Consider the following 57,671-nt stretch of genomic DNA (forward strand, 5'->3'; position numbering starts at 1 on the left):
CGCCGACAGCATTGAGCAAACGCTGACGTCGCTGGCCGAGCAAACCCGGCTGCCCGATCACGTCATTGTCATCGACGATGGCTCCACCGATGACGGGCCACAACGGGTCCGGGACTTCGCCGCGCCGTTTCGTCTGACCCTGTTGCAGCAGGCCAACGCCGGCCAGGCCAGTGCGCGCAATACCGGTTTGCACCACAGCCAGGAAACGTTTGTGGCGATGCTCGATGCCGACGACCAGTGGCGCCCGCAAAAACTCGAGCTGCAACTGGCGCTGTATGACGAACTCGAGCGTCAGGGCCGCCCGGTCGGGCTGATCGACTGTTACGCCCAGGTCAACTACAGCAACGGCAAGCGGCAACTGGACAACGTGCGCAAGAGCGGCATGCACTTCTACGATTTCGTCCACGCCAACGTGCTCAATGGCGTATCTGCCGCACTGGTCAAGCGCGACGTCATGCTGCAACTCGGCGGCTTCGATGCCGGCCTGCGTTACTGCGAAGACCGGTTCATGTGGACGCGCATCGCCGAGCATTGGGAGATCCACACCGTGCCGCAGGTGCTGCTCGAGCGCACGGTCAATGACGGCAACATGACCGCGCAACCGAAAAAGCACTACCAGAACAAGATCAAGTTCATCGAGGTGTATCTCGAACGCTATGGCGCGCAGTTGAGCAAACAGCAACACATCGATTTTGTGCTGGGCAATCACACCGATTTTCTCAACACCTTTTCCCGGCGCGGCGAGCATGTCGAGGTGCTCGATGTGTACCGGCGGATGTTCGAATACTCCTGGCAGACGCTGATCTTCGATCACGGCAAACCGACCTTGCGCTACCTCTACGCCCTCGCCAAGTCATGGCGCAAGGCACCGGCGTCAACCATCGCTCAATGAATCGGTATCCGCCATGGCCAACCACCGTCTCGTCACCCTCGGCTGGATCTTCACCGAGAAATTCGGCCTGATCCTGCTGTCGATGATCACTTTTGTCGCGTATGCGCGGCTGCTGTCGCCGGCCGAACTGGGTGTGGGCACGATCATCATTGCGATCGTCGAGCTGGTGGGGCTGATTTACTCATCGGTACTGGAAGATCCGCTGGTCCGTCTGCAGCGGCTGGAGGGCAAGCACATTTCGACGGCGTTCTGGGCGGCGGTCCTGGTCAGCCTGCTGTCGATCGTGCTGATTTCTGTGGCGGTGGTGTTTTACACCTCCGACCCGATGCTGCGCTGGATGACGGCGCTGGCCTCGGTGAAAATCCTGTTCACCATGATGGCGCGTGTCTACGTGGCGCAAATGCGCCGTAGCGGCAACTTCAAGATGCTGGCGTCGCGCACGTTACTGGGCAAGGTGGTCGGCGGTGTTGCCGGCATTGCTGTCGCGCTGTGGGGATTGGGCGCCTGGGCAGTGATTGCCCAGGCGCTGATCATGGAGTTCGTCTCGATCATCGTCTTGATGCGCGCAGATCCGCGGCGCATCGCCTTTTACATTGACGGTCCGTTCTTGCGCGAGCTGTTAAGAGCCGGCACACCGGTGGCGATCAACGCGTTGAGTTCACAGACCCTCCAGCGCGGCGTCAACGTGGTGCTGGGGATGACGGCCGGGGCCAATGCGGTCGGCATGTTCAACATGGCCATGCGCATCATCGATCTGCCGCGTACGGCGATCTATAACGGCCTGCTGAGCTATGCGCTGCCGGCGTTCTCCCGGCGCAGCAGCGAGCCGGTGCGCCTGCTCGGGATCATCGGCGACTCGACCGTCGTCAGCAGCTTTCTGCTGACGCCGCTGTTCCTCGGCATCGCCCTCACCGCCAGCGACCTGATTCTGTTGATCTTCGGCGCCAAGTGGGCCGAAGCCATCCCGCTGCTGCAAGTGCTGGCCTGCACGGCGGCCATTGGCAACACGGCGATGTACGCGACCACGGCCCTGGTAGCGGTCAACCGCAGCCACCTGACGATCAAGGCTGAAGTGGTCACAACAGTGCTGGCGCTGCTGCTGGTGTACGTCTTCGGCAGTGCCTATGGCGGCATGGCCGCAGCCGTTGCGCTGCTGGCGCGCATGCTGATGATCACGCCGTTGCAGATCCGTGGGCTCAACGCCGCCGTCGGCTATGACTGGCATCGGTTCCTCGATTCCAATTACCGCAGCGTGCTGGCCTCGCTGGTGATGGTCGCGACCGTTCTGTCGGTATCACCGCAGCTGGGTGTCCAAGGCTATCTGCACTTGGCAGGCAGTATTTTGCTTGGCGCGCTGAGCTATGCCGTGGCGTATAGCGTCCTGCACCCGCGCTGGCCGCAGGAATTCAAATCGGTGTTCACCGCTCGCTGAATTCAGTCCCCGAAAAACAGGAAGGCCAATCCATGCGCAAAACTACGTTGATTACTGGCGGGGCCGGTTACATCGGCTCCCATACTGCATTGGCGCTGATCAATGCCGGACGTCACGTGCTGGTCCTCGATAACCTGTGCAACAGCTGTCGGGAGTGCATCAAGCGTCTTGAGCAATTGACCCTGACGCGGGTCGATTTCATCAAGGGCGATATCCGCGATTCGCGCTTGCTCGACGACATCTTCAGCCGTTATGACGTCGAGGCCGTGGTGCATTTCGCCAGCCTTAAATCGGTGGCAGAAAGCGTGAGCAACCCATTGGACTACTACACCAACAATGTCGCCGGCACGCTCGACCTGTGCCGGGCCATGGCCCGCAACAACGTGTTCAAGCTGGTGTTCAGCTCATCGGCCACGGTCTACGGCGAGCCGACACGCACGCCAATTGCCGAAGATTTCGGCACCGGCAAGCCGGTCAACCCGTACGGCCGGACGAAGCTGATGATCGAAGAATTGCTCAGCGATCTGTGCCACTCCGATCCGCGCTGGAGCATCGCCCTGTTGCGCTACTTCAACCCGATCGGTGCGCATGAGAGCGGCATGATCGGCGAAGACCCCACGGGCCGCCCCAACAATCTGTTGCCCTGCCTGACCCAGGTCGCCATTGGCCGGATTCCTGAGCTGACGGTGTTCGGCAGCGACTACCCCACGGTCGACGGCACCTGCGTGCGTGACTACATCCATGTCGTGGACCTCGCCATCGGCCACCTCAAGGCCTTGCTGAAATTGCAGCAAACCAGTGGCATCGATGTCTGGAACCTCGGCACCGGCGTTGGCTATAGCGTGTTGCAGATCATTCACAGCTTCGAAGACATCACCGGCATCGCCATTCCCTATCGCTTTGCACCACGCCGCCCGGGTGACATCGCCAAATGTTTCGCAGACCCCGGCAAGGCCAAACGGGAATTGGGCTGGACGGCGCAACGCGATTTGCGCCAAATGATCATCGATGCCTGGCGGTGGCAGTCGTGCAATCCGCAGGGGTATCAGTCTTCCTTCAAGATCGCGGCATTGAGTGCGGTCAGATGAAACTCAAAGCCGCGCTGGTCCTCTGGCTGCTGTGCTTTGCCCTGGCCGGCAACGCTGCGCAAGCGCCACCCGGTTTGCCTGGCGCCGGGCTGGTGCTGTGGCTGGACGCGGCCGATGCGCAAAGCCTGCAGCTCGATGAACAGAACCGTGTCCTGCGCTGGAAGGACAAATCCGCCAGCGGCCATGATGCGAGCGTCGACAATCCCGGCGCGGCGCCACAGTGGCTGCCAGACGCGGTGAACGGTCGTGCAGTCGTGCGTTTCAACGGCGTGTCGGGTTTGCTCGGTAAAGCCATCCGCAGCGCCAAAGGTCCGGTGACGGTGTTGGTCGTGTCCCGGCGCACAGCCGAACAAGCCCAGGTCGATCCCTGGCAACGCTTGTTCAGCTCACGCCCGCAAACCGCCGACAACGATAACGTGCTGCCGAATTTCGCCATCAGCCTTAGAGACACCGCCGCCTACGCGCCGAGCGTTTCCGTGCTGGAGCTTTACGATGTGCCGATTGGTCCTTATGGCATTGGGCGTAACGCCGTCGGCACGGCCGATAACTTTCGCGGCGATATCGCCGAGGTGCTGGTGTACGACCGTGCGTTCGCCTCCCTCGCCGAACGCCAGCAGGCTTTTCAGTACCTGGCGGACAGGTGGACGATCCCCATCCCCCCGGTCGCAGATACCTGGACCCGGGTCGGGCCGCTCGGCCCTGTACCGCCCCGAAACAACCCGAACCTGCCGCTGTCCGACCAGGCCAATACCGGTCAATGGGTACTCAACGACAAGCTGTCCGACGAGTTCAACGGCAGCAGCCTCGACCGCACGCGCTGGCACGTCAACCACGGCGTCGGCAACGAATCGCTCGGCCGCAAACCGGCGCTCTACACCGAGAAAAACGCCAGCGTCGGCAATGGCAACCTGAACATTGTCTTTCGCAAGGAAACCTTGCCGGAAAAGTACGTGAAACTCGGTTTCAAGGACTACACCTCCGCCATGGTCCGCACCCTTGAGAAAGGCTTGTTCGGCTATTACGAAGCGCGGGCGAAACCGATGAATTCCGCCGGCTCCAGCGCCTTCTGGCTGGCGTGGACGGGCATGGTCGACAACGCCACCGAAATCGATATTTTCGAAATCGCCGGCAAGACCAAGGACGGCAAGCTGGACCGTTCGTACCACATGAATGCTCACCTGTGGGCTACCCCGCAAAGTACCGAACACATCGCCGATGGCAGCATCTGGATCAGTCCATGGCGGCTGGCGGATGACTTCCATGTCTACGGCTTCGACTGGCAGCCCGATACCCTGCGCTGGTATGTCGATGGCGTACTGGTCCGGGAGTCAAGGAACAAGCACTTCTTCTTCCCTATGGAAATCGTCTTCGACAGCGAGGCCATGTGGTCATGGTTTGGCGTGGTCGATGACGCTGACCTCCCCTCAACGTTCGAAGTCGACTACATCAAGATGTGGCAACGCCGTTCATCGCTGTCCCAGGCCGGGAGCACGCCGTGAGCCGCCACTGCTGTTTCAGCTTGCGCCTTGGGTCGACTTAACTCGGCAGAGTCGTCAGTTTTTGATCAGCGCTGATCAGTCCGGAGCGCATTTACATGAACAACCGACGGCTCAAGGAACTGGATTTACTGCGTTTTTTGGCGGCCATGGCCGTGGTGTTTTTTCACTACGCGTTTCGCGGCTATGCCAAGGGCGATATGTCGGCGATGCCCTACCCGCTGCTGGCTGAGCCGGCCAAATATGGCTATCTGGGCGTCGAACTGTTTTTCATGATCAGCGGGTTCGTGATTCTGATGACCGCCTCCAGCAATAACCTGAAGGTCTTCTTCATTTCCCGGGTGGTTCGTCTCTGTCCGGCCTTCTGGGTGTGCTGCACGATTACGTTCCTGGTCACCCTCGCCGTTGGGCAGCCACGGTTCAGCGCTGATTTTTATCAATACGTGGTCAACATGGCCTTTTTGAGCGAGTTGTTGAATGTCGAGCCCATCGACGGCGTGTACTGGTCGCTGTTCGTGGAGATCAAGTTCTATCTGATGATTTCCGTGCTGTTGGCCTTGAAGAAAATCGACCGGATCGAGCCGTGCATGGTGGTCTGGCTGTTGATTTCCGCCATCGCCGAGGTACTCGAATTCGAGAAGCTGCGCTCGCTGCTGATTACCGATTACGCGGCCTGGTTCATCGCCGGTGCGACGTTTTATCTGGCGTGGGCCAAAGGCTTCACCCCTTTGCGCATTCTGCTGCTGGCGGGGGCCTTGGCGCTGGCGAGTTTCACCGCTGTGGTTTGGGCGGCATCGATCGAAAGCAAATACTCGACCGACTACAACCCCTTGATCATCTGCGCCATGGTCGTGCTGTTTTTCCTGATTTTTCTGTTGATCGCGACGAACCGAATGGCCGCCTTGCAGCGCTGGAACTGGACCGCATTGGGCGCGCTGACGTACCCGCTTTACCTGCTGCATCAAATGATCGGCTTCATGATCTTCAACATCGCCTATCCGGCGGTTGATCCGCACGTGCTGCTGTGGGTCACTGTGGCGTTCATGGTCAGTGTTTCCTGGCTGATTCATGAAGAGATAGAAAAGCCCATGGCACGGTCGATCAAGAGGTCACTTTCGATTTCCTTCAAACTGGTCAGGGCCGACTAGGCCGCCCGGCCTCAACGGCGCTTGAGCGTCTCGCTCGGCAGCTCTTTGAACAGCGCGCGATAGCTGCTGGAAAAACGCCCCAGATGCCAGAACGACCAGTGCATCGCCACCTCGGCCACGGTGGTTTCCGAAGGCCTGCGCCTGAGCAGTTCGCGGTGCGCGCTGTTCAGTCGACGCAAGCGCAACCAGTGACTTGGCGTCATCCCCGTATAGGCCTTGAAGGCCTGTTGCAATTGCCGTAGCGACACCCCCGCCACCTGCGCCAGTTCAAGCAGATTGAGCGCATCTTCCGGCGAATCCGCCGCCCACTCCCCCACGCGTTTCATGATCATCCGTTCTTCGCCACGCCGTTGCAGGCCGCTGCGATCGAGGCGCGCCTGTGCGTTGTCGAGGATGAACAAACAATCTTCCAGCAACTGCTCGGTCAATACCTCTTTGCTATCGATATCAATGGCTTGCGACAACTTGGTGAGAGTCGAGCTTAACCAGCGACTGAACAAGGCGTTCTGTCCGCAAGTGAGCGGCGCCATGAACAGCCCGTCGAATTTCCCCACATCCAGCGCGTGCTCACGGACGAATGCCGGGCCGAACACCACGGCGATTTCCTGGTAGTTCTCCGGGGTGATCCAGATGTTGCGGCTCTCTTCGTTGAGCAGGTACAGCGCGTTGTCGCTGCGATCGAAACAAAAGGCCAGGGCACCCGTTGGCGCGCTGAAGTTCTGCTCGACCCGAGTATTCATTTGCTCTTCGTAGACCTCGACACCCTGCAGATCCAGATAGCGGATCTGCCCGGCGAAATGCCCCGGCGACATCTGTTGGTAATGCTGGACCCAGCCCGGAGTGGCGCGGACTTGTTCAGCGACATCGGCGGTATTGAAGGCTTGAACCTGGAGCGGATTGCACGTCGTCATGGAGTGACCTTGCGCACTCTTTTGGTGCGCTTTGGTGCTGCTTAAAGTGGATAGATGGATTCACCAGCCGCGCCCAAGATAGACGCCAACGCGCCACAGGGGAAGGGGCGGAAGATGAAACCCGCCCTCCCCGGCGTCTATGAAACCAATAACGAGGTCCTTATGAATGCCCCTTTCGATCAGCTGTTCACGTGGCTGAAAGATCACAAGATTACCGAAGTCGAATGCGTGGTCAGCGACCTGACCGGCATCGCCCGCGGCAAGATTGCACCGACCAACAAGTTCCTGCATGAGCGCGGCATGCGCCTGCCGGAAAGTGTGCTGCTGCAAACGGTAACCGGGGATTTTGTCGACGACGACATCTACTACGATTTGCTCGACCCGGCCGACATCGACATGGTCTGCAAGCCGGTTTCCGACGCCGTGTATGTCATCCCGTGGGCGATCGAACCGACCGCCATCGTCATCCACGACACCTTCGACAAGTTTGGCAACCCGATCGAACTGTCGCCGCGCAACGTGCTGAAAAAAGTCTTGCAGCTATACACCGACAAAGGCTGGAAGCCGATCGTTGCGCCGGAGATGGAGTTCTACCTGACGCAGCGCTGCGAAGACCCGGACCTGCCGCTCAAGGCACCGCTGGGCCGTTCGGGTCGCGCGGAAAGCGGTCGGCAGTCGTTTTCCATCGATGCCGCCAACGAATTCGATCCGCTGTTCGAAGACGTCTATGACTGGTGCGAATTGCAGGGCCTGGACCTCGACACACTGATCCACGAAGACGGCCCGGCGCAGATGGAAATCAACTTTCGCCACGGCGACGCGCTGGATCTGGCCGACCAGATCACCGTGTTCAAACGCACCCTGCGCGAAGCGGCACTCAAGCACAACGTGACGGCAACGTTCATGGCCAAGCCGATCGGCGACGAGCCGGGCAGCGCCATGCACTTGCACCAGAGCGTCGTCGACATCGCCACCGGCCAGCCGATCTTCGCCAACACCGACGGCAGCATGAGCGAACTGTTCCGCCAGCACATCGGCGGCCTGCAGAAATACATTCCCAAAGTCCTGCCGATGTTTGCGCCCAACGTGAACTCGTTCCGCCGCTTTTTGCCGGACACCTCGGCACCGGTCAACGTTGAATGGGGTGAGGAAAACCGCACCGTGGGATTGCGCGTGCCGACCTCGGGACCTGAGTCGATGCGCGTGGAAAACCGCTTGCCCGGCGCCGACGCCAACCCGTACCTGGCAATCGCGGCGAGCCTGCTCTGCGGCTACCTCGGCATGGTCGAGAAGGTCGAACCGAGCGCGGCAGTCGAGGGCCGTGCTTATGAGCGGCGCAATCTGCGCCTGCCGATCACCATTGAAGAAGCGCTGACGCAGATGGAAGAGTGCCCGACAGTGGCCGAATACCTGGGCAGCAAATTCGTTCGCGGTTATGTCGCGGTGAAACGCGCCGAACACGAAAACTTCAAACGCGTGATCAGCTCCTGGGAGCGCGAGTTCCTGCTGCTGAGCGTCTGATCCAGATCTGCACCGTCCTTGTGGGAGGGCGCGCCTGAGAAATCGATCGTTCCCACGCTCCTGCGTGGGAATGCATCCCGGGACGCTCCGCGTCCCATCCACAGCCGAACGCGGAGCGTCCGTTGAGGCATTCCCACGCAGAGCGAGGGAACGATCATTACAAGAAGAGGTGTTGAAATGCGTCTATTGAAATCCGTACTCCCGGTCGCCCTGAGCGTTTTGTTCAGCGCCGCAGCCCACGCCCAGCCCACGGTCAGCGTCTACAACTGGACCGACTACATCGGCGAAACCACCTTGGCCGATTTCCAGAGCAAGACCGGGATCAAAGTGATCTACGACGTCTTCGATTCCAACGAAACCCTCGAAGGCAAACTCCTGGCCGGGCGCACCGGTTATGACGTGGTCGTGCCGTCCAACCATTTTCTCGCCCGTCAGGTGAAGGCCGGCGCTTTCATGAAACTGGACCGCGCGCAGTTACCAAACTGGATTAACCTCGATCCAAAACTGCTTGAATTACTTGATAAAAATGATCCTGGCAATCAGCACTCGGTGCCGTACCTGTGGGGCACCAATGGCATCGGCTATAACGTCGACAAGGTCAAGCAAGTGCTCGGCATTGATCGCATCGACTCTTGGGCTGTGCTGTTCGAACCCGAGAATCTGAAAAAGCTTTCCCAGTGCGGTGTGTCGATGATGGACTCCGCCGACGAAGTCTTCCCGGCCGTGCTCAACTACATGGGCATGGACCCGCGCAGCGAAAGTCCCGAAGACTTCAAAAAGGCCGAGGCAAAGCTGCTGAGCATCCGCCCGTACATCACCTATTTCCATTCCTCAAAATACGTCTCAGACCTGGCCAACGGCGACCTCTGCGTGGCCTTCGGTTACTCCGGCGACGTGTTTCAGGCCGCCAATCGCGCCAAAGAAGCCAACAACGGCGTGAACATCGCCTATGCCATTCCCAAGGAAGGCGCCAACCTTTGGTTCGACCTGCTGGCAATTCCCGCTGACGCCAGCAATGCCAAAGAAGCCCACGCCTTCATTAATTACCTGCTCGATCCGCAGGTAATTGCCAAGGTCAGCGCCTCGGTCGGTTACGCCAACCCGAACCCCGCTGCCAAGCAATACATGGATCCGGAACTGGTCAACAACCCCGAGGTGTACCCGCCTCAGGCCGTACTCGACAAACTGTACATCTCCACGACCCCGCCCCAGGCCATCATGCGTCTGATGACCCGTTCCTGGAGCAAAGTGAAGTCGAACAAATGAATCAGTACACCCAGCAACACGCCCGTTCCTATTACGCCGCTTCGGCCCGGGCGACGACACCCTACCCGCTGCTGGATGGCGATCTGAGCGCGGACGTCTGCGTCATCGGCGGCGGGTTCACCGGCGTCAACACCGCCATCGAACTGGCGCAGCGCGGGCTCTCGGTGATCCTCATCGAAGCCCGGCGCATCGGTTGGGGCGCCAGCGGGCGCAACGGCGGTCAGTTGATCCGCGGGATCGGCCATGACGTCGACGGCTTCGGCAAATACGTCGGCCAGCAAGGCGTGAGCTATTTACAGCGCGCCGGCATCGATTCGGTGGAACTGGTGCGCCAGCGTGTCAGTGCTCACGGCATTGAGTGCGATTTGCGCTGGGGCTTTTGCGAGTTGGCTAACACGGCGGCGCAGTTTGCCGCCTTCAAGGACGAGCAAGTCAGCCTTGCCGACCTCGGGTACGCCCACGAAACACGGTTGGTCGGCCCTGAGCGAATCCGCGAGCAAGTGGTTGATGCCAGTGTGTATGCCGGCGGGCTGGTGGACATGGGGTCAGGCCATTTGCATCCGCTCGATCTGGTCCAGGGCGAAGCCCGCGTGGCTGCGCAACTGGGCGTGCGGATTTTCGAGCAGAGCCCGGTGCTGGAAATCATTCACGGTGCGACCGTGCAGGTTCGTTGCGCCAGCGGCAGCGTGCGCGCCGGCAGTCTGGTGCTCGGCTGCAATGCGCACCTGGATGAACTCGAACCGCAGCTCAGCGGCAAAGTCCTGCCGGCCGGCAGCTACATCATCGCCACCGAGCCGCTGTCCGAAGCGCGCGCCGCGCAATTGATCCCGCACAACCTGGCCCTTTGTGACCAGAAAGTCGGCCTGGATTATTACCGGCTCTCGGCAGACCGACGCCTGTTGTTCGGCGGTGCCTGCCATTACTCGGGTCGCGACCCGGCGGACATTGCGGCTTATATGCGTCCGAAAATGCTCAAAGTCTTTCCGCAACTGGCGGACGTGCGTATCGACTACCAGTGGGGCGGCAAAATCGGCATCACCGCCAACCGTTTTCCCCAGGTCGGTCGCCTCAAGCAACACCCGAACGTGTTCTACGCTCAGGGCTATTCCGGTCATGGCCTCAACGTCACCCACTGGTGCGCAAAACTGCTCGGCGAGGCGATTCACGTCGGTCATAGCCAGGGTCTGGACGTGTTCAGCGCTGTGCCGCACATGACCTTCCCCGGCGGCCCGGCCTTGCGCTCGCCGCTGTTGGCGTTGGGCATGTTCTGGTATCGCCTGCGGGAAATTTTCGGCTGACCTGTGATCGTTCCCACGCGCTGCGTGGGAATGCAGCCAGGGACGCTCTGCGTCCCCACATCGAAGCCTTCGGCAACACCTGCCGCAAAATTCGCCTGGCAGGTTAGCTATTCACATTTGCTCTATCGCCAAGCACTTCTATATTCATGAGGTGCTTTGGCGTTCCTGACGCTCAGTGCCCAATCAATCGAGGAGGACATGGATGAAGTCGTCAGCCACCGACGAGCCGCGAGCACCCGGCCAGGCGCCAATCAAAACCCGCCGTTTCGGCATTTCGCTGGTGTGGATCGTGCCGATCGTGGCGGTGCTGGTCGGCATCTCGCTGGTCGTGCACAACGTCATGCAGGAAGGTCCGACCATCGTCCTCACCTTCAAGACCGGCAGCGGTCTGACGGCCAACAAGACTGAAGTGAAATACCGCAACGTGGTGATCGGCCATGTCACCGGGGTCGAACTGAGCGACGACCAGAAAAACGTCAACGCCACGGTCAAACTGGCCAAGCAGGCCGAAACCTTCACCCGCGAAGACTCGCAATTCTGGGTCGTGCGCCCACGGATCGGCGCTGGCGGGGTTTCAGGCATCGACACGCTGCTCTCCGGCGACTACATCGGCGCCGACATTGGCCAGTCCAACAACCGCGCCAAAAACTTCAAGGGGCTGGAGAACCCGCCGCCGATCACCTATGGCGAACCCGGCAAGCGCTTCATGTTGCATGCCCCAGACCTCGGCTCGCTGGACATCGGCTCGCCGGTGTATTACCGCAAGATCCCGGTCGGCCAGGTCGTCACCTACACGCTGGACCCTGACGGCAAAGGCGTAAATATCGAAGTGTTCATCCATGCCCCGAACGATGCCTTTGTCACCGAAAACACCCGTTTCTGGAACGCCAGCGGCATCGACATCAATGTCGGCGCCAACGGCTTTGCGGTAAAAACCGAGTCGCTCTCGACGCTGCTGGTGGGCGGCATTGCCTTCCGCGCGCCCAATTACAACCCCAACGACAGCGCTGCCCCCGACGATAAAAACTTCGAATTGTTCGCCGACCAACAGACGGCCCTCGCCCCACCCAATGGCAAGGCGCAATACCTGAGCCTGCGTTTCGACCAGGCCCTGCGCGGGCTAAAGGTCGATGCACCGGTGGAGTTCCTCGGCATGGAGATCGGTCGCGTGGTGGCGATCAATCTGGATTTCGACGCGAAAAAACGCAGCTTCCCGCTGAATGTCGGCATCGTCATCTACCCGCAGCGCCTCGGCCAGGCGTACTCGAAAATGCTCACGGCGTTCAAGCATGACCCCAACGACGAAGCCGCGGGCATACGGCTGATGGGCACGTTCATCGACAACGGCCTGCGTGCCCAGGCGCGCAGTGGCAACCTGCTGACCGGGCAGTTGTATATCGCCCTGGACTTCTTCCCGAAAGCGGAAAAAGTCGCGTTCGACCCAACGTTGCGCCCGGTAGTGATCCCGACAGTGCCGGGCAGCCTCGAACAGATGCAGGAAAAACTCGAAGCCATGGTCGACAAGGTCAACAAACTGCCGATAGACCGCATTGCCAACAACCTCGACAGCAATCTGGTCGAGCTGCGCAAAGGCCTGGCCCAATTCAACGGCAGAACCTTGCCGGGCGTACAAACCACCTTGGGCGACCTCAGCAAGACCCTGCAATCGGCCAGCTCGACGCTGGCTGAAGATTCGCCGCAGCGCGAGAAACTCACCGAGACCCTCGACGAACTCGGACGCATGTCGCGCTCGCTGCGCGAACTCTCGGATTATCTGGGCCGGCATCCCGAATCGCTGATCCGCGGCCGTCCCGACAACGCTGCGCCACTGGATCTGCAAGGGCCGCCGCGCAATTGAGCACAGGAGCTGAACCATGGCTGTACCGCTGAAGATCACCGTGCTCGCTGCGTGTCTGTTGCTGGGAGCGTGCCGCAGCGACCCGATCAGCTTTCACACCCTGACCCCGGTCCAGCCGGGTGCTGGCAGAAGCGGTGCGGAGATTGCCATTGAAGGCATCACCGTGCCGCCGCAGGTCGATCGCGCGCAGATCGTCATTCGGCAGGGCAACAGTGGCGTGGCGATTCTGGAAACAGATTGGTGGGCCGCCACCCTCGCCGATGAGTTGCGCGGTGCGCTGAACGAGCAGCTCAGTGCCGGCGTCCGTCAGCAGCCGGTGTCGGTGCGCATCGACGTGCAGCGGTTCGACTCGATTCCCGGCCAGTACGCACTGATCGATGTGAAGTGGCGCCTGCGCCAGCGTGCCGAGGCCAACCCATCGACGCTGACCTGTCGCACCCTGATTCAAACACCGTCCGGCACAAGCATCGAGGACTTGGTCGGTGCCCAGCAAAGCAACGTCAAACGCCTCGCCGCCGCGATAAATCAGGCGGCGGCGAGTGAGGCGTTCAGTTGCCCGACCGCGTCCTGAATCCACCTACAAGTCAAAGCGATCCACCGCCCGCCGCCGCTCATTGTCATCGCGCACATCGTAGTTGGCGGTCGTCTGGATATTGCTGTGATGCGCCAGTTTCTGCGCAATCGACAAGTCGTGCTCTTCGATGACCCGGGTAATGAACGACCGGCGAAAGTCGTGGGGCATGATCTTCACCCCGACCTGGGTGCCACGCTGGCGGGCGATGTAGTAGATCGCGTGCTTGGTGATGCGCTCGCGGGTGATGTGGTTGCCACGGCGAATACGGTTGAACAGAAACGCATCGTCGCTCTCCCCTTCCTTGAGCTGCGAGCGCCGCAGTTCGAGCCACGCATCGAGCTTGGCGAACGCCCACGCCGGCGCGTACTTGATCAGTTGCTTGTTGCCCTTGCCCGTGACGGTCAGGCTGCGTTCGGTGAAATCGACCTGATTGAGGTCCAGGTCCACTGATTCCGACTTGCGCATGCCGGTGCCGTACAGCAGCGCAATCACCGCAGCATCGCGCAGCCCTTGCGGCCGCGGGTCGGCCGCGCAAACGCCCATCAGTTCACGAATCAAGGTGCGTTTGAGATTACGCCCCTGCGCCAGCCGCGTGCCGGCAATGCCTTTGACCGAGCGGATCTTCAACAGGTGATCCTGGGTGATCAGGCTCATGCGCCAGGCTTCGTTCATCACGCCGCGCACGGCGTTCACATACAGCGATGAAGTATTGGGCGCGTAACCGTCGGCGCGCAACGCGGCGACCAGGGCGACGACATCCTCAGGCTGCAACCCGTGCCAGGGGATTTCCTCGATATCAATGTCTTCGAAACCCAGACGGTCGGCTGCGTCCTGCAGGATATAACGCATGGTCAGTTGGCTGGACGGCGCCAAGCGTGCCAGATACAGCGTCAGCGGATTGGAGTTGGACGGGGTGAATTCAGTACTCGACAAGTCAATCAAACGAAACGGCCTTGAAATAGAAAACGATTCAACAAAAACACTGCACGCAGAACATCATTACGGCGGCTTTGGAGACGGAAAGATAAGTAGCCGACCGCTCTGTACGGGCATCTTTGACAAAAAACGGCATGACTCAATAACAGGGGTTGCCGCAAAAGGCCGACAACCTGCCGTTCGTGGGGGCAAAAGTCAATCGGGCATTCCCCGAACGGTCTGCTTCCTCGCTGACTGCACAGTGTTACTACCGACAACACGGTAGGCGAACTGAAACATGACCTTCTTATCCTGACGCAAGGAACAGCGCTCAGGAGTGTTCGATGAAAATCACAGTGTTTGGCAGTGGTTATGTCGGTCTGGTGCAAGCGGCAGTGCTGGCAGAGGTTGGTCATGATGTCGTGTGTATGGACATCGACCAGAATAAAGTCGACCTGTTGCGTCAGGGCCACGTGAGCATCTTCGAACCGGGGCTGGCGAGTCTGGTGCGCGAGGGGCTGGATTCAAAGCGGCTGCAATTCACCCCTGATGAACAACTCGCGGTGCAGCATGGCCGGGTGGCGTTCATCGCGGTCGGCACGCCCTCGCGCGAAGACGGCTCGGCGGACCTGCGCCATGTGCTGGCGGTTGGCGACGCCATCGCCCGTCATCGCCAGCAGCCCTTGATTGTCGTGGAGAAATCCACGGTGCCGGTCGGCACCGGCGATGCCCTGCGCACGCACATTGAAAAAGCGCTGATCAAGGTTGGCCGCCTGCTGCATTTCGATGTGGTGTCCAACCCCGAGTTTCTCAAGGAAGGTTCGGCGGTTGCCGACTGCCGCCGTCCGGACCGCATCGTTATTGGCTGCGAAGGCGATGCGGTACGCGATGTGATGCGCGATCTGTACGCGCCGTTCAACCGCAACCACGATCGCATCCTGTTCATGGACCTGCGCAGCGCCGAGCTGACCAAGTACGCGGCCAATTGCATGCTCGCGACCAAGATCAGCTTTATCAACCAGATCGCCGAACTGGCCGAACACCTGGGCGCCGACATTGAATCGGTGCGCCAGGGCATCGGTGCTGACACGCGCATCGGTTATCACTTCATCTATCCCGGCTGCGGATACGGCGGCTCATGTTTCCCCAAAGACATGCGCGCGCTGATCCACAGCGCTGAACAGGCGCAGTGCTCCAGCGATTTGCTGCAAGCGGTCGAAGCGATCAACCAGCGCCAGAAGCACAAGCTGTTCGAACGCATCAATGCCTTCTACAAAGGCGAGCTGCGCGGCAAGACCTTCGCCCTGTGGGGCCTGGCGTTCAAACCCAATACCGACGACATGCGCGATGCGCCGAGCCGGGTGCTGCTGGAAGCGTTGTGGGCCGCCGGCGCCAGCGTGCGCGCGTTTGACCCGGAGGCCATGCAGGAAACCCAGAAGCTGTATCCGGACCAATCAAAACTGCTGTTGATGGGCACCCCGGAATCGGTCCTGCCCGGCGCCGATGCGCTGATCATCTGCACCGAATGGCAGCAGTTCAAGGCACCGGACTTCGACCTGATCAAGCAACGCCTCAACAGTCCGGTGATTTTCGACGGGCGCAACCTGTACGACGCCGACCGCCTGGCGCGCAACGGCTTCCAGTACTTCCCGATGGGCCGCGGTGAGTCGCGCAAGTTGCCGATTTCGTTGCAACAGTGGACGCACGCCTCGGACGTCGCGTGAACAAAGCCCACACCAAGCCTGTGGAAGCAAGGCCTCTCCCACATTGGTTTTTTTGGTGGTCAGCAATTGTCCCGGCGCACCCCAAACCTGTGGGAGCGAGCTTGCTCGCGAAGGCGGCCTGTAAGTCGATATCAGTGCTGACTGACCCACCGCCTTCGGGAGCAAGCCCCCTCCCACATTGGTTTTTTGGTGGTCAGCAATTGTCCCGGCGCACCCTAAACCTGTGGAAGCAAGCCCCTCCCACAATTGGTTTTGTAATGGTCAGTAATAACTCTGTTGCACTCCAAACCTGTGGGAGCGGGCTTGCTCGCGAAAGCGCCGGGGCAGTGACATCAATGCTGACTGACCCACCGCTTTCGGGAGCAAGCCCCCTCCCACATTGGTTTTGTGATGGTCAGTAAATGCCCCGGTGTTCACCAGGTCTGTTGGAGCAAGCCCCGGCCACAGATATGTCTCAGCTTGACCGGCAGAGCCTGCACAGAGAGGATAGCGTTCGCCCGCCCGGCTTTGAAATAAGGACATTGACCTCCGTGGCCACCTACTCGCGCCTCATCCGCCGCTTGATGATCAGTTCGTTGAGCGTCGTCATCAGCCGCGCCCTGATCAGCCCGTTGTTGACCTTGTTCCTCAGCAACACTCTCGGGCTCAACCCCCAGGACGTCGGGCTGTTGCTGGGGATCGCGGTATTCAGCGCCACGCTACTTTCGCTTTACGGCGGTTACATCATCGACCGCCTGGACAAGCGCCGCCTGCTGATCCTGACCATGCTCTCAAGCGGGATCGGTCTGATCCTGCTGACCTTCGCACAGAACCTGTATCTGACCACCCTGGTGCTGATCATCAGCGAAACGGCGTCTGCCCTGTTCCTGATCTGCTCCAAGGCCATCCTCAGTGAAAACCTGCCGGTGGGCCAACGGGTCAAGGCGTTCTCCCTCAATTACACCTTGACCAATATCGGCTATGCGGTCGGTCCGATGATCGGCGTGGTGATCGCCGGTGTAGAGCCTGCGGCGCCGTTTCTGGTCGCAGGGGCAATTGCCATTGGCAGCATTTTTCTGTTGCTCGGCGTCGGCAGGGACGCCAAGCCGGAATCATCGATCAACCCACCTCCGAGCTTTGTGAACACGCTGATCATTCTGAAAAACGACCGCACGATGGTCCTGTTCACCCTCGGTTGCCTGCTCACCACCTTGGTGCACGGGCGCTTCACCTTGTATTTGTCGCAATACCTGTTGGTCACCCACACCCAGCAACAGACGCTCGACACCATGGCCGCCCTGCTCGCCTGCAACGCGATCACCGTAATCCTGCTGCAATATCAGGTCGGCCGTTTGCTGACCCGCGAACGCCTGCGCCACTGGATTGCCGGCGGCACCGCCCTGTTCATCGTTGGGCTGATCGGCTTCAGTCTGGCCGACAGTCTCGTCGGTTGGTGCGTGGCGATGTTCATCTTTACCCTGGGCGAGATGATCATCTATCCCGCAGACTTTCTATTTGTCGACACGTTGGCCCCGGAACACTTGCGCGGCAGCTACTACGGCGCGCAGAACCTGGCGGCGCTGGGCGGTGCGGCCAGCCCGGTCATATGCGGTTTTCTGCTGATGCACACGCCGGCGCCGAGCATGTTTTACGCTTTGAGCGCATTGGCCGCAGTAGGCGGCTACTTGTGTTTCATGAGCGGTCGACGCATCGCCATAACTCAAAAATAATGCACTAAAGCTGCATTTATATGAATTTGTCAGCATCGTCACGGAACGGCACACTGTGCGCGTTCCTCCCCCAATGTTGGAACGCTTCGAGGGCTTTCCGGATTTGCCGGACAAGTCCTTTTTTTTGCCCGGATTTTGTTAAGGATTGGCTCTACATGCTTGCTCGCTGGTTGCCCGCCGCCATCAACACTCGCCCCTCCGAATGGAGCCGCGCCGCCATCGGCATGGCGCTGGGCACGCTGTTCAGCGTGTGGCTGTGTGCCCAGGTGTTCGGTCATGAAGTCGCTTATCACCTGATCGGCCCATTAGGCGCGTCGGCCGTGCTGCTGTTCGCCGTCTCCTCCGGCGCCCTCGCCCAGCCGTGGTCGATTCTCGGTGGCTATCTGTGTGCCGGCGTCGTTGCGTTGCTGGTCGCTCACGTACTCGGGCGCACCCTCGGCAGCGCCTGTCTGGCGGCGGGCATGGCGCTCATCCTGATGTGCTGGCTGCGTTGCCTGCACCCACCGGCCGGCGCCCTCGCGCTGACTCTGGTGCTGGCCGACCCGGCGACCATCGCTCTGGACTGGAAAGCCATGGAACCGGTGATGCTCGGCGCGGCGTGCATGCTTGCCAGCGCCCTGGCCTACAACAACCTGACGCGCATTCGCTACCCGAAACGCCCGGCCGATCCGGCCCCGCCGGTGGTTCCGGTCGACAGCCAGGCCATTACCGCCGAAGACCTCAAGCGCGCACTGGCAGACATGGAAGCCTTCATCGACGTCACCCCCGAAGACCTCGAACGGCTGATCCACGCCACCGAACTGCACGCCAAGCGCCGCAGCATCGGCGAAGTCTTCACCCGCTGATCATTTTGCGGTAAGGCAAAAACGCAGACTCCCCCTGCACATATCCACGTTGTACAAGGCAAATTTGCACTGTTAGGATCCGTTAACGCTCGCGCGCGAGCTTCTCGAATAAAGACAATAAAAGCAGGGAGTTACTGATGACAGCTCAGGCTTCATCCCCGCGGACCCCGTCCATGGATGCCACGCAAAACGAAGTGCTGGCCGAGGTGCGTAACCACATCGGGCACCTGACCCTCAATCGCCCCGCCGGCCTCAACGCCATCACCCTCGACATGGTGCGCCAGCTGCAACGCCAGCTCGACGCCTGGGCGACGGACGCCGATGTCAACGCGGTGGTCCTGCGCGGTGCCGGTGAGAAAGCGTTCTGTGCCGGTGGCGATATTCGATCGCTGTACGACAGTTACAAAAGCGGCGACACCCTGCACGAAGATTTCTTCGTCGAGGAATACGCCCTCGACCTGACCCTTCATCACTACCGCAAACCGGTGCTGGCCTTGATGGACGGTTTCGTCCTCGGCGGCGGCATGGGCCTGGTGCAAGGCGCCGACCTGCGGGTGGTCACCGAGAAAAGTCGTCTGGCGATGCCGGAAGTTGCCATCGGCTATTTCCCGGATGTCGGCGGCAGCTATTTTCTCTCGCGCATTCCCGGCGAACTGGGGATTTACCTGGGTGTCAGCGGCGTGCAGATTCGTGCAGCCGATGCGTTGTACTGCGGGCTGGCCGACTGGTACCTGGACAGCAGCAAACTGTCGCTGCTCGACGAGAAACTCGACCAGATGGAGTGGCAGGACACGCCGCTCAAGGCCCTGCAGAACCTGCTGGCAAAACACGCCGTGCAGACCCTGCCTGATGCGCCGCTGCAAACGCTGCGCCCGGTCATCGACCACTTTTTTGCCTTGCCCGACGTGTCAAGCATGGTCGAGCAACTGCGTGCCGTAACCGTCGCCGACAGCCATGAATGGGCCACCGCCACGGCCGATCTGCTCGAAACCCGCTCGCCGCTGGCCATGGCGGTGACTCTGGAAATGCTCCGTCGCGGTCGCCACTTGAGCCTGGAACACTGCTTCGCCCTTGAACTGCATCTGGATCGCCAGTGGTTCGCCCGTGGCGACTTGATTGAAGGCGTCCGCGCGCTGCTGATCGACAAGGACAAGTCACCTCGCTGGAACCCGCCAACCCTCGCAGGGCTGGACGCGGCGAAGGTTGCGAGTTTCTTCCACGGTTTTGATGAAAGCGGGAACTGAGCCATGCACGATCTCGAACTGACTGAAGAACAAGTGATGATCCGCGACATGGCCCGGGACTTTGCCCGCGGCGAAATCGCCCCCCACGCGCAAGCCTGGGAAAAGGCCGGCTGGATCGACGACGCCCTGGTTGCGAAAATGGGCGAGCTGGGCCTGCTCGGCATGGTGGTGCCTGAAGAATGGGGCGGCACTTACGTGGATTACGTCGCTTACGCACTGGCCGTGGAAGAGATTTCTGCCGGCGATGGCGCGACGGGCGCGTTCATGAGCATCCATAACTCGGTCGGCTGCGGTCCGGTGCTCAACTACGGCAGCGAAGCACAGAAACAGACCTGGCTGGCATCGCTGGCCAGCGGTGAAACTATTGGTTGCTTCTGCCTGACCGAACCCCAAGCGGGTTCCGAAGCACACAACCTGCGCACCCGCGCTGAATTGCGTGACGGCCAATGGGTGATCAACGGCGCCAAGCAATTTGTCAGCAACGGCAAGCGGGCGAAACTGGCGATCGTGTTCGCCGTGACCGATCCGGACCTGGGCAAGAAAGGCCTCTCGGCGTTTCTGGTGCCGACCGACACACCGGGATTCATCGTCGACCGCACTGAGCACAAGATGGGTATCCGCGCGTCCGATACCTGCGCGGTGACGCTCAATAACTGCGCCATTGCTGAAGCAAATCTGCTGGGCGAGCGCGGCAAGGGACTGGCGATTGCCCTGTCCAACCTTGAAGGCGGCCGTATCGGCATCGCCGCGCAAGCGCTGGGCATCGCCCGGGCGGCGTTCGAAGCGGCGCTGGCGTATTCGAAAGACCGGGTGCAGTTCGACAAACCGATCATCGAGCACCAGAGCATCGCCAACCTGCTGGCGGACATGCACATGCAAATCAACGCAGCCCGGTTGATGATTCTGCATGCGGCGCGGTTGCGCACGGCGGGCAAACCCTGCCTGTCCGAGGCGTCGCAGGCCAAGCTGTTTGCTTCGGAAATGGCCGAGAAAGTGTGCTCCTCGGCGATCCAGATTCATGGCGGCTACGGCTATCTCGAGGATTATCCGGTCGAGAAGTACTACCGTGATGCGCGGATTACTCAGATTTATGAAGGGTCGAGCGAGATACAGCGGATGGTGATTGCGCGGGATCTGAAAAACTATCAGCTCTAAAAGCTTCGCGAGCAGGCTCGCTCCCACAAGGAATGTCTGTGCAGCGCAGATTCAATGTGGGAGGGGGCTTGCTCCCGAAGGCGGTGGGTCAGTCAGCAGATATATTGACTGACAAACCGCCATCGCGAGCAGGCTCACTCCTACAGGTTCCGGTGTGTGCCGTAGTTATTACGGCCCACTGCAAAATCCCTGTGGGAGGGGGCTTGCTCCCGAAGGCAGTGGGTCAGTCAGCAGATATATTGACTGACAAACCGCCATCGCGAGCAGGCTCGCTCCTACAGGTTCTGGTGTGTGCCGTAGTTATTACGACCCACTGCAAAATCCCTGTGGGAGCGAGCCTGCTCGCGAAGGCGTCAGCCCGGACGCTGCATCACTTGCCCCGGAATACCGGGTCGCGCTTACCGACAAACGCGGCCATCCCTTCCTTCTGATCCTGGGTGGCAAACGCCGCATGGAACACCCGGCGCTCAAAGCGTACGCCTTCAGTCAGGTTCACTTCAAAAGCGCGGTTAACGCTTTCCTTGATCATCATCGCAATCGGCAGTGACTTGCTGGCAATCACCGCCGCAACCTTCAGCGCTTCTTCCAGCAATTCATCGCTCGGCACGATGCGCGCGACGATGCCGCAGCGCTCGGCTTCCACGGCATCGATCATGCGCCCGCTCAGGCACATGTCCATGGCTTTGGCCTTGCCCACGGCGCGGGTCAGGCGCTGGGTGCCGCCCATGCCCGGAAGGACGCCAAGGTTGATTTCCGGTTGGCCGAATCTGGCGTTGTCGCCGGCCAGAATGAAGTCGCACATCAGCGCCAGTTCACACCCACCGCCAAGGGCAAAGCCGTTGACTGCGGCGATGATCGGCTTGCGTCGGTTGGCGACGCGATCGCTGTCACTGAACAGATCGTCCATGTAGATCTGCGGATAGGTCAGCTCGGCCATTTCCTTGATGTCGGCACCGGCGGCAAAGGCTTTTTTCGACCCCGTGAGGACGATGCAGCCAATGTTCGCGTCGGCTTCCAGCGCGTCGAGGGCGTGGTTCACTTCGCTGACCAGTTGCGCGTTCAAGGCATTCAGCGCCTGGGGCCGGTTGAGGGTAATCAGGCCAACGCGGTCGCGGATGTCCAGGAGGATCGTTTCGTAAGTCATGAATAAAATTCCTTGTCAGAGATTGCGCGAAATGACCATGCGTTGAATGTCGCTGGTGCCTTCGTAGATCTGGCAGACACGCACATCGCGGTAAATGCGTTCCAGCGGGAAGTCGTTGAGGTAACCGTAACCGCCGAGGGTTTGCAACGCCATTGAGCAGACCTTTTCGGCCATTTCCGAAGCAAACAGTTTGGCCATCGACGCCTCCACCAGCGCCGGCTGACCGCTGTCGCGCAGGGCCGCAGCGTAATGCACCATCTGCCGGGCCACGGCGATCTGCGTGGCCATGTCGGCGAGGCGGAACGCGACGGCCTGGTGTTCGATGATCGGCTTGCCGAAGGTGTCGCGCTCGCGGGCGTAATCACGCGCCGCTTCGAACGCGGCGCGCGCCATGCCGACGGCCTGGGAAGCAATACCGACGCGGCCGCCCTCAAGATTCGCCAGGGCGATTTTATAGCCCTCGCCCTCCTCGCCCAGCCGATTGGCTACCGGGACTTTGACGTCCTCAAAGAGAATCTGGCAGGTGTCTGAAGCGTGCTGGCCGAGTTTGTCTTCGACCCGCGCGACCTTATGGCCCGGCGAATCGGTCGGCACGATAAACGCGCTGATGCCGCGCTTGCCGGCGCTCGGATCGGTCACGGCAAACACAATCACCACCCCGGCATTCTGCCCGGAAGTGATGAATTGTTTGCAGCCATTGAGCACGTAGTGATCGCCTTCCAGGCGCGCGCGGGTTTTCAGGCTGCTGGCGTCAGAACCGGCCTGCGGTTCGGTCAGGGCAAAGGCGCCGAGCATGGCGCCGCTGGCCAACGGCTTGAGGAACCGCTCGCGCTGATCGTCGTTGCCGAACTTGAGAATCGGCACGCAACCGACCGAGTTGTGCACGCTCATGATCGTCGAGCAGGCGCCATCGCCGGCAGCGATTTCCTCCAGGGCCATGGCATAGGCAAGATAGCCGGTTTCGCAGCCACCCCACTGCTCCGGCACGAGCATGCCGAAGAAGCCCAGTTCAGCCATCTCAGAGATGGCCTCTTTGGGGAACCGGTGTTCGCGATCCCACTCGGCAGCGAACGGTTTGAGACGCTCCTCGGCAAACTGCCGGGCCATGTCACGGATCTGTTGTTGGTCTTGGTTGGGAATCATGGTGAATCCTTAAATCCGGGTTACCACAAAGAACCCCTGTGGGAGCGAGCTTGCTCGCGAAGGCGGTGTGTCATTCAACCCTAATGTTGGCTGACAGAACGCCTTCGCGAGCAAGCTCGCTCCCACAGTGATTGTTGTTTACCTCAATAGAGGCATTCCACAGCCATGGCCGTGGCTTCGCCGCCGCCAATGCAGATGGCCGCAATCCCGCGTTTGAGCTGTTTCTGCCGCAGCGCCGCCAGCAGCGTCACCAGAATCCGCGCGCCCGACGCACCGATCGGGTGTCCCAGCGCACAGGCGCCGCCGTGCACATTGAGCTTGTCGTGCGGGATCTGCAGATGCGTCATCGCCGCCATGCCGACCACGGCAAACGCTTCGTTGACTTCAAACAGATCAACCTGATCCAGCGCCCATCCAGTCCGCTTCAGCAGGGTTTTGATCGCGCCGATCGGCGCGGTCGGAAACAGCCCCGGCGTGTCGGCGAACGCCGCATGACCATGAATCACCGCCAGTGGCGTGAGGCCCAGTTGCTGCGCGTGAGACTGGCGCATCAGCACCAGCGCAGCAGCGCCATCGGAGATCGAACTGGAGTTCGCCGCCGTCACCGTGCCGCCTTCGCGGAAGGCCGGTTTCAGCGAGGCAACTTTGTCGAGTTTGGCTTTCGGCGGTTGCTCGTCGTGACTGATCAGCACCTGTTCTTTGCCGACGGTCACGGTCAGTGGGACGATTTCGTCCTGGAAGCTGCCATCCTTGATCGCCTGCTGTGCGCGGGTGGTCGAGGCGATGGCGAAGGCGTCCTGGGCTTCGCGGCTGAAGCCGTTGGTCTCGGCGCAATCCTCGGCGAAGGTGCCCATCAAGCGCCCCTTGTCATAGGCGTCTTCGAGGCCGTCGAGGAACATCGAGTCGAGCACACGGCCATGGCCCATGCGATAACCGGCGCGGGCACGATCCAGCAAGTACGGCGAGTTGGACATGCTCTCCATACCGCCAGCGATGACCACATCGGCACTGCCCGCGAGCAGCATGTCATGGGCCATGATGGTGGTTTGCATGCCCGAGCCGCACATCTTGTTGACGGTGGTGCAGCGGGTGGATTTATCCAGCCCGGCGCCCAGCGCGGCCTGACGTGCCGGAGCCTGACCGAGGCCGGCGGGCAATACGCAACCGAACAGCACTTCATCAACCGCATCGCTGGCGACACCGGCGCGTTCAACCGCGGCCTTGATCGCGGCGGCGCCGAGTTGTGGAGCGGTGAGGCTTTTCAGCTCGCCCTGAAAGCCACCCATTGGCGTACGCACGGCACTGACGATAACAATCGGATCGTTGGAAACAGTCATGATGGTTCCTCCTTACTTGGCCGCCATGCGCAAGGCGCCGTCGAGACGGATCACCTCGCCATTGAGCATGCTGTTTTCGATGATGTGCCGCACCAGCGCGGCGTACTCGGCCGGCTTGCCCAGGCGCGGCGGGAACGGCACGCCGGCGGCCAGCGAGTCGCGCACTTCGGGGGTCATGCCGGCCATCATCGGGGTTTCGAAAATGCCCGGGGCGATGGTCATTACGCGAATGCCGAAACGCGCCAGTTCGCGGGCGGCCGGCAGGGTCAGGCTGGCAATCGCGCCTTTCGATGCCGAATACGCGGCCTGGCCAATCTGCCCGTCGAACGCGGCGACCGAGGCGGTGTTGATGATCACGCCGCGTTCGCCGTCGGCATTGGCTTCGCTTTCTGCAATGGCCGCAGCCGCCAGACGCAGCATGTTGAAACTGCCGACCAGGTTGACGTTGATGACCTGGGCGAAACTGGCCAGCGCATGCGGACCGTTCTTGCCGAGGATCTTCTCGCCCCGGACGATGCCGGCGCAGTTGACCAGACCGTTGAGGCTGCCAAACGCGGCGACGGTCGCCTGCACGGCGGCTTCGGCCGCGGCTTCGTTGCTGATATCCGCGACGACGCTTTGCGCACCCAGGCGCCGGGCTTGAGCGGCGAGCGCTTCGGCATTCATGTCCACGAGCATCACCTTGGCACCGGCGTTCACCAGCAGCTCAGCCGTGGCGGCGCCGAGGCCAGAAGCGCCGCCGGTGACGATAAAAACCTTGTTGTCGATCTGCATGTCGGTGTTCCCTTGGATTCAAGCTGAAACGTTGTGCGCCGCGGCCTCTTGAGCCTTGGCGATTTCCTGGTTGCGCAAGATAAAGCGCTGCAATTTGCCACTGGGGGTCTTGGGCAATTCGCTGACAAATTCGATTTCACGCGGGTAGGAATGCGCGGCCAGGCGCTTGCGCACGTGCTGGCGCAGTTCTTCGGCCAGCTCCGGCGCCGCGCGATATTGCGCACTCAACACGACAAAGGCTTTGACCAGTTCGGTGCGCTCCGGGTCGGGTTTGCCGACCACCGCCGCTTCGACCACGGCCGGGTGTTCGATCAGCGCGCTTTCGACGTCGAACGGGCCGACGCGATAGCCGGAGGTGGTAATCACATCATCGCTGCGACCGACAAAACTGATGCTGCCGTCCGGGTTCCATTCCACGGTGTCGCCGCTCAGGTAGTAATTGCCGACGAAGGCCTTGGTCGGTGCGCCTTCGTAACCGCCGAACCAGCACATCGGTGATTGCCCACGGTCAATGGCGAGGATGCCCGGCTGTCCGGCCCCGAGCTCGTTGTAGTGCTCGTCCAGCACAACAATGCGATGGCCCGGCGAGGCGAAACCGGCGGCGCCAATGTGCACCGGGTGATCGAGGCCATGGTGATTGCACAGCACCATGCCCAGCTCGGTCTGGCCGTAATGATCGTGAATGACCACGTCGAGGTTGTCGGCGAACCAGCGGATGACTTCCGGGTTCAGCGGCTCGCCAGCGCTGCTGACGACGCGCAGTTTGCCTTTGACCGACTTGGCGAACGTATCACCGCCGGCAATCAGCAAACGGTACGCCGTCGGCGATCCGGTGAGGTTGGTGATGCCGTACTTGTTGATCACCCGGCAGGTGCTTTCAAGGGTGAACGGCCCGTCGTAGAACGTGATCGGGTGTCCCATCGCCAGCGGCCCGGTGACGCCGAAATAGATGCCGTAGGCCCAGCCCGGATCGGCCACGTTCCAGAAGGCATCTTCGGGACGCAGGTCCACCGCATCGCGGGTGTAACTCTGGAATGCAACGATCGCTTTAAGCGGCACCGACAGCGCTTTCGACGGCCCGGTGGTGCCCGAGGTGAACATCAGCAGGAACGGGTCTTCGCCATTAAGCAGTACCGGTTCGCAGATGTTCGAGTGATTGCCCAGTTCGGCCCAGAAACTGAAATCGCCGCGCACGATGCCCTGGCCTTTGCTGCCGCCGACCGTAACGATGGTCGGGCAGTCGGCAACTTCGGCGAGTTTCGACCGGTTGACCGCGTCAGTGACCACGACTTTCGCCCCGGAGCTGTTCAGCCGGTGTTCGAGGGCTTTGGGGCCGAATGCGGTAAACAACGGCTGATACACCGCGCCAATTCGCCAAGTAGCGAACACGGTGATGAGCAGTTCGATGTTGCGCGGCAGCAAACCGGCGACCCGGTCGCCCTTGCGCACACCTTGGGCGAGAAGGAAATTGGCGAAACGCGCGGCCTGGTCCTGCAAATCGCTGAACGTGTACGTCGCGCTGGCGCCGTCGCGACCTTCCCAGAACAGCGCAATGCGCCCGGGCAAGGCATGGCGATCGCAACATTCGACACAGGCGTTGAGCGCCTCAAGCGTACCGCTGAGCGCGGCCTCCACGGTGTGCTGATAATTGAACTGTGCGGTGGCAGACAGGTAATCGCGCATTGCCAGAATCCCTCGGTGTTTTTATTAGGCTGGGAACCGTAAACAACAGGGGAATAGTCGCGCTGCGGGGCTTGGGCGGCAATGGTCAAAGCTATCAAAGTGGCTGACTGGTTTGGCCAAGGCTTGGGAAATGTGTCGCCGGGTCGGACGCTTTCGCGAGCAGGCTCGCTCCCACAGGAGAATGCATTGCAAAGTGTGGGAGCGAGCCTGCTCGCGAAAGTGCCGTTATAAGCGCCGCGAAGCCGGGGTCAGACGACCTCGTTGAGAATCAACGTCCGGTAGTGCCCAGGATTCGATCCGGACCACTTGCGAAACGCTTTGTAAAACGAACTGGCATCGGCAAAGCCCAGCCGCGCCGCAATCTCGACAAAACTGATCGAAGGCTCAGCCAGCCAAGTGATTGCCAACTCCTTGCGCACGCTGTCCTTGAGGCCTTGATAGGTCTGCCCCTCTTCGGCCAGGCGTCGGCGCAGGGTCGAGGCGGACATGCACAGTTGCTGGGCCAGTGCCTCGGTTTCGGGCCACTGTTCGGCTGGCAGTTGCCGTAGATCGTGCTTGATCCGACTGGCGAGGCTTTGCGGGTCGCGGTACTTCACCAGAATGTTGGCCGGGGCGTGAGCCAGGAAGCGTTTCAGTTCTTCGGCACTACGCTTGATCGGCAGATCGAGGCAATCGGCGGAAAAAATCATCCGCGTGCGCGGGCGGTCGAAGCGCAGGTTGTCGGAGAACATCACCTGATAGTCATCGATGAACGCCGGTTCCGCGCAACGCAGCTCAATTGCCAGAATCGGTATTCGCCGCCCCGCCAGCCAACAGGCGACGCCGTGGACGATCATCCAATAAGTGAAATAAGTGAAGGCGCGGCGCGGGTCTGCGTCGTCTTCGAGCAGGACGATTTCGGCGAGGCTCTGCTGACGCACCAGTTGCGCCGGCAGCCGTTCAAGCATCAACGACAAAAAACTCAAGCCGCTCTCCAGACCCGCCGCCAACGTCGGTTGCGCCATCGCGCTGCGGCACAGAAAGGCCAGGCTGCCGGACTTGAGCTTGCGCGGGTCCATGCCGAAGAATTCGTCATCGCCGCGCCGGGCCAGCAGACGCCAGAGCCTGGCGTACTGCGAGGCCGGCACCCTGCCCTGATCCGTCATTAGCAACGCCGGATCGATGCCGACCTTGTTCAACGCCTCATCCGTGGCCGCGCCCGGCGCACAGCTTTGCAGCAGCGCTTCGCGCACCAGTTGGATGGCAATGGTGTCTTTTTCCGCCATGGAGCGAGGTGAGCCTTGTTGTTTTTGGGGTGGTGGGCATCTTAACCCAGCCTCCCGCCCCCCACACAGTTCCCTTGTAGGAGTGAGCCTGCTCGCGATGGCGTTGTGTCAGCTAACAAGATGTGACTGATAGACCGATATCGCGAGCAGGCTCACTCCTACAGGGGATCTGTGTGAAACGAAGATTGTGTTTGTTCAGCTCAGGTTCAGCTAAATGTCAACCAATGCCATTTGGGAATGAGTGTCATTATGTTACAACTTAGCCACCTATCTAAATCACCGTGGTTGCCGAATGCTCGTTCCCTTTCTGATCATGCTGCGCGAAGGCATCGAGGCCGCGCTGATCGTTGGCATCATTGCCAGCTACCTGCAGCAAACCGGGCGTGGCCAGTGGATGCCCGCCGTGTGGATTGGCGTATTTCTCGCCGCCGCCCTCGCCCTGCTGGTCGGCGGTGGTCTGGAACTGGTCAGCGCTGAATTCCCGCAAAAGCAGCAGGAACTGTTCGAAGGCGTCGTCGGTTTGCTCGCGGTTGGCATTCTCAGTTCAATGGTGTTCTGGATGCGCAAGGTCGCCCGGTCGATCAAGCATTCGCTGCACGCCTCGCTGGATCAGGCGCTGACGGCATCGAACCATCAAGTCATTGCACTGATCGCCATGGTCTTTTTCGCCGTCGCTCGCGAAGGCCTGGAAACCGTGTTCTTCCTGCTCGCCGTGTTCCAGCAAAGCGAAGGTGCGGGCGCGCCGATCGGTGCCCTGCTCGGGCTGGTGCTGGCGGTGATCGTCGGCTTCCTGATCTACAGCGGCAGCCTGCGCCTGAATCTCTCGGCGTTCTTCAAGTGGACCGGACTGTTCATCCTCGTGGTCGCCGCCGGGATTCTCGCCAACTCGGTGCAGGCGTTGCATGAAGCCGGACTGTGGAATCATCTGCAGACCGTGCTTTTCGACTTCAGCGCGACACTGCCGATGGACGGCCCGCTCGGCTCGGTACTGGCCGGCATGTTCGGTTATCAGGATGCGCCGACCGTGAGCACCCTCGGCGCCTACCTGATTTACCTCTTGGTGGCGCTGGTGATGTTCTTCCTGCCGGCCCTTGGCCAAGCGGCGCCCACGACTTCTGTTTCCAGCCAATAAGAGCCCTCATGTCTAACACTGAAAACCCTCAGGCCTCGCTTCCCCGCGCCCTGCGTTTGGCGCTGGCCGGCTCGGTGCTGCTGATGATCGCCGCCGGCGGGCTGTTCTGGTACGCCTCAAACATGGCGGCGGCCAAGCGCCAACACAACCACGACGAAATCGTCGTCAACATCCATCCGCACAGCTGCGAACCCAATGCGCTGACAGTGCCGGCCGGACGCGCCAGTTTCCGCATCGTCAACCGCTCCGAGCGTGCGGTCGAGTGGGAGATTCTCGATGGCGTGCTGGTGGTCGAAGAGCGTGAAAACATCGCGCCGGGCCTGAGCCAGGTGATCAACGCCAATCTGCAACCGGGCGACTACGCAATCACCTGTGGCTTGCTCAGCAACCCGCGCGGCACCTTGCACGTGACGCCGACGGCAGCCTCCGATGCCGCCGCCAGGGCCAAGCCGTCGATGGTCGCGTTCGTAGGACCGCTGTCGGAATTCCGTGTGTATTTGGCCGTTCAGGGCAGCGCCTTGATCAAAGCGGTGACGGCGCTGGATCAGGCGATTACCAGCGGCGATCTTGGTCAGGCGCAAGCGCTGTACTTGCCGGCGCGTGCCGCTTATCAGCGTCTGGCGCCGGCGGCGCAGCGTCTGGCCGAGCTGGATAACCGCATCAATGCCCGCGCCGATTACTTTGAAAAGCGCGAGCAGGACCCGGCTTTTGTCGGTTTCCATCGCCTCGAATATGCCCTGTTTCAGCAACGCAAACTCGACACCGCTGCGCCGATTGCCCAGCGCCTGCTCGCCGACGTCAGTGACCTCAAACAACAGTTGCTCGCCCAGTCGCTGCCACCGGAGCAACTGGTCAGCATCGTCGTGCGCAACCTCAACAGCCTCGCCGACGTTCGCGCCGCCAGCGGTGAAGAGGAGCGTTACAGCCACAGCGATCTGAACGGTTTCGCCGCCAACGCGCAAACCGCGCATAAGGTCGTCGACCTGTTGCGGCCAATGCTGAGCAAATCTGCCGCTGGCCTGTTGCCAGACATCGACCAGGCGCTGGGCGACTTCGACAGCCAGCTCAACGCCCTCAAGTCCGCCGACGGCTACGTCAGTTACGACGCCGTATCCGCCGAGCAACGCCAGCAGATTGCCAACAAAGCCAAGGCCCTGGCCACGGCTTTGAACGGCATCGACCCCGCCCTCGGCCTCTCCGGCCTGTAAGCAGAAGACCTATCGCGATGAAAGAAATCGAACCCCTCAATCTGCAGCGTCGCCGCGTCCTGATGGGCATGGGCGCCGCGGGTGTCGCCCTCGCCGGTTCGGCCCTGAGCTGCCCGGCCATGGCCGCCGCCACGGCGCAGGTGACCGAAGCGCCGAGCAGCGACAAGACCGAAGATCGCCACGATTTCCACGGGATGCACCAGACGGGCATCGTCACGCCACGCCCAGCCTCAGGCATGCTGGTAGCGTTCGATGTGCTGGCGTCTGATCGCGAAGACCTCGAGCGGCTGTTTCGCACCCTCAACCAGCGCATCGCCTTTTTGATGAAGGGCGGCCCGGTGGCGCAGATCGATCCGAAACTGCCGCCGCCGGACTCCGGCATTCTCGGCCCGGTGGTCACTCCGGATAACCTGACCATTACCGTATCGGTGGGCGAATCGCTGTTCGATGAGCGCTTCGGTCTGGCCGCGGTGAAACCCAAACGTCTGCAACGCATGGTCGGTTTTCCCAACGATGCGCTGGATGCCGACAGCTGCCACGGCGACCTGAGCCTGCAGTTCTGCGCGAACACCGCCGACACCAATATTCACGCCCTGCGCGATATCGTGAAAAACCTGCCAGACCTGTTGCTGGTGCGTTGGAAACAAGAAGGCAGCGTGCCGCCCCAGGCGCCGACCAAACCCGGCGTACCGGCGCAATCGGCGCGCAACTTTCTCGGCTTTCGCGATGGTTCGGCCAACCCTGATTCCAACGATGGCAAAGCCATGGACCGGATCGTCTGGGTGCAGCCGGACAGCGATGAGCCGGCCTGGGCGGCCCATGGCAGTTATCAAGCAGTGCGCATTATCCGTAACTTCGTCGAACGCTGGGACCGGACGCCATTGCAGGAGCAGGAAAGCATTCTTGGCCGGGTCAAAAGCAGCGGCGCGCCCATCGGCGGCCACAGCGAAAGCGAAGTGCCGGATTACAGCAAAGACCCAGCCGGCAAGCTGACCAAACTCGATGCGCACATTCGTCTGGCCAACCCGCGCACCGCCGCGAGCCAGGCCAACCTGATCCTGCGTCGGCCGTTCAACTATTCCAACGGCGTCAACAAAAACGGCCAGCTCGACATGGGCCTGCTGTTCATCTGCTACCAGGCCGATCTGGAAAAAGGCTTCATCACCGTGCAGACCCGCCTCAATGGCGAGCCGCTTGAGGAATACCTCAAACCGGTCGGCGGCGGTTATTTCTTCACCTTGCCGGGCGTCACCGGCGATCACGACTTCATCGGTCGCTCACTGCTTGCCGCCACATCCGCCCAAACAACCGCATAACACCCAACCGACACTGGAGCCGCCCCCATGAAAAAAACGCCACTTGCGTTATTGCTGACCCTTGGTTTGCTCAACACCCCGCTGTCGGCGTTCGCCGCCACGGCGCCGCTGGATCTGGTGGGGCCGGTGTCGGACTACAAGATTTATGTCACGGAAAAGCTCGACGAACTCGCCAGTCACACCCAGCAGTTCACCGATGCGGTGAAAAAAGGCGACTTGGCCACCGCGCAAAAGCTCTACGCGCCGACCCGTGTCTATTACGAGTCGATCGAGCCGATTGCCGAGCTGTTCAGTGATCTGGACGCGTCCATCGACTCGCGTGTCGACGACCATGAAAAAGGCGTGAAAGCTGAAGACTTCACCGGGTTCCATCGCATTGAATATTCGTTGTTTGCGGAAAAATCCACCAAGGGGCTGGATGCCTTGGCGGACGGTTTGAACAAAGACGTGCAGGATCTGCAAACCCGTGTCGCCGGCCTGACCTTCCCGCCCGAAAAAGTGGTGGGTGGCGCAGCGGCGCTGCTGGAGGAAGTCGCGGCGACGAAGATTTCCGGCGAGGAAGATCGCTACAGCCACACTGACCTTTACGACTTCCAGGGCAACATCGACGGCGCGAAAAAGATTGTCGATTTGTTCCGTGCGCAGATCGAACAGCAGGACAAGGCGTTTGTGGCCAAGGTCGACAAGAATTTTGCAACCGTGGATAAGATCCTCGCCCGGTACAAGACCGCCGATGGCGGCTTTGAAACCTACGACAAGGTCAAGGACAACGATCGCAAGGCGCTGGTCGGTCCGGTGAATACGCTGGCGGAAGATTTGTCGATGATGCGTGGGAAGTTGGGTCTGAATTGACCTTTTGTAGCGTCTGTTAATGCCCTATCGCGAGCAGGCTCACTCCTACAATTGGAACGCGTTCCCCTGTAGGAGTGAGCCTGCTCGCGATAGCGGTTTTGGCTGCACTATAAATTTGATCCCTTATAAAATCCGATACAACAACCGCTCAATCCTCACCCGACTCACCCGCTTGAGAAACTTCGCCACCCCCGCCGGGTAATCCGGTAGCGTCTCCAGCGTGTGGAAGCTGTCGATCCGCGTGGTATGGCGGAAGATGTTTTCCAATTCCTGCGCCCGCGGCTCCAGCCACTCGCCTTTGGGATCATCGATCAGCAGCGCGTTTTCCAGATCGAGGCGGAACGCCCGCGGGTTGAGGTTGTTGCCGGTCAGCAAGGTGTAGCGCTGATCGACCCACATGCCCTTGAGGTGATAGGTGTTATCGCCGTCGCGCCACAAGTGCAGATTCAACTGGCCGCTGTCGATGTTGCGCTGATGGCGCTTGGCAAAACGGCGCAGGCTGATTTCGTACAGATACGGCAGCGCCGCAATCACCTTGAACGGCTCGCTCGGCGGAATGTAGAAATCGTTGGCGGTCTTGTCGCCGACTACGATATCGATCTTCACGCCACGGGCCAACGCGCGGTTGATCTCACGGATCACCCCCAGCGGCAGGTTGAAGTACGGCGTGCAAATGGTCAGTTGCTGTTGCGCGCTGGCGATCAGTTCGAGAATCGCCCGGTTCAACGGGTTGTTCTTGCCCACGCCGAGCAGCGGGCTGACCGACAGGCCTTCCCTGGCCGTGCTGCCGGCGCTGGTGTCGTAAGTGGCGTATTTGAGGCGACTGCGCAGATCGCCGATGTCATTGCGCAGGCTGCGCGTACTCGGCAGGTTCGGCAGATCGAGGCGGTGCACGGCTTTGGATTCGATCAGCCCATGCTTGACCAGGTGATGCATCGAATCCGCCAACGCCTGGTTTTGCAGCACGTGATAGCGGTCGAAACGGTACTTGTCGAACTTGTGCAGATAAACGTTGTTCAGGCTCGCGCCGCTGTACACCACGCTATCGTCGATTACAAAGCCTTTCAGGTGCAGCACGCCGAACAGTTCGCGGGTTTGCACCGGTACGCCGTAGATCGGCACTTCGCTCTGGTGGGTACGGGTCATGTCCTGATACCAGGCGGCGTTGCCTGGCTGCTTGCCGGCACCGATCAGCCCACGCTGCGCCCGCAACCAGTCGACCACCACGGCAATCTCCAGCTCCGGGCGCTTGAGTTTGGCGGCGTGCAGGGCATCAAGGATTTCCTGACCGGCTTCGTCCTGCTGCAAGTACAGCGCGACGATGTAGATGCGCTGGGTCGCTGCGGCGATTTTCGCAAGCAGGCAACGACGGAACTCGGCAGCGCTCGACACAATGCTGACCGCCTCGGGGGTCAGCGCAAAGCTGCGCAGTTTGGGCAGCAGAGAACGTTTGAAAAGCAACGGCATAAGGCTCGCATGGGTTCGAATCCGAAGAGTTTGAGAGCTTACACCATCGTCTGCGTCGGGTCTTGTCAGTGTCTTTAGCAGCGCATCGCGAGCAGGCTCGCTCCCACAGGGAAATGCATTTCAAATGTGGGAGCGAGCCTGCTCGCGAAAGGGATTCCAGAAACACCGAAATATTCAATTGACCAAGGAGAACATCCGTTCTACTGTTTGCTGCATGAACGAATCAGCCAGCACCAACACACGCGACATCATCCTGGATGTCACCGAAAAGTTGATCTACAAAAGTGGCATCGCCGCCACCAGTATGGATCTTCTGGTGAAAACCGCCGGCGTCTCCAGAAAAAGTATCTACCGCTATTTTGCCGACAAGGACGCATTGACCGTCGCCGCCTTGCAACGCCGCGACCAGCGCTGGATGCACTGGTACAGAAGCGCCGTCGACCAGGCCGAAACCCCGGCCGATCGCCTGCTCAACCTGTTTACCGTACTCAAGGGCTGGTTCGCTTCGGAAGGCTTTCGCGGCTGCGCCTTTATCAACACCAGCGGCGAGACCGGGGATGCGCGTGACCCTGTTCGTCTGGTCGCCAAAGAACACAAACAGAAGTTGCTCGACTACGTGTGCGAGCTGTGTACCGAACATGGCGCCGAGAACCCGCAACTGTTGGCCAAACAGCTGCTGATCCTGATTGACGGTGCCATTACCGTAGCGCTTGTGATGGGTGATCACAGTGCCGCCGATAATGCGCAATGCATGGCGCGAAAGTTATTGGACCTGTAACGCCTTAATAAGCCGAACCCGTTGTTTGACTGTTCTATAAATCGGGAGACTGATATGTCTGCTGCAGCCCAGGTACGTCCGCCATTACCCCCGTTCAACCGTGAGTCGGCCATCGAAAAAGTGCGTCTGGCCGAAGACGGCTGGAATTCCCGTGATCCGGAAAAGGTCTCGCTGGCCTATACCCTCGACACCCAATGGCGCAACCGCGCCGAGTTCGCCAACAACCGTGAAGAAGCCAAGGCTTTTTTGACCCGCAAGTGGGCCAGGGAACTTGACTACCGGCTTATCAAAGAGCTGTGGGCTTACTCCGACACCCGAATCGCGGTGCGCTATGCCTATGAATGGCACGACGATTCGGGCAACTGGTTCCGTTCCTATGGCAACGAGAACTGGGAGTTCGACGAGAACGGTCTGATGTTTCAGCGTTATGCGTGCATCAACGACATGCCGATCAAGGAAAGCGAACGCAAGTTCCACTGGCCACTGGGCCGCCGCCCGGATGAGCATCCGGGGCTTACCGAACTGGGCCTCTAAGGCGAACACAAATCCCATGTAGGAGTGAGCCTGCTCGCGATTGCGATATATCTGTGAGATTTCCTCATCTGACACACCGCCATCGCGAGCAGGCTCACTCCTACAATGGTCATCTGGCGAATATGCACTTTGTGTACGACACAGCACCCATGGGAGCGAGCCTGCTCGCGAAGAGGCCCGACGGCTCGCCGCAACACCTGGAAATGAGTAACATGGCAGCCCTCCCCGCAGCCCACGTTCTGCGCCCTGCCGAATAAGCCGACTCCATGCCCTTCGAACTCAGCGTTGACCTCACCACCCTGGCCATCCTGGCCGCTGTCGCCTTCCTTGCCGGTTTCATCGATGCCATCGCCGGTGGTGGCGGTCTGTTGACCACGCCAGCCCTGCTGACCGCCGGCCTGCCGCCGCATCTGGTACTGGGCACCAATAAGCTCAGTTCAACATTCGGTTCGGCCACCGCCAGTTTCACCTTCTACAAACGCAAACTGTTCCACCCGCGACAGTGGACCCATGCGATTGTCGGCACCCTGGTCGGCGCGCTCACCGGGGCCATCGTCGCTCATTACTTGCCGGCGGAGTGGCTGAACAAAATGCTTCCGGTGATCGTCTTCGCCTGTGGCCTGTATTTGTTGTTTGGCGGCACGCCGAAAGCGCCGCTGGACAGTGACGCGCCGATCAAAAAGAAATGGCAATCGACCCAGGGCTTCAGCCTCGGCTTTTATGACGGCGTGGCCGGTCCCGGCACTGGCGCGTTCTGGACGGTGAGCAGCCTGCTGCTCTACCCGATCGACCTGGTCAAGGCCAGTGGCGTGGCGCGCAGCATGAACTTCGTCAGCAACATTGCTGCGTTGTCGGTATTTATATTTTCCGGTCAGGTCGACTGGATCATCGGCCTGTGCATGGGCCTGTCGGTCATGGTCGGCGCGTTCTTTGGCGCACGCACAGCGATCAGCGGCGGCGCCAAGTTCATTCGTCCGGTATTCATCACCGTGGTGCTCGGGCTGACGGTACGCCTAGCCTGGCAGCACTGGTTCAGCGTGGCCTAAGCGGCGCGCCACGTAGACGTCGATCAGGTAGCGCGCAATCGATCTGGACGCCGGCAACGGCGGCAGCGCATGCACGTTGAACCACTGGGCGTCTTCGATTTCATCTTCCTGGCAGACAATCTCGCCGCCCGCGTATTCAGCGTGAAAGCCGAGCATCATCGAATGCGGGAACGGCCAGCATTGGCTGCCCATGTACTGAATATTCTTTACCTCGATCTGCACTTCTTCGCGCACTTCACGAATCAGGCAGTCTTCGGCCGACTCGCCCGGCTCGGCAAAGCCGGCGAGCGTGCTGTAGACACCGGCGACGAAGCGCGGCGAGCGCGCCAGGAGAATTTCGTCGCCGCGAGTGATCAGCACGATCATGCTCGGTGAAATCCGCGGATAACTGCGCAAGTCACACGGTTGGCAATACATCGCCCGCTCGCGTGGCACTTGCGTCATGGCTTGTCCGCAATTGCCACAGAAGCGATGCTCACGGGCCCAGGTGCCGATCTGCGCGGCGTAACCAAGCACTTTATAGATCGTCTGGTCGCCTTCCAGCATGAACGCCCGCAAACCTTTCCAGCCGCATCCCGGCACCTCACTTGAACGGTGCAGTTCGAGCAGGTAGACCGGCTCGCCGTCGAGATGGCCAATGCCGTGTTCGGCAAGGACGCAGAGGTCCTGACGCTTGAGCCACTGCCGTGGAAACAGTGCGCCATTGTCATCGAACAGAAAGCCTTCGGGGCTGCGCGCGACGGCCCAGCCGCCGGGTTGGTCGGTGTCCAGTACTGCGGTGGTCCAGCGAGATGTCATGGTTTCTCAGTCCAGAAATTCGGGTTTCTGTTTGCTCATATGGGCGGCCATGGCCACGCGCAAGTCGTTCGATTGCAGCATGGCGGCGTTCCAGGTGGCAACGTATTCGAGGCCGTCGTCGATGCGATGGTCGCGCATGTAGCTGATCATTTCCTTGGTACCGGTGACCGCAATCGGCGACTTCGAAGCGATGTCGCGGGCGATGTCGAATACGCCTTCAAGCAACGCGTCCTTGTCGCTGTAGACGCGATTGACCAAGCCGATGCTGCGGGCCTCGTCAGCGCCGAAGGTGCGTCCGGTGTATGCCAGTTCACGCAGCATGCCGTCTCCGATGATCCGCGGCAACCGTTGCAAAGTGCCAACATCGGCGGCCATGCCGATATCGATTTCCTTGATCGAGAACTGCGCATCTTCGGCGGCGTAGCGCATGTCACAGGCGGCGATCAGGTCGATCGCACCGCCCAGGCAATAACCCTGGACCGCCGCCAGTACTGGTTTGCGGCAGTGGTCGACGGCATTGAACGAGGCTTGCAGGGCAAGGATCTTGCGCCGCAGCAAACGCGCGTTGCGGCCAACGTCCTTGCCCAGTTCATTGGCAACGCCGGCGAGCATCATCAGATCAATGCCAGAGGAGAAATGCTTGCCATTGCCGCTGAGCACCACCACGCGCACTTCGTCGGTGTCATCGATCCACTGGAAGATTTCGATGATCTCGCTCCAGAATGCCGCGTTCATCGAGTTGATCTTTTCCGGACGATTGATCTGCACATGAGCGATGTTATCGGCCAGTTCGACGCTGAAGGCGGAGTATTGAGGCATGGCAGTGTTCCTTTTACCGGGCGGGAAATGAGGCCCGAACTATAACAAGGCAGTGGGGCGGCGGTTCGGCCAAATACGGGACTGGCTGACGTCTTGCGCCAGCCAGTCCGGCCTCTTCGCGAGCAGGCTCACTCCCACATTGAAATGCATTTCAATGTGGGAGTGAGCCTGCTCGCGAATCGCCAGATCATCCAACATAAATCATCGAATCAAACGATTTTTCAACTCACTTCAGCCCCAGCTTATACAGCGAGCCATTCTCTTCATCCGTCAGCACATACAGATAGCCATCCGGCCCTTGTCGCACATCGCGGATGCGCTGATTCAACTCGCCCAGCAAGCGCTCTTCGTGCACCACCTTGTCGCCGTCGAACTGCAGGCGGATCAGCTCCTGAGTGACCAGCGCGCCGATGAACGCGTTGTGCTGCCACGGTTTGAAGCGGTCAGCATCATAGAACGTCATGCCTGTGACACCCGGTGACTTCTCCCAGACATGGTGCGGCGCCACCGCCCCTTCGACAGTCTTGCCCTGCGCTTCGGGGATGGGCTGCATCGAGTAGTTGATACCATGGGTTGCCAGCGGCCAGCCGTAGTTCTTTCCGCGCTCGATGATGTTCACTTCATCGCCACCGCGCGGGCCGTGTTCGTTTTCCCACAGCGTGCCGGTCCACGGGTTAAGCGCCGCGCCTTGCGGGTTACGCAGGCCATAGGCCCAGATCTCGGGGCGCACACCGGATTGGCCGACAAAGGGGTTGTCGTTCGGCACCTTGCCGTCCGGGTAGAGGCGTACGATCTTGCCTTGCAGCTTGTCGAGATCCTGCGCGGTGGGCCGGTCGTTGTTCTCGCCCAGGGTGATGAACAGATAACCGTCGCGGTCAAACACCAGCCGCGAGCCGAAGTGATTGCCCACCGAGAGCTTCGGCTCCTGACGGAAGATCACCTTGAAATCCTTCAAACTCTTCAAGTCATCGGACAGGCGCCCGCGCCCAACCGCGGTGCCAGCCTTGTTTCCCGCGCCGCCGCCCTCGGCGTACGACAGATAGACCAGGCGATCCTCTTTGAAGTCCGGCGACAGCACCACATCGAGCAAACCGCCCTGCCCCTTGGCCCAGACCTGCGGCACGCCGGAAATTGGCGCCGACAGCTTCCCGTCGGCAGTCACCACGCGCAGATTGCCCGGCCGCTCGGTCACCAGCATGCCTTGACGGTCCGGCAGAAAAGCCAGCGCCCAGGGATGTTCAAGCCCTGCGGCAACGGTGGTGACTTCGAGCGTGCCCTGTTCGCTGTTCAGCTCTTTGGGCACGGCGGCAAATCCCGGCGTGCTGATCAGCGCGCCGGCACACAGTGTGGCTAGAAGGGTTTTACGCAACATGCACGATTCCTTTTGTTCACTTGAAAGGCTGACAGAACCGCAGTCCTGCCGTTCAACGGTTGCTGCCGGTATCCCGCGGGGGCGGGTTGGGAATGAAGGTTGGCGGTTTGGCCGGCACCGAGCGAATCGGCTGACCGTTGCCAACCCCGCGGTTTTCCAGGGTGGGCTGACGGGGCGTCGGCACGGTATTGGGGGCGCGGACCGGGGGCGTGCTCGGCTGGGTGCCCTGCATGCTGTTGGGGTTGGCCCGGCGGATCGGGCTGTTATAGGGATTGTTGCTGTCGCCGGTTGGGCTTTGAGCCAACAGGATGTCCGCCTGAACCAGACCGCCACTGAGGGCCAGGACGACGATACCAAGCACGATTCGGTTCATGACGCTGCCTCTCGATGGACCGGGGATAGAGCCTTCGAGCCCACGCTACGCTCAGGGTTCGGATTTGTTAACCCGTCAGCCTTAAACAACATGTAACACGACTTGACCAAGTGACGGTCAACCCTGCATTCCGGGGAAACTTTCCGTAACGGCCGCAGGTCATCCGATCATCACTCGGAGAACTGACCATGGCTCGGGCAATCTGGAAAGGCGCAATCAGCTTCGGACTGGTACACATCCCTGTTGCGCTGGTTTCAGCGACATCCTCGCAAGGCGTGGACTTCGATTGGCTCGACAGTCGCAGCATGGACCCGGTCGGCTACAAACGCATCAACAAGGTCACCGGCAAGGAAGTGACCAAGGAAAACATCGTCAAGGGTGTCGCCTACGAAAAGGGCCGTTATGTGGTGCTCAGCGAAGAGGAAATCCGCTCGGCACATCCGGTGTCGACGCAAACCATCGACATCTTTTCCTTCGTCGACGCCGAGCAGATTCCCCTGCAAAACATCGACACGCCTTACTACCTGGCCCCCGACAAGCGCGGTGGCAAGGTCTATGCCTTGCTGCGAGAAACCCTGAGCAAGACAAACAAGGTGGCCCTCGCCCGTGTGGTGCTGCATACGCGGCAATACCTCGCGGCATTGATGCCACTGGAGTCGGCGCTGGTGCTGGTGAAATTACGCTGGCCGCAGGAAGTGCGCAGCCTCGATGAGCTGGCATTGGGCAGCGAAGTGACCAAGCCGCAGTTGGCCAAGGGTGAGCTGGACATGGCCAAACGTCTGGTGGAAGACATGAGCGGCGACTGGAGTCCCGAAGACTACAAGGATGAATTCGAAGACAAGATCATGGCCCTGGTCGAGAAGAAGGCCCACGAAGGCAAGATCGAGGACGTCGAGACAGAGGCTGGCCAGGAAGAGCGCAAGACGGCCGATGTTATCGATCTGACCGAGCTGCTTAAACGCAGTCTTGGCGGGAAAGCACCGGCCAAGCCCAAGGCCAAATCAAGCGCTAAGGCGGCGCCGGCGAAGAAGACCAGGAAGGCGTCAGGTGGTTAATGCTTTGAAGCGAATGGCCCGTTCGCGAGAAGGCTCGCTCCCACAGTAGATTTGGGTGAATGCCGATGCTGCATCCGACTCAAGACCAATGTGGGAGCGGGCTTGCTCGCGAAGGGGCCAGCAAGGCCAACCAAGGAATCAGATCAGAATGAAGATCGCCAGCAACCCAGCGAAAATCGCCCATTTCTCCAGGTAATACCGCGTGCGATTACGTTTCTTCAACTCTTTGCCACGCAAGCGAATCTTGTAGATTTTGGTGAACAAGCGGTTGATGCCGCCAGTCTTGTCGCCGGCATCGTTCGGCGCACCTGCCGCCGACATTACGGTACGGCTGAACCAGCCGTTGAATGCCGCCGCCCAGCGATACTTCATCGGGCGCTCGATGTCGCAGAACAGAATGATGCGGTTTTTGTCGGTGGTGTTTTCCGCGTAATGGATAAACGTCTCATCGAACATCACCGCTTCGCCATCGCGCCAGTGGTAATTCTCACCGTCGACATTGATGTAGCAACCGGCGTCGTTCGGCGTGTCCAGGCCCAGATGATAGCGGTAGGAACCTGCATAAGGGTCGCGGTGGCGCACCAGTTTCGAACCCGGTGGCAGTTCGGCAAACATCGCCGCTTTGATCGACCCGATGCCCTGCACCAGTTCAGTGGTGCGCGGACACAGTTTCATCGCCGAAGGATGGCTGTCGCCGTACCACTTCAGGTAGAAACGTTTCCAGCCAGTCTTGAAAAACGAGTTGAAGCCGACATCGTCGTACTGGTTCGAGCGCTTGATCTCGCCAGCACGCAACAGGTTCTGACCTTCGGCGCGAATCTCTTCCCAGTGCGCCTGCAGTGGGCGCAGATCGGGGAAATCCGCCGGATCCAGATATGGCTTGTTGGGGATTTTCGAGAACAGATAAAGGAAGCAGTTGATCGGCGCGAGAAACGTCGAGTGGTCACTCAGTTGCCGTCCCAGCTTGTGGCGGACACGTCCACGCAAATGAACGTAGGCAATGGAAATGACATAGATAGCAGCAATGATGAGTTTCACGGAAATCGTCACACGTCAGAAGTGAACAAACTGCGCGCCCCGGCGGCCTGAGGCCCAGCGTCTTATGCAGCGGTCTGAATACACATGGCACGTCCCTGGCCCGCGCCGTAACCGGACGCTCGGTGAAAAGGTGGCATTTTAGCCACACTTTGTAACCGATAGTGAACCTTCATCTGTGAAAAACTGTGCGGCGCTTGGAACAAGCGCCGGCCGTGGCTCGTCACCTCCCATTGAAAAGAATCGACCATGCCGGCGCGAGGATTGAAATCCTTGCGCCGGCATTCGGCCCGAGTGATCAGTAACGGTAAACGGCGGCTGCGCCCGTCTCGGTCGGCATCGAGCGCTCGGGCGGTACAACCACCACCTCGCCGCCCTGGCGGATCACCGCCAGAATCAGCTCGTCGAGTATGTCCTCCGAATGAATTTTTGCGCTGGGCGACGCGTCGCGATTGATTGCATTGGCCGCCAGGGTGCCGGCAATCTCACGTTCGGCTTCAACCAGCAACAAAGCCACCCTGCCCTCTGCCGCTGCTTTGGCAATGTCCGGCAAATCGCGCCCTGCGGTCCCTTGACCGAGCGCCACACCAAAGCGATCGAACGCTTTGTCCAGTGCATCGTCGTGGCGCTGGCGCAACAGGGTTGCGCAAGTCGCGGCGAGCTGCGCTGGCTGCAACGTCGCCGGATCGCGCTCGATGCCATCAGGCAACAGAAACGGGTTATGGCTTACGGCACGAAAAACCGCCTGGTTTTCCGCCAGAGCGACCAGCACCAGCGGCAGACAGCACTGGCGTGAGCAGTGTTCGGTAATCGCCTTGTCGACAGCGCGGAAGAAGCGCTCGCGGTCGATGTTGATTTCGTCTTGCTTACCGCCGCCGCCCGACTCATGCATCATCGGGTCACCGCGCTCGCCGCCACCGCTGAAACCGTCGGGGTGGCCCTGTTGATCGCGCGGCGTCAGTTCGTCGCCAAGCGCGTCGACCTGACGGGTGGGAACCGCGGCAGGCAGCTCGACCTCCTCCATTTGCTGCGCCGTGCCTTGGTACATCCGCACGCTGTCACGGGACAGGCAGAGCACCTGGCAGCGATCAGTCACCGGCACCAGCCGCAGCAACGGTTTGAGATACGGGTGGCTGTTGACAATGACAATTTCCCGCACCGCCTGCTGCAGCCCCAGAACAATGAAATGCTCATCGCCAGCGAACACTGCAATGGACGCCGGGCAGGTGTTCCAGAACGCCTGATCGTCCAGCAGCTGATGAAACGGCGCGAGCAGACGATCCTTGTCTGCCTCGGGACTGTGTTCCTCAAGCAGACCTTCCAGTTGCCTGATCAGGTTCTTGAAGCGGATCGGGTCTTGCGTGCGCTCCGGAAAGGTTCGATGAGCCGGCATGAACAGGCTGAGGTTGAGACGACCACTGAGCGCCAGCAGCGTGCCCAGCGTCTCGTGGGTAAACGGTTGAATCCGGGCCATGACAACACTCCTTACTCTTTCTCCAGATCAGCTTGTTTGGCGAGGAACTCGTCCTCGAGCAGGGCGTCGATTTCCGCTGGCGAATCTTCCCGCACCGGCGGTGCCGTCAGGCGTCCGGTGGATTCGACGCGCGGCGACAAGCGCCCCACGAGATGCTCAAGGGCATGGCTGATTTTCTTCGCCGCGCCGGCGACGGCCAGCTCGAGGCTTTCGGCGTGATGGGTGGCCGAAAGCGAGGTGTGCCCCTTGGGATGGGCCTCGATCTGGCAGCGCTTGTCCTGCGCTCCGGCTTTTTGCGCATTGACATCGCCAACGTGAATTTCCAGCCGGGTCAAATACGATGAGTAGCGGTCCAGCTCATCGACCACCAGGCTGCCCACCCACTCCTGCAGTTCGGCGCTGCCTTCGATATGGTTACTGTCTACTTGTACTTGCATGGTGAAATACTCCGCGTGCTGGGGTCCGTGTTTTCGTCAGTCATCGTCATTCTCCTCTGAGGCTATGCCGGATCCTGCGGGACCTTTCGGCAACCGTAGCGACGAGGTCTTCAGGCAATCTCGCTGTTCGCGCGCAAGGCTTTGCACGGTGAATTCATAGGCGTCGTCCGCCGCGTTTTTCAGCAATTGCCAGTCGTCGCGAGTGATCCACTCGTGCAGCAGCAATTCGTCGGCCCGCGAAATCAGCGTGCGGTGATAATCCTCCGGAAAATCCAGGCGATAGGCGTCGTCTTCCAGCAACAGGCGCCACGCTTTCAGTTCCATTTCAAGATCGGTTTCACTCACGGCGGTGTCCTTCTCGAGTCGGTGGTTTCACATCACGTTCGATGTGAAACCACGCGTTGCACACGGCTCAGCTCACTTGGTCGAGCAGGTCTTTGCGAATGATCTGGCGAACCGTGGCCAGGTGTGTTTCTTCCTGGTCCAGTGCGTGCTTGAAGCGTTTGGCAATCAGCGGATGACCGCCCTTCTGCGCCAGTTCGATGAGCAACTCCCAAGCCGCGTTGTCCTCCAGTTCAATGGTCAGGATCGCACTCATCGACTGCGACACGGTGGTGCGCGGATCGGTCAACACTTGCAGCACGCCCATCGCCTTGACGCCGGCCACGTCCGCGCACGGCGTCATCGCAGTGGGGTCGCCGCCGAGGGTTTCAATGGCTTCTCGCACGATGTTCATGTGCTCCAGCTCCTCGGCCTGAATCTGCCGTAGCGTGTCGACCAGCGCTGGATCGGCGCCGGGTGCCGACGTGGCCTTGGCGACCATGGCTTCATACAGGCGCACGCCGGTACGCTCGAACGCCAGACGCTCGCCGAGTTTGTCGATCAGCACTTCCGGGGCCTTGCCGATGGTTTTGTCTATCGCGGTCTTGACCATGCCTTTGGTGGTTGCCGGCGGCGGCACCGAACCGATCAGGTCAGCCTCGCGAATCGCGCGTTCACGTTCAGCGGTGTAGTCGCTCATGTCGCCCGGCACATCGGCCGGAAACATTCGGGTCGCCTCCAGTTGACGAGCCGTGCCTTCTGGCGAGGTTTGAACGCCGGTGCGATTGGTGCCGAGGGTTACTTGAGGTTCGCTCATTGCTGTTCTCCCACTTCGTTGAGTTCCGTACCGGGTTTAAAGGTGTAACCGGCCGAGACGATATTGGCGGGCACGCCTTCGCTGTTGAGCTGAGCGCGGTAATCAAGGGAGGGCCGTGCTTCGCGTTCCTTGGGCACGTAATCGATGCCATGCGCACGCAGGTCAACCTCGCGCGACAAGGTTTCACGCACGAAATCCCGCTGACTCTTGAACTCGATCATGCGCGGCAGTGGCCCGGCGAGCACTTCGGCGGGATCGCGTCGTTCGTACTTTTTGAACAGTTCACACGCAAGGTTCAGGTGCCCCAGTTCGTAGTCGACAAAACGTTCCCACATCGCTTTCAACCGTGGGTTTTCCTCCTGCTCGGCGCAACTGGCGTAGGTGTAGACCTCCATCGCTTCGTGGACCAACCACTTTTCCATGAACGTCTCGGCGGGGTCCTGCAACGACCCGTACTGGGTGACGTGTTGCTCTTCGACGGAGGCGATCTCGGCGTACAGGGCACGCGCCACCGGGTCAGCAAACAGCGGGCCGATGTTCATGTAGTAATCATGGGTCTGGTATTCGGCGCCGGTTATCAGCGCGGCATGGATTTTGGTGATCAGCGCCGCGCTGTCTTTTTCGTAGTTATCGCGCAAGTCGTCGCCGGGTGCGCGATGGTGCTCGCTGGTCGGCCGACCGGGCACCAGGTCCGTGTAGCCTTGCAGGATATTATTGGCATCCTTGCCTTCGAGCCGGTCGAGCATGGCCGCGTAGCGATACAAGTGATCGAAGTCTTCGAGCAGGCCAAACCGGTAAGTCTGCGCCTGATACGGATCCGGCTCGTTTTGTGCGACCGCCGCCGTGACTTCTATCGCCACTTGCTCATAGGCCACTGTGGTTTCAAGTGGCGAATGGTCGGCCGAGAGCAGCCAGTTGATCGAGGTCATCTGATGCTGCTCGGCGCGGCGAATCTGCGCGAGCGGCAATTGCAGTTCCTTGTGAAATCGCGCCCCGAAATGCTTGAGTCGCAGGGCGTCGGACTCTACCCCATTCATCAGGATCACCCGCACGCGGGTGAACGCATCGTCATCCAGCTTGCTGATCGGCTTGCCGGCCAGTTCGCGCCAGGTAAACGTCTGCTTGTCCAGCGGGGTGCCCTTGTTGTCCAGCAAATTGTCAATTTTGGTCATCAGTTGCTCTCCTTCATCAGTCAACACGCAATGGCTGTCGAGGCCCGCTGTTCAAAGTCGACTGCGTCCGCGATCCGCCCATTCCGCTGTCTCGACGGATGGCGTTTCACAGCGAAACGGCCGTATGCAAAGGTTTGCGGTCTCAAGGAGATGACCAGAAAATCGAGGAAAAACATCGGTTTTATTGTGCTGAAACCCGATGAGCGGTGAAGCACCCCGACCTGCCGACGAGCGCAGCGAAGCTGGCAAAACCAGCACAACCCTCAGCGCTCCTGCAACATCGCCTGCATCTGCCAGAGCGTGCGAAAGCGACCTTGGCGAAGGCGCAGTTCATCAGGCGGGCCGTCTTGCACAATCTCGCCTCGCTCCAGGACCAGCACCCGATCGAAGCTGGCAATGGTCGAGAGCCGGTGCGCCACCGCGAGCACCGTTCTGCCACGCATAAGATTGGTGAGGGCGCGCTGGATAATCGCTTCGGAATCCGAGTCCAGCGCCGACGTCGCCTCGTCGAGAATCAGAATCGGCGCGTCCTTGAGAAAGGCCCGGGCCAGACCCAGGCGCTGACGCTGGCCACCGGAAAGTGTCACCCCACGCTCACCGACCAACGTGTGATAGCCGTTGGGCAAGGCCTGCACGAACTCATCGCAGAACGCCTGCCGCGCGGCATCGATAATCTGCTGCTCCGTGGCGTGGGGCTGGCCGTAGCCGATGTTTTCCAGAATGCTGCGATTGAACAGAGCCGGCTCTTGCGGCACGACGGCAATCTGTCGACGCAAGCTGTCCTGGCTGACCGAACGGATGTCGCGGTCGTCGATAAGGATCACGCCGCTTTGCACGTCATCCAGGCGTTGCAACAAGCTGAGCAAGGTCGACTTTCCCGAGCCGGAGGTGCCGGCAATGCCAACGCTTTGCCCGGCCGCAATGTCGAGGAAGAAATGCTTGAACACCTGGCAGCCGTCCGGGTAGGCATAGCTGACGTCGAGCAGTTTGATGCTGCCGCGCGTCGGTGCCAGCTCGTGCGGCGTATCGCGCAGCTCGTGCGGTTGAGCGATGATCCCGAGCGTCTCGGCGATCACACCCATTTGCTGGCTGGTGTCGACCAGCGCCAACGCAAGGTCGCGCGAGCCGTGCAGGATGCGGAACGTCAGCGCGCTGACCATCACCACATCGCCCGCGGTGACTTCACCCTGGCGCCACAACAGGATCGCCCACCCCAGCATCGCGCCGGCCATGATCGACAGGCAGATATCGTGCAGCACCCGCGCCTTTTCCAGGTAAATCCAGCTGCGCCGATGCGCGCGGGCCTCCACGCCTATCTCGCGCTCCAGGCGCTGGCGTTCGCGTTCACGGCCGGAGAACGCCTTGATGGTCCAGACGTTGGACACCAGGTCGACGATCTCGCCACCGACGCGCGCCGACTGCGAGGCAAAAGCGATGTGGCGATTCCGGCCGCGCACGCCGACCACCGTGAGCAATGCCGCCACCAGCAACACGCAGACGATCAAGGCCAGCGCCATGGAATCGCGGACCGCAAACAACACCACCACCGCACCGAGAAAGTCCACACACGGCGGGACGATGCGCCACGCCAGACCACCGTAGACAACATCGGCGGCACCGCCCGCCGCGGCCACCCGGTTGGCCAACGACCCGCTGAAGTGCCGTTTGAAATAGCGCATCGGGTGGCCGGTCAGGTGATGAAAAAGATCCACGCGCAAATCCGCGCAACTGCCGACCACGGTGTGACAACCCACCCAGCCGCCCAGGCGCCACAGCACATTTTCGACAACGATCAACGCGATGAACAGGCTGAACGCGCGCCACACTTGCTCGGTCTGCGCGTCTCCGGCCATCGCATCGACGAGCATTTTCATGCCGTACTGCACCGCCACCGCACAACACGCAGCGCCAATCACCAGCGACAACATGGCGCTGAAATGAAACGGACGCACCCTGACGTAACGCCATAAAAATGCGCTGGCGGTGGCTGGCAATGGCGCGTCACGCAAGTGCTGAAAGTTCATCGCTGCCAACGCTCCCGCTGCCTGCCATCAACGCCGTGCGAACACGCGTTGATCTGCGCGTCAACCTGCGCAAGCTCGACGCACAACGGATGAAAACCTGCGCGCTCACCTTCGCCATCGGGATAGCCGAAGACGCCGGTGGGGCAATAACGGTCGTCATCCCAGCCTGGATAATCGAGAAACGGATACCAACAAATGCCTTGCACCGGCACCCCACGCTCGAGCGCCAACCGCACTTGATCGACGACATAACGCAGCCAGGGCACCCGCTCGAGATCCTCCGCCCCGGTTTCTGAAATCAGTAACGGTCGCTGGTAACGTTGATGCAGCTCTTTGAGCATGCCGGCCAGCGGGCGGTAATCCGGCTCACCGCGCTGGATCCGAGCCCCCTCGAAATACCACTGGTTATGCGGGTAAAAGTTCGCGCCGATGATGTCCAGGTAATGCTCTTGTCCGCCCAGTCCGGGCCATTGGCGCCCGGTGAGCAAATCCCAGGCTTCGAACTGTGCCAGCCGGTAGCGCTCGGCGTGTTCCCTGTCCTCGCTGCGCCGCGAAGCCGAGATGACGTTGATCAACGGGTCGCACTGCACGAACCGCGCAGCAGGCGCGTGCGCTCGGATCGCTTCGATCGCGGCGATGCTTGCTCGCACCAACTGGTGCTTGAGTTCTTGCCCGCGTCCCTGGGCGCCGGGGTTGAAATAACCGACGTCGCCCCCCGCCCAACTCCAGAACGATATCTCGTTGATCGGCGAGTAAAACGGCACGCTGACACCCTCGTCGATCATCAATCGCGCTACGGCCCCGGCGAACCGGGCGAAGTGCTCGACGAAGGACGGCTGCCAGATGTCCAGATGATCCGGGTAGCCGTAATGGCAGAGGTCCCAGACCACTTGCAATTGCCGGCCTTGCGCCGCTTTGAGCATCGGCAGAAAACTGCTCCAGTCGTAGCGACCCGGACTGCGCTCGATCAAGTGCCAGCGCAGTCCGTCCCGCGCGCAACGGATATTCAAATCGCTCAGATGCCGATAATCCCTGTCCGCCCATTGCGCATGGCCTGTGCTGCAGAGCAAGTCCAGACGCCGGCCATCCCGGCGCCGATGACTGGAACACTCGTAGCCGGCCATCACGAAGCTGTCGAAGAGCGTGCGATGCACACGCTCGGCGGGTTCGCGTCCGTCACCCTTCGACTGTGCCGTCATCAGGCGTCCAGCCCCGCTTCGGCCGGCAACGCTGCGCTCTGCGCTTCGATATCGCGGTACAGCGCGAGCGCCTGCCCGACGACCTGATCCATGTTGTAGTACTTGTAGGTGCCCAGGCGACCGAGAAACGTCACGTTCGGCGTTTGCTCCGCGAGCGCCCGATAGCGTTTGTACAACTCGGCATTTTCAGGCCGTGGCACGGGGTAATAGGGATCGCCGTCGTCACAGGGAAATTCGTAACTGATGCTGGTACGCGGATGAGTCTGCCCGGTCAGATGTTTGTACTCGGTGATGCGCGTGTACCGCACCTCGGGGTCGGGAAAATTGACCACCGCCACCGGTTGATAGCGTTCCTGCTCCAGCGTCTGGTGTTCGAAGCGCAACGAACGATAGGGCAAGCGACCCAACTGAAAATCGAAATATTCATCGATCGGCCCGCAGTAGATAACGTGCCTGAACTTCACGGCATGGCGCACTTGCTTGAAGTCGGTGCTCAACAGCAGATCGATTCGCGGATGATCGATCATCCGCTCGAACATCCGCGTGTAACCGTCCCGGGGCATGATCTGGAACGTGTCGGTGAAATAACGATCGTCTTCATTGGTGCGAGTCGGCACCCGCGAGGTGACCGACTTGTCCAGCGCCGAAGGATCGAGCCCCCACTGCTTGCGGGTATAGCCGCGAAAGAATTTTTCATACAGTTCGCGACCGATCTGGTTGACCACCACGTCCTCGGAGGTGCGAATCGTCGCCACCGGTTCCGCGCGCTCGGCCAGAAATTGTTCGGCCTGTGCCGACGTCATCGACAAACCGTAGAGCGCGTTGAGCGTCGCCAGATTGATCGGGATCGGCAGCAACTGACCGTCAACCTTCGCCAGCACCCGGTGCTCGTAGGGGCGCCACTGGGTGAAGCGCGACAGGTAGTCGACGATGCGCTGGGCGTTGGTATGAAAAATGTGCGGACCGTATCGGTGCACCAGCAGGCCAGCCGCATCGTAGTGGTCGTAGGCGTTGCCGGCGATGTGATCGCGACGATCGATCAGCAACACTTGGCGACCGAGACCTTCGGCCAGCCGTTCGGCGATGACACTGCCGGCAAACCCGGCACCCACGATAAGGTAGTCATAGGCACCGTCTGCGCCTTGGCGGGATGGGCCCGATCGGGCGGCTTCAAGGGTTATCTGAGGCATTCGATCTGCTCCTTCATGAAACGGCAGGTGTTGTCCCAAGACATGCCATCAATGGCCGCGTTGGCTTTTTGCAGAAATTCGTCGGTGCCTTTGAGCGCCAACGCGCGTTCAATGGCTTCGATGAACGCCTCGGCCGTGCCCGCGATGAACACGGCGCCGCTTTGCCCGTAGCCGCTGATGACGTCGTGGATCGGCGTCGACACCACCGGGCAGCCGCCGGCCAGATATTCCGGGGTTTTGGTCGGGCTGATAAAACGCGTGGAAGCGTTGAGCGCGAACGGCATCAGCGCCACGTCCCAACCGCTGAGATACGCCGGCAGCTCGGCGTATTGCCTGGCGCCCAGGTAATGAATGTTCGGCCGTTGCGGCAGCGTCTGCGGGTCGATCTTGACGACCGGCCCGACCAACACGATTTGCCAGTCGGCACGCCGCTGTGCCACTTGCTCGATTAATTCGATATCGAAACGCTCGTCAATGACGCCAAAAAAACCCAGGCGTGGCCGCGCGATCGGCGCCTGATCCGCCGGTTCCGACAAGGCCTGGCGCGCTACCGCAAAGTGCGCGATATCGACACTGCTGGGCACCGGGTAAGCGTTGCCATGCTGGCGTTGCTTGACCTCCCACAAACTGACGCCGCCGGTGAACACGACGTCCGCCCTGCCCATCAATAGCCGTTCCATGTCGATCAGTTGCGCCGGTGCGCCCTTGAACGCCGACAACTCATCCATGCAGTCGTAGACCGTGACCTGAGCGTCCAGGTGATCAGTAAAAGCCAGGCTCATCGGCGTGAAATACCAGAGCAGAAGCTCGCCCTGCGCGCGTCCGGCCAGCAACTGGTCAAGCAAACTGCGCTGCGCCTGCACGACGGCTTCAGGACTCAAGCCCTCGGGCATGTGCGGGACCACCACCTGGATTCCTTCTGCCGGGGTCGAGGTGTCCAGCCAGGGCGTATCGCCAGGCGAAATCACCGGTTCTTCAAAGAAGATCACGTCGTAGTTTTTCGCCAGACGCGACATCACGTGCTGCGGTCGCTGGAAGACAAAACCCCAGCGCAAGTGAGACAGGCACACCAGTGTGGGTCGAAGCTGTGGCGACAGTTCGACAACATTTTGTGCAGTGAGAATCGGCGACTGTTCAGGTTGTTCGGCAAGGTTCATGGCATGGCCCTTATCAAGAGAAGGAAAGACGGCTCAAGGTCGAGCCATCGGGCCGTAACACCCGTGAAACAACGGGTGTCCGGCATCTCTCGATGAGTCCGTACGGCTCTTGAAACTTGGAAACACGGCGTTCACAAGGCGTTCAAAAGATCCGTGATCGAAGCCGATGAACTGCACATACCGGCTGGCCAACCGGTTTGAACTCCGCACTCAAAGTGCCCCCCTACCCTTCAACAGGCAACGTTGCTGCTGCCGCTGCGACGGCGGCAAATCAACGAAACAGCCAGCGAAAAAATCATCGTGATTGAGGGCGGGCGCATGATCTTGATAACGGGCGGTGCGGGATACATCGGTGCGCACGTCGCACTGGAGCTGATGAACAAAGACGAGGACGTGCTGATTCTGGACAACTTGTGCAACAGCCGACGTTCAGCCATCGACCGCATCAGTACGCTGGCCGGCAGGCGGCCCGGATTCGTCCAGGGCGATGTGCGAAACCGGCACTTGCTCGATACGCTGCTGCGCGATTACCCGGTCGATGCGGTGGTGCATTGCGCCGGACTCAAGGCCGTCGGTGAAAGCGTGCATGAGCCGTTGCGCTACTACGACAATAATGTCGGCGGCAGCCTGACCCTGTGCCAGGCGATGGCCCAGGCTGGGGTGTTCACGCTGGTGTTCAGTTCATCGGCAACGGTGTATGGCGACTGCACGACGATGCCGATCAACGAATCGTGTGCCACCGGGCAACCGACCAATCCCTACGGGATGTCGAAACTGATGGCGGAGAACATCATGAAAAGTGTCGCCAGCTCCGATCCGCGCTGGTCCATCGGCCTGCTGCGTTACTTCAATCCGATCGGCGCGCATCCCTCAGGTCTTCTGGGCGAGGCGCCACTCAACCAGCCGAATAATCTGCTGCCTTATCTGCTGCAGGTTGCGAGTGGGCAACGCGAGGCTTTATCTGTGTTCGGTACGGACTACGCAACGCCGGACGGGACCGGCGTGCGCGATTACATCCATATCGTTGACCTGGCGCAGGGACATACCTGCGCCCTTGAGGCGTTGGGTCAACGCAGCGGGGTGAATATCTGGAATCTCGGAACGGGACGCGGCTATTCCGTTCTGGAACTGGTCAGCGCCTTTGAACGGGTGAGTGGCGTGCCGATTCCGCTGGCGTTCAAGGCGCGCCGGCCGGGCGATGTGACCTGCTGCTGGGCAGACCCGCAAAAAGCCGCCGATGAATTGGCCTGGCGCGCGCGCCACTCGTTGGAAACAATGCTCGCCGACGCGTGGCGCTGGCAATGCAACCAGCTGCAAACCGAGTGGGTTCAACAGGCCAATTGAAACCCGCGTTGCCCTGAGGCGGGTCGCACCGCCCGCCCGCGCAAGACCGCCCGCTGCCTGCCATCGCCGGTGGCGGGCGATGGCTTGTCGCGTCGCCATACAACTGCCTTCTTGATTATGCGACAATGCGCGCAATGTCCAACATGATCCCCGCATGCATCGCTCAGCAGCCTGGCCACCACGGCCAAAGGTTGCTGGCGGCGCATGCGCGTTGGCTCAACTCAAGCTCAGACTGGGCGGAGCCGGAAAAGCTCCAGATTGGTATCAAGTCGGTATCAGGCACATATGACCAGCTCTAAACCATTGATAGGTAAGGTAATTGATCTCCACAGCTAACATCACGATGCAGTTCGGCGCCAAGCCGCTCTTCGAAAACGTTTCGGTCAAATTCGGCGCGGGCAATCGCTACGGCCTGATCGGCGCCAACGGTTGCGGCAAGTCGACCTTCATGAAAATCCTCGGTGGCGATCTCGATCCGTCCGGCGGTCAGGTCATGCTCGAGCCGAACGTGCGTCTGGGCAAGCTGCGCCAGGACCAGTTCGCCTACGAAGAATTCACCGTGATCGACACCGTGATCATGGGTCACGAAGAGCTGTGGAAGGTCAAGGCCGAGCGCGATCGCATCTACTCGCTGGCGGAAATGTCCGAAGAAGACGGCATGGCCGTCGCCGAGCTGGAAACCGAATTCGCCGAGATGGACGGCTACACCGCCGAATCCCGCGCCGGCGAACTGCTGCTGGGTCTGGGCATTCCACTGGAACAGCATTTCGGCCCGATGAGCGAAGTCTCGCCAGGCTGGAAACTGCGTGTGTTGCTGGCGCAGGCACTGTTCTCCGATCCGGAAGTGCTGTTGCTCGACGAACCGACCAACCACCTGGACATCAACACCATTCGCTGGCTGGAAAACATCCTGACCCAGCGTAACAGCCTGATGATCATCATCTCCCACGACCGTCACTTCCTGAACAGCGTGTGCACGCACATGGCTGACCTGGATTACGGCGAGCTGCGTCTGTTCCCAGGCAACTACGACGAGTACATGACCGTGGCGACCCAGTCCCGCGAGCAATTGCTGTCGGACAACGCCAAGAAAAAAGCGCAGATTACCGAACTGCAATCGTTCGTCAGCCGCTTCTCGGCCAACGCCTCCAAAGCCAAGCAAGCCACCTCCCGCGCCAAGGCGATCGACAAGATCCAGCTGGCCGAGGTCAAGCCTTCCAGCCGCGTCAGCCCGTTCATTCGTTTCGAGCAGAACAAGAAGCTGCACCGTCAGGCAGTCATGGTCGAAAAAATGGCCAAGGGTTTCGATGGCAAGCCGCTGTTCAAGGACTTCAGCTTCCAGGTTGAAGCCGGCGAGCGCGTCGCGATCATCGGCCCGAACGGTATCGGCAAAACCACCCTGCTGCGCACCTTGGTCAACGAACTGACCCCGGATGCCGGTAGCGTGAAATGGACCGATGCTGCGGAACTGGGCTACTACGCTCAGGACCACGCCCACGACTTCGAAGACGACGTGACGCTGTTCGACTGGATGGGCCAATGGACTCAGGGCGAGCAGATGATTCGCGGCACCCTGGGCCGCATGCTGTTCTCCAACGACGAGATCCTCAAGTCGGTCAAAGTCATTTCCGGTGGTGAGCAAGGTCGCATGCTGTTCGGCAAGCTGATCCTGCAAAAGCCGAACGTGCTGATCATGGACGAACCGACCAACCACCTGGACATGGAATCGATCGAGGCGCTGAACCTGGCGCTGGAAAACTATCCGGGCACGCTGATCTTCGTCAGCCACGACCGTGAGTTCGTATCGTCCCTGGCCACGCGCATCATCGAGCTGAGCCCGAACGGCGTGACCGACTTCAGCGGCACTTATGACGACTACCTGCGTAGCCAGGGCGTCGTGTTTTAAGGGCAGCTTTTAGTTTCAAGCTGCAAGCTGCAAGTTGAAAGCCCTGTCCCTGGTGACGGGGCTTTTTTGTATTCGGCGTTGTTGATCGTTCCCATGCTCCGCGTGGGAATGCAGCCCGGGACGCTCCGCGTCCCAACAGCGGACGCAGAGCGTCCATGGAGGCGTTACCACGCAGAGCGTGGGAACGATCATCGTTAAGGCGAAGTAGTTAGCCTGCTTTCCTTTATCCCAAGCCCGCGCCATGATGTTCACAACTCTCACACCGCCGCCCGCGAACGAGTTCCCATGTCTGTGCAGCAGCCGCCATCACAAAGCTCTCTGGCGATCACCCTGCAGATCGTCTCCATCGTTTTCTATACCTTTATTGCCTTTCTCTGCATCGGTTTGCCGATTGCGGTGTTGCCCGGCTATGTGCATGAGCAACTGGGTTTCAGCGCGATCGTTGCCGGGCTGGTGATCGGTTCGCAGTACCTCGCTACCCTGCTCAGCCGACCAATGGCCGGGCGTATGTCGGACACGCTCGGCACCAAACGGGCGATCATTTATGGCTTGTGGGGGATTGTCCTCAGTGGCGCGCTGACGCTGCTCTCGACGTTGTTGCAAAGCTTTCCCCTGACCAGCCTGTTGATTCTCATTGCAGGGCGCTTGCTGCTTGGCATCGCCCAAGGTCTGATCGGTGTTGGCACCATCAGTTGGTGCATGGGCCAGGTCGGTGTCGAGCACACAGCCAAATCCATCGGCTGGAACGGCATCGCCTCTTACGGCGCAATTGCCATTGGCGCGCCGCTGGGCGTGGTGATGGTCGCCGAATACGGTTTTGTCAGTCTGGGGATTGCCTTGTCGGCGTTGGCGGCGGGGGCATTGTGGTTGATCCGCAATAAGCCATCGGTGCCGGTGATTCGTGGCGAGCGCCTGTCGTTCTGGACTGTGTTCGGCAAGATTGCGCCGTATGGCCTCAGCCTGACGCTAGCCTCGATTGGCTACGGCACGCTGACCACGTTCATTACGCTTTATTACCTCAACCGTGGCTGGACCGGCGCGGCCTACTGCCTGACCGTATTTGGCGCGTGTTTCATTCTGTCGCGGCTTTTGTTTATCTCGGCGATTGCCCGGTTCGGTGGGTTTGCTTCGGCCATCGTCTGCATGACGGTGGAAACCGTCGGACTGGTGATGCTGTGGCTGGCGCCCTCCACCGCTTATGCGCTGATTGGCGCGGGATTGGCGGGGTTTGGCCTGTCGCTGGTTTATCCTGCGCTGGGCGTTGAAGCAATCAAGCAAGTGCCGAGTTCCAGTCGTGGGTCGGGACTGGGCGCTTATGCGGTGTTCTTCGATCTGGCGCTGGCAATTGCCGGGCCGTTGATGGGCGCGGTGGCGTTGAATCTGGGGTATTCGTGGATCTTCTTCAGCGCGGCGATGTTGTCGGTAGCCGGGTTGGGCCTTACCCTCCTGCTCAAGCGCCGCGCTACTTCTTGACACCAACGATCCCCATTGTAGGAGTGAGCCTGCTCGCGATAACGGTGTGTCAGTTGATAAATGTGCTGACTGACACGACGCTATCGCGAGCAGGCTCACTCCTACATGGGATAGGTGGTGGCAATCAGATTATTGATCCGCCGTCTGCATGCCCGCCCGCGTTGGTTGGCCCAGCGCATGGGCGAAGAAGCGTCCGGCTTCGGAGATCAGGTTGCGGTGGATGTCCTGGCGGTCAACGCCATCGGCATCGGTGCACAGCGCCGGCATGGCGAGGATCTGCTCGGCGGTGCACGGCGCCATGAAGACAAAGTGCCCTGCACCGGCGAGCAATTTGAAATCCGGCGCCGTCGGCAGTTTGCGCGCCAGCGCGGCGGCGTTTTTGTCGAAGGCGACCAGTTTGTCGCCATCGCCGCTATAGAGCAGCACCGGCACATGCACATCGGCCAGGGTATGCCGGCCGAATTTCAGGCTCAACGGCGCCATCAGCAGTAACGCATGCACGCGCGGGTCGGCCACCGGCTGCAAATCATCGCGGTCGACAATCAGTTCGCCCTGGGTGTTGCAGGCGTCATGGTCATCCGGCCGCTCCTGGCAGTAGCGGCGCAAGCGATCCAGGTCCGGCTGCGCCCCCGACAGGATCAGCGCCGTCTCGCCGCCCGCCGAATAACCGATCACACCGACCTGGTCAGCGTTGACGTAGGGCGCGAGCATGGCATCGCCGAGGGTCGCAGTGATTGCCGCAGAAATCTGGATTGGACGCCCATAAAGATTGCTCAAGGTGCCAAGTCGACTGTGGTCACGCGAGTTGTCGCCGGGGTGAATCACGGCCACCACCACAAAGCCCTTGCGCGCCAGCGATGTGGCGAGGTCGTGCAGCGCCAGCGGTGTGCCGGTGTTGCCGTGAGACAACATAAGCATTGGAAAGCGGCCAATGGCGACTTTGCTGTCTT

At 60.5% G+C, this 57,671-nt stretch carries 50 protein-coding genes (2 of these 50 cut by a window edge); 26 read left to right on the plus strand and 24 right to left on the minus strand.

Annotated elements, in window-relative coordinates; genetic code table 11:
* The 5 genes from HU755_RS01650 to HU755_RS01670 form a co-directional block, all read left to right on the plus strand.
* Positions 1–892, plus strand: the 3' portion of a protein-coding gene (locus tag HU755_RS01650; RefSeq protein WP_186619760.1) for a glycosyltransferase. 62 nt of this gene lie to the left of the window's left edge; 892 of the gene's 954 nt are visible here — the last part of the coding sequence; its start codon lies off the left edge, out of view; its stop codon occupies positions 890–892.
* Between the two features lie 13 nt (positions 893–905).
* The gene (locus HU755_RS01655) at positions 906–2,324 is read left to right on the plus strand and encodes an oligosaccharide flippase family protein (protein ID WP_186630361.1); all 1,419 of its coding nucleotides are present in this window, start codon (positions 906–908) and stop codon (positions 2,322–2,324) included.
* Between the two features lie 32 nt (positions 2,325–2,356).
* Positions 2,357–3,412: a UDP-glucose 4-epimerase GalE gene (gene galE / locus HU755_RS01660; RefSeq protein WP_186548177.1), complete on the plus strand. Its 1,056-nt coding sequence runs from the start codon at positions 2,357–2,359 to the stop codon at positions 3,410–3,412.
* Entirely contained in the window at positions 3,409–4,911 is a 1,503-nt protein-coding gene (locus HU755_RS01665) for a family 16 glycosylhydrolase (RefSeq protein WP_186630362.1), read from the plus strand. The genes galE (HU755_RS01660) and HU755_RS01665 overlap by 4 nt, the downstream gene beginning before the upstream one ends.
* A gap of 95 nt (positions 4,912–5,006) precedes the next feature.
* Positions 5,007–6,056 (plus strand): acyltransferase, encoded by a 1,050-nt coding sequence (locus tag HU755_RS01670; RefSeq protein ID WP_186630363.1) that lies wholly within the window; start codon positions 5,007–5,009, stop codon positions 6,054–6,056.
* A gap of 11 nt (positions 6,057–6,067) precedes the next feature.
* Here the strand turns inward: HU755_RS01670 and HU755_RS01675 are convergent, their stop codons facing one another.
* Entirely contained in the window at positions 6,068–6,967 is a 900-nt protein-coding gene (locus HU755_RS01675) for a helix-turn-helix domain-containing protein (RefSeq protein WP_186630364.1), read from the minus strand.
* A 162-nt stretch (positions 6,968–7,129) separates the two neighbouring features.
* On the opposite strand from HU755_RS01675, the gene HU755_RS01680 reads away from it, so the two are divergent.
* From HU755_RS01680 to HU755_RS01700, 5 genes are all read left to right on the plus strand, one after another.
* A complete protein-coding gene (locus tag HU755_RS01680) occupies positions 7,130–8,488 on the plus strand; it encodes a glutamine synthetase family protein (RefSeq protein ID WP_186619765.1) in 1,359 nt (452 codons plus the stop codon).
* A 177-nt stretch (positions 8,489–8,665) separates the two neighbouring features.
* A complete protein-coding gene (locus tag HU755_RS01685; RefSeq protein ID WP_186630365.1) occupies positions 8,666–9,754 on the plus strand; it encodes a polyamine ABC transporter substrate-binding protein in 1,089 nt (362 codons plus the stop codon).
* Positions 9,751–11,052, plus strand: coding sequence for an FAD-binding oxidoreductase (locus HU755_RS01690; protein ID WP_186630366.1), 1,302 nt, complete (start codon positions 9,751–9,753; stop codon positions 11,050–11,052). The genes HU755_RS01685 and HU755_RS01690 overlap by 4 nt, the downstream gene beginning before the upstream one ends.
* 202 nt (positions 11,053–11,254) lie before the next feature.
* Positions 11,255–12,910: an intermembrane transport protein PqiB gene (locus tag HU755_RS01695; protein WP_186619768.1), complete on the plus strand. Its 1,656-nt coding sequence runs from the start codon at positions 11,255–11,257 to the stop codon at positions 12,908–12,910.
* Between the two features lie 16 nt (positions 12,911–12,926).
* Positions 12,927–13,481: a membrane integrity-associated transporter subunit PqiC gene (locus HU755_RS01700; protein WP_186548163.1), complete on the plus strand. Its 555-nt coding sequence runs from the start codon at positions 12,927–12,929 to the stop codon at positions 13,479–13,481.
* A gap of 6 nt (positions 13,482–13,487) precedes the next feature.
* Here the strand turns inward: HU755_RS01700 and xerC are convergent, their stop codons facing one another.
* Positions 13,488–14,333 (minus strand): tyrosine recombinase XerC, encoded by an 846-nt coding sequence (xerC, locus tag HU755_RS01705; protein WP_238349949.1) that lies wholly within the window; start codon positions 14,331–14,333, stop codon positions 13,488–13,490.
* A 410-nt stretch (positions 14,334–14,743) separates the two neighbouring features.
* On the opposite strand from xerC, the gene HU755_RS01710 reads away from it, so the two are divergent.
* The 5 genes from HU755_RS01710 to HU755_RS01730 all read left to right on the plus strand — a co-directional run bounded on the left by HU755_RS01710 (position 14,744) and on the right by HU755_RS01730 (position 21,076).
* On the plus strand, positions 14,744–16,123 hold the full coding sequence (locus tag HU755_RS01710) for a UDP-glucose/GDP-mannose dehydrogenase family protein (RefSeq protein ID WP_186630367.1): 1,380 nt from the start codon (positions 14,744–14,746) through the stop codon (positions 16,121–16,123).
* 530 nt (positions 16,124–16,653) lie between these two features.
* Positions 16,654–17,832, plus strand: coding sequence for an MFS transporter (locus tag HU755_RS01715; RefSeq protein WP_186630368.1), 1,179 nt, complete (start codon positions 16,654–16,656; stop codon positions 17,830–17,832).
* A gap of 155 nt (positions 17,833–17,987) precedes the next feature.
* Complete coding sequence (locus tag HU755_RS01720) at positions 17,988–18,677, plus strand: HPP family protein (protein WP_186548156.1); 690 nt, start codon at positions 17,988–17,990, stop codon at positions 18,675–18,677.
* Positions 18,678–18,814: 137 nt separating this feature from the next.
* Positions 18,815–19,921, plus strand: a complete 1,107-nt coding sequence (locus HU755_RS01725; RefSeq protein ID WP_186630369.1) for an enoyl-CoA hydratase/isomerase family protein — start codon at positions 18,815–18,817, stop codon at positions 19,919–19,921.
* A 3-nt stretch (positions 19,922–19,924) separates the two neighbouring features.
* A complete protein-coding gene (locus HU755_RS01730) occupies positions 19,925–21,076 on the plus strand; it encodes an acyl-CoA dehydrogenase family protein (RefSeq protein WP_186630370.1) in 1,152 nt (383 codons plus the stop codon).
* 370 nt (positions 21,077–21,446) lie between these two features.
* Here the strand turns inward: HU755_RS01730 and HU755_RS01735 are convergent, their stop codons facing one another.
* From HU755_RS01735 to HU755_RS01760, 6 genes are all read right to left on the minus strand, one after another.
* The gene (locus HU755_RS01735) at positions 21,447–22,220 is read right to left on the minus strand and encodes an enoyl-CoA hydratase (RefSeq protein WP_186630371.1); all 774 of its coding nucleotides are present in this window, start codon (positions 22,218–22,220) and stop codon (positions 21,447–21,449) included.
* 15 nt (positions 22,221–22,235) lie between these two features.
* Positions 22,236–23,363 carry an acyl-CoA dehydrogenase gene (locus HU755_RS01740; RefSeq protein WP_186630372.1) on the minus strand — a complete coding sequence of 376 codons (1,128 nt, stop codon included), beginning with the start codon at positions 23,361–23,363 and terminating at the stop codon, positions 22,236–22,238.
* Between the two features lie 143 nt (positions 23,364–23,506).
* Positions 23,507–24,700: an acetyl-CoA C-acyltransferase gene (locus HU755_RS01745; RefSeq protein WP_186619777.1), complete on the minus strand. Its 1,194-nt coding sequence runs from the start codon at positions 24,698–24,700 to the stop codon at positions 23,507–23,509.
* 12 nt (positions 24,701–24,712) lie between these two features.
* A complete protein-coding gene (locus HU755_RS01750) occupies positions 24,713–25,474 on the minus strand; it encodes an SDR family NAD(P)-dependent oxidoreductase (RefSeq protein ID WP_186630373.1) in 762 nt (253 codons plus the stop codon).
* Positions 25,475–25,492: 18 nt separating this feature from the next.
* The gene (locus HU755_RS01755; RefSeq protein ID WP_186619779.1) at positions 25,493–27,157 is read right to left on the minus strand and encodes an AMP-binding protein; all 1,665 of its coding nucleotides are present in this window, start codon (positions 27,155–27,157) and stop codon (positions 25,493–25,495) included.
* A gap of 248 nt (positions 27,158–27,405) precedes the next feature.
* Positions 27,406–28,422: an AraC family transcriptional regulator gene (locus HU755_RS01760; RefSeq protein ID WP_186630374.1), complete on the minus strand. Its 1,017-nt coding sequence runs from the start codon at positions 28,420–28,422 to the stop codon at positions 27,406–27,408.
* A 292-nt stretch (positions 28,423–28,714) separates the two neighbouring features.
* Between HU755_RS01760 and efeU the strand changes: the two genes are divergently transcribed.
* The 4 genes from efeU to efeO (HU755_RS01780) are packed head-to-tail and all read left to right on the plus strand — an operon-like array spanning position 28,715 to position 32,930.
* The gene (gene efeU, locus HU755_RS01765) at positions 28,715–29,554 is read left to right on the plus strand and encodes an iron uptake transporter permease EfeU (protein ID WP_186630375.1); all 840 of its coding nucleotides are present in this window, start codon (positions 28,715–28,717) and stop codon (positions 29,552–29,554) included.
* A gap of 8 nt (positions 29,555–29,562) precedes the next feature.
* Entirely contained in the window at positions 29,563–30,762 is a 1,200-nt protein-coding gene (gene efeO, locus HU755_RS01770) for an iron uptake system protein EfeO (RefSeq protein WP_186630376.1), read from the plus strand.
* Between the two features lie 17 nt (positions 30,763–30,779).
* Positions 30,780–32,078 carry an iron uptake transporter deferrochelatase/peroxidase subunit gene (gene efeB, locus HU755_RS01775; RefSeq protein WP_186630377.1) on the plus strand — a complete coding sequence of 433 codons (1,299 nt, stop codon included), beginning with the start codon at positions 30,780–30,782 and terminating at the stop codon, positions 32,076–32,078.
* A 27-nt stretch (positions 32,079–32,105) separates the two neighbouring features.
* Positions 32,106–32,930 (plus strand): iron uptake system protein EfeO, encoded by an 825-nt coding sequence (efeO, locus tag HU755_RS01780; protein ID WP_186630378.1) that lies wholly within the window; start codon positions 32,106–32,108, stop codon positions 32,928–32,930.
* Between the two features lie 123 nt (positions 32,931–33,053).
* Here efeO (HU755_RS01780) and pssA read toward each other — a convergent pair whose 3' ends face one another.
* Complete coding sequence (gene pssA / locus HU755_RS01785) at positions 33,054–34,397, minus strand: CDP-diacylglycerol--serine O-phosphatidyltransferase (protein ID WP_186548133.1); 1,344 nt, start codon at positions 34,395–34,397, stop codon at positions 33,054–33,056.
* A 214-nt stretch (positions 34,398–34,611) separates the two neighbouring features.
* On the opposite strand from pssA, the gene HU755_RS01790 reads away from it, so the two are divergent.
* The 3 genes from HU755_RS01790 to HU755_RS01800 all read left to right on the plus strand — a co-directional run bounded on the left by HU755_RS01790 (position 34,612) and on the right by HU755_RS01800 (position 36,755).
* The gene (locus HU755_RS01790; protein WP_186630379.1) at positions 34,612–35,175 is read left to right on the plus strand and encodes a TetR/AcrR family transcriptional regulator; all 564 of its coding nucleotides are present in this window, start codon (positions 34,612–34,614) and stop codon (positions 35,173–35,175) included.
* A gap of 54 nt (positions 35,176–35,229) precedes the next feature.
* Positions 35,230–35,709, plus strand: coding sequence for a nuclear transport factor 2 family protein (locus HU755_RS01795; protein ID WP_186630380.1), 480 nt, complete (start codon positions 35,230–35,232; stop codon positions 35,707–35,709).
* Between the two features lie 266 nt (positions 35,710–35,975).
* On the plus strand, positions 35,976–36,755 hold the full coding sequence (locus tag HU755_RS01800; protein WP_186548128.1) for a TSUP family transporter: 780 nt from the start codon (positions 35,976–35,978) through the stop codon (positions 36,753–36,755).
* On the opposite strand, the gene nudC is transcribed toward HU755_RS01800, so the two are convergent.
* From nudC to HU755_RS01820, 4 genes are all read right to left on the minus strand, one after another.
* Positions 36,723–37,553, minus strand: a complete 831-nt coding sequence (nudC, locus tag HU755_RS01805; RefSeq protein WP_186548125.1) for an NAD(+) diphosphatase — start codon at positions 37,551–37,553, stop codon at positions 36,723–36,725. The two genes, HU755_RS01800 and nudC, sit on opposite strands and share 33 nt — an antisense overlap.
* A gap of 6 nt (positions 37,554–37,559) precedes the next feature.
* On the minus strand, positions 37,560–38,372 hold the full coding sequence (locus HU755_RS01810) for a crotonase/enoyl-CoA hydratase family protein (protein ID WP_186630381.1): 813 nt from the start codon (positions 38,370–38,372) through the stop codon (positions 37,560–37,562).
* Positions 38,373–38,598: 226 nt separating this feature from the next.
* A complete protein-coding gene (locus tag HU755_RS01815) occupies positions 38,599–39,744 on the minus strand; it encodes a PQQ-dependent sugar dehydrogenase (protein ID WP_186630382.1) in 1,146 nt (381 codons plus the stop codon).
* Between the two features lie 52 nt (positions 39,745–39,796).
* Positions 39,797–40,117: a hypothetical protein gene (locus tag HU755_RS01820; protein WP_186630383.1), complete on the minus strand. Its 321-nt coding sequence runs from the start codon at positions 40,115–40,117 to the stop codon at positions 39,797–39,799.
* 188 nt (positions 40,118–40,305) lie between these two features.
* On the opposite strand from HU755_RS01820, the gene HU755_RS01825 reads away from it, so the two are divergent.
* Entirely contained in the window at positions 40,306–41,172 is an 867-nt protein-coding gene (locus HU755_RS01825) for a Ku protein (RefSeq protein ID WP_186622327.1), read from the plus strand.
* Between the two features lie 138 nt (positions 41,173–41,310).
* Here the strand turns inward: HU755_RS01825 and lpxO are convergent, their stop codons facing one another.
* The 10 genes from lpxO to HU755_RS01875 all read right to left on the minus strand — a co-directional run bounded on the left by lpxO (position 41,311) and on the right by HU755_RS01875 (position 51,998).
* Entirely contained in the window at positions 41,311–42,210 is a 900-nt protein-coding gene (gene lpxO, locus HU755_RS01830; RefSeq protein WP_186548115.1) for a lipid A hydroxylase LpxO, read from the minus strand.
* A gap of 295 nt (positions 42,211–42,505) precedes the next feature.
* Entirely contained in the window at positions 42,506–43,681 is a 1,176-nt protein-coding gene (locus tag HU755_RS01835; protein WP_186630384.1) for a hypothetical protein, read from the minus strand.
* 11 nt (positions 43,682–43,692) lie between these two features.
* Positions 43,693–44,118, minus strand: coding sequence for an HPF/RaiA family ribosome-associated protein (locus tag HU755_RS01840; protein WP_186630385.1), 426 nt, complete (start codon positions 44,116–44,118; stop codon positions 43,693–43,695).
* 36 nt (positions 44,119–44,154) lie between these two features.
* Positions 44,155–44,463: a hypothetical protein gene (locus tag HU755_RS01845; RefSeq protein ID WP_186630386.1), complete on the minus strand. Its 309-nt coding sequence runs from the start codon at positions 44,461–44,463 to the stop codon at positions 44,155–44,157.
* A gap of 67 nt (positions 44,464–44,530) precedes the next feature.
* Positions 44,531–45,256 carry a DUF892 family protein gene (locus HU755_RS01850; protein WP_186548107.1) on the minus strand — a complete coding sequence of 242 codons (726 nt, stop codon included), beginning with the start codon at positions 45,254–45,256 and terminating at the stop codon, positions 44,531–44,533.
* Complete coding sequence (locus HU755_RS01855; protein WP_186548105.1) at positions 45,253–46,428, minus strand: hypothetical protein; 1,176 nt, start codon at positions 46,426–46,428, stop codon at positions 45,253–45,255. Before HU755_RS01855 ends, HU755_RS01850 begins: the two co-directional genes overlap by 4 nt.
* Before the next feature lie 263 nt (positions 46,429–46,691).
* Positions 46,692–48,452, minus strand: coding sequence for an ABC transporter ATP-binding protein (locus HU755_RS01860; RefSeq protein WP_186622337.1), 1,761 nt, complete (start codon positions 48,450–48,452; stop codon positions 46,692–46,694).
* Complete coding sequence (locus tag HU755_RS01865; protein ID WP_186630387.1) at positions 48,449–49,651, minus strand: beta-glucosidase; 1,203 nt, start codon at positions 49,649–49,651, stop codon at positions 48,449–48,451. The genes HU755_RS01860 and HU755_RS01865 overlap by 4 nt, the downstream gene beginning before the upstream one ends.
* Complete coding sequence (gene glf / locus HU755_RS01870; protein ID WP_186630388.1) at positions 49,651–50,841, minus strand: UDP-galactopyranose mutase; 1,191 nt, start codon at positions 50,839–50,841, stop codon at positions 49,651–49,653. Before glf ends, HU755_RS01865 begins: the two co-directional genes overlap by 1 nt.
* Positions 50,829–51,998 (minus strand): glycosyltransferase family 1 protein, encoded by a 1,170-nt coding sequence (locus HU755_RS01875; protein ID WP_186630389.1) that lies wholly within the window; start codon positions 51,996–51,998, stop codon positions 50,829–50,831. The genes glf and HU755_RS01875 overlap by 13 nt, the downstream gene beginning before the upstream one ends.
* A 318-nt stretch (positions 51,999–52,316) precedes the next feature.
* Between HU755_RS01875 and galE (HU755_RS01880) the strand changes: the two genes are divergently transcribed.
* The 3 genes from galE (HU755_RS01880) to HU755_RS01890 all read left to right on the plus strand — a co-directional run bounded on the left by galE (HU755_RS01880) (position 52,317) and on the right by HU755_RS01890 (position 56,721).
* Entirely contained in the window at positions 52,317–53,342 is a 1,026-nt protein-coding gene (gene galE / locus HU755_RS01880; protein WP_186630390.1) for a UDP-glucose 4-epimerase GalE, read from the plus strand.
* A gap of 319 nt (positions 53,343–53,661) precedes the next feature.
* Entirely contained in the window at positions 53,662–55,248 is a 1,587-nt protein-coding gene (locus HU755_RS01885; protein WP_186630391.1) for an ABC-F family ATPase, read from the plus strand.
* 285 nt (positions 55,249–55,533) lie between these two features.
* Complete coding sequence (locus HU755_RS01890) at positions 55,534–56,721, plus strand: MFS transporter (protein WP_186630392.1); 1,188 nt, start codon at positions 55,534–55,536, stop codon at positions 56,719–56,721.
* Positions 56,722–56,850: 129 nt separating this feature from the next.
* Here HU755_RS01890 and HU755_RS01895 read toward each other — a convergent pair whose 3' ends face one another.
* Positions 56,851–57,671 carry the 3' portion of a dienelactone hydrolase gene (locus HU755_RS01895; RefSeq protein ID WP_186630393.1) on the minus strand. It continues 217 nt past the right edge of the window, so only the last 821 of its 1,038 coding nucleotides appear in the window; its start codon lies off the right edge, out of view; it ends in the stop codon at positions 56,851–56,853.

The organism is Pseudomonas sp. SWRI111 (assembly GCF_014268555.1).
In the GTDB taxonomy this organism is placed as follows: Bacteria; Pseudomonadota; Gammaproteobacteria; order Pseudomonadales; family Pseudomonadaceae; genus Aquipseudomonas; species Aquipseudomonas hamedanensis.

Excerpts from the sequence above, each read along its gene's own strand:
- HU755_RS01655 (WP_186630361.1), top strand. The coding sequence starts at position 906 with ATGGCCAACCACCGTCTCGTCACCCTCGGCTGGATCTTCACCGAGAAA.
- galE (WP_186548177.1), top strand. The coding sequence starts at position 2,357 with ATGCGCAAAACTACGTTGATTACTGGCGGGGCCGGTTACATCGGCTCC.
- HU755_RS01665 (WP_186630362.1), top strand. The coding sequence starts at position 3,409 with ATGAAACTCAAAGCCGCGCTGGTCCTCTGGCTGCTGTGCTTTGCCCTG.
- HU755_RS01670 (WP_186630363.1), top strand. The coding sequence starts at position 5,007 with ATGAACAACCGACGGCTCAAGGAACTGGATTTACTGCGTTTTTTGGCG.
- HU755_RS01675 (WP_186630364.1), bottom strand. The coding sequence starts at position 6,967 with ATGACGACGTGCAATCCGCTCCAGGTTCAAGCCTTCAATACCGCCGAT.
- HU755_RS01680 (WP_186619765.1), top strand. The coding sequence starts at position 7,130 with ATGAATGCCCCTTTCGATCAGCTGTTCACGTGGCTGAAAGATCACAAG.
- HU755_RS01685 (WP_186630365.1), top strand. The coding sequence starts at position 8,666 with ATGCGTCTATTGAAATCCGTACTCCCGGTCGCCCTGAGCGTTTTGTTC.
- HU755_RS01690 (WP_186630366.1), top strand. The coding sequence starts at position 9,751 with ATGAATCAGTACACCCAGCAACACGCCCGTTCCTATTACGCCGCTTCG.
- HU755_RS01695 (WP_186619768.1), top strand. The coding sequence starts at position 11,255 with ATGAAGTCGTCAGCCACCGACGAGCCGCGAGCACCCGGCCAGGCGCCA.
- HU755_RS01700 (WP_186548163.1), top strand. The coding sequence starts at position 12,927 with ATGGCTGTACCGCTGAAGATCACCGTGCTCGCTGCGTGTCTGTTGCTG.
- xerC (WP_238349949.1), bottom strand. The coding sequence starts at position 14,333 with ATGCGTTATATCCTGCAGGACGCAGCCGACCGTCTGGGTTTCGAAGAC.
- HU755_RS01710 (WP_186630367.1), top strand. The coding sequence starts at position 14,744 with ATGAAAATCACAGTGTTTGGCAGTGGTTATGTCGGTCTGGTGCAAGCG.
- HU755_RS01720 (WP_186548156.1), top strand. The coding sequence starts at position 17,988 with ATGCTTGCTCGCTGGTTGCCCGCCGCCATCAACACTCGCCCCTCCGAA.
- HU755_RS01725 (WP_186630369.1), top strand. The coding sequence starts at position 18,815 with ATGACAGCTCAGGCTTCATCCCCGCGGACCCCGTCCATGGATGCCACG.
- HU755_RS01730 (WP_186630370.1), top strand. The coding sequence starts at position 19,925 with ATGCACGATCTCGAACTGACTGAAGAACAAGTGATGATCCGCGACATG.
- HU755_RS01735 (WP_186630371.1), bottom strand. The coding sequence starts at position 22,220 with ATGACTTACGAAACGATCCTCCTGGACATCCGCGACCGCGTTGGCCTG.
- HU755_RS01740 (WP_186630372.1), bottom strand. The coding sequence starts at position 23,363 with ATGATTCCCAACCAAGACCAACAACAGATCCGTGACATGGCCCGGCAG.
- HU755_RS01745 (WP_186619777.1), bottom strand. The coding sequence starts at position 24,700 with ATGACTGTTTCCAACGATCCGATTGTTATCGTCAGTGCCGTGCGTACG.
- HU755_RS01750 (WP_186630373.1), bottom strand. The coding sequence starts at position 25,474 with ATGCAGATCGACAACAAGGTTTTTATCGTCACCGGCGGCGCTTCTGGC.
- HU755_RS01755 (WP_186619779.1), bottom strand. The coding sequence starts at position 27,157 with ATGCGCGATTACCTGTCTGCCACCGCACAGTTCAATTATCAGCACACC.
- HU755_RS01760 (WP_186630374.1), bottom strand. The coding sequence starts at position 28,422 with ATGGCGGAAAAAGACACCATTGCCATCCAACTGGTGCGCGAAGCGCTG.
- efeU (WP_186630375.1), top strand. The coding sequence starts at position 28,715 with ATGCTCGTTCCCTTTCTGATCATGCTGCGCGAAGGCATCGAGGCCGCG.
- efeO (WP_186630376.1), top strand. The coding sequence starts at position 29,563 with ATGTCTAACACTGAAAACCCTCAGGCCTCGCTTCCCCGCGCCCTGCGT.
- efeB (WP_186630377.1), top strand. The coding sequence starts at position 30,780 with ATGAAAGAAATCGAACCCCTCAATCTGCAGCGTCGCCGCGTCCTGATG.
- efeO (WP_186630378.1), top strand. The coding sequence starts at position 32,106 with ATGAAAAAAACGCCACTTGCGTTATTGCTGACCCTTGGTTTGCTCAAC.
- pssA (WP_186548133.1), bottom strand. The coding sequence starts at position 34,397 with ATGCCGTTGCTTTTCAAACGTTCTCTGCTGCCCAAACTGCGCAGCTTT.
- HU755_RS01790 (WP_186630379.1), top strand. The coding sequence starts at position 34,612 with ATGAACGAATCAGCCAGCACCAACACACGCGACATCATCCTGGATGTC.
- HU755_RS01795 (WP_186630380.1), top strand. The coding sequence starts at position 35,230 with ATGTCTGCTGCAGCCCAGGTACGTCCGCCATTACCCCCGTTCAACCGT.
- HU755_RS01800 (WP_186548128.1), top strand. The coding sequence starts at position 35,976 with ATGCCCTTCGAACTCAGCGTTGACCTCACCACCCTGGCCATCCTGGCC.
- nudC (WP_186548125.1), bottom strand. The coding sequence starts at position 37,553 with ATGACATCTCGCTGGACCACCGCAGTACTGGACACCGACCAACCCGGC.
- HU755_RS01810 (WP_186630381.1), bottom strand. The coding sequence starts at position 38,372 with ATGCCTCAATACTCCGCCTTCAGCGTCGAACTGGCCGATAACATCGCT.
- HU755_RS01815 (WP_186630382.1), bottom strand. The coding sequence starts at position 39,744 with ATGTTGCGTAAAACCCTTCTAGCCACACTGTGTGCCGGCGCGCTGATC.
- HU755_RS01820 (WP_186630383.1), bottom strand. The coding sequence starts at position 40,117 with ATGAACCGAATCGTGCTTGGTATCGTCGTCCTGGCCCTCAGTGGCGGT.
- HU755_RS01825 (WP_186622327.1), top strand. The coding sequence starts at position 40,306 with ATGGCTCGGGCAATCTGGAAAGGCGCAATCAGCTTCGGACTGGTACAC.
- HU755_RS01835 (WP_186630384.1), bottom strand. The coding sequence starts at position 43,681 with ATGGCCCGGATTCAACCGTTTACCCACGAGACGCTGGGCACGCTGCTG.
- HU755_RS01840 (WP_186630385.1), bottom strand. The coding sequence starts at position 44,118 with ATGCAAGTACAAGTAGACAGTAACCATATCGAAGGCAGCGCCGAACTG.
- HU755_RS01850 (WP_186548107.1), bottom strand. The coding sequence starts at position 45,256 with ATGAGCGAACCTCAAGTAACCCTCGGCACCAATCGCACCGGCGTTCAA.
- HU755_RS01855 (WP_186548105.1), bottom strand. The coding sequence starts at position 46,428 with ATGACCAAAATTGACAATTTGCTGGACAACAAGGGCACCCCGCTGGAC.
- HU755_RS01860 (WP_186622337.1), bottom strand. The coding sequence starts at position 48,452 with ATGAACTTTCAGCACTTGCGTGACGCGCCATTGCCAGCCACCGCCAGC.
- HU755_RS01865 (WP_186630387.1), bottom strand. The coding sequence starts at position 49,651 with ATGACGGCACAGTCGAAGGGTGACGGACGCGAACCCGCCGAGCGTGTG.
- glf (WP_186630388.1), bottom strand. The coding sequence starts at position 50,841 with ATGCCTCAGATAACCCTTGAAGCCGCCCGATCGGGCCCATCCCGCCAA.
- HU755_RS01875 (WP_186630389.1), bottom strand. The coding sequence starts at position 51,998 with ATGAACCTTGCCGAACAACCTGAACAGTCGCCGATTCTCACTGCACAA.
- galE (WP_186630390.1), top strand. The coding sequence starts at position 52,317 with ATGATCTTGATAACGGGCGGTGCGGGATACATCGGTGCGCACGTCGCA.
- HU755_RS01890 (WP_186630392.1), top strand. The coding sequence starts at position 55,534 with ATGTCTGTGCAGCAGCCGCCATCACAAAGCTCTCTGGCGATCACCCTG.